This window comes from Mycobacterium sp. NGS56 (genome assembly GCF_059812425.1).
Genome location: NZ_JCALCQ010000004.1, coordinates 1 through 57,671, shown reverse-complemented (window position 1 = coordinate 57,671; position 57,671 = coordinate 1). Strand labels below are relative to the sequence as shown.

Sequence of the window (57,671 nt, the reverse complement as noted above, 5' to 3'; positions counted from 1 at the left end):
GCCGTGCAGCACGATGCCGGACAGGATGGCACCCATCGCGTGTTCGCGAACACCGAAGTGCAGCGTGCGACCGTACCAGTGTGCCGTGTAATCCTTGGTCGAAATGGACGGCGGCCCAAAGGAATCGGCGCCCTTGATGGTGGTGTTGTTGCTGCCCGCGAGGTCCGCCGAACCGCCCCACAGCTCCGGCAGTTTCGGTCCGATCGCGTTGAGCACCTCGTTGGAGGCCTTGCGGGTGGCGAGCGGGTCGGAACCGGGCTCCCAATGCGGCAGGTCGGCGTCCCAGCCGTCGGGCAGCTCCTCGGCCGTCAACCGGTCCAGCAGTGCCTTGCGTTCGGGTTGCGCCTGCGCCCAGGCGTCGAAGTCCGCCTGCCATTTCTCGTGCGCTTCCTTGCCCCGGTCCACCAGCTTGCGGGTGTGGGCGATCACCTCGTCGCGTACTTCGAACGTCTTGTCCGGGTCGAAGCCGAGGATCTTCTTGACGGCGGCCACTTCCTCGTCGCCCAGGGCCGCGCCGTGCGCCTTACCGGTGTTCATCAGCTTGGGCGCGGGATAGCCGATGATGGTGCGCAGCGAGATGAACGACGGCCGGTCGGTGGCCGCCTTGGCGTTGGCGATGGCCTCCTCGATCGCGACGACGTTCTCGCCGCCCTCGATCTCCTGCACGTGCCAGCCATAGGCCCGGTACCGCGCGGCGGTGTCCTCACACAGCGCGATGTTCGTGTCGTCCTCGATCGAAATCTGGTTGTGGTCGTAGAAGACGATGAGGTTGCCCAGCTGCTGGACGGCCGCCAGCGACGAGGCCTCCGAGGCGACGCCCTCTTCGATGTCGCCATCGGAGGCGATGACGTAGATGAAATGGTCGAACGGGCTGGTGCCCGGGGCGGCGTCGGGATCGAACAGCCCTCGTTCGAAGCGGGCCGCCATCGCCATGCCCACCGCCGAGGCCAGTCCCTGCCCGAGCGGGCCGGTGGTGATCTCAACGCCCTTGGTGTGCCGGAACTCCGGGTGCCCGGGGGTCTTTGATCCCCAGGTGCGCAACGACTCGATGTCGGACAGCTCCAGGCCGAAACCACCCAGGTACAGCTGCAGGTACAGCGTCAGGCTGCTGTGCCCGCAGGACAGGACGAACCGGTCGCGGCCCAGCCAGTAGGTGTCGCTGGGGTCGTGGCGCATCGTCCGCTGAAACAAGGTGTACGCCAGGGGCGCCAGGCTCATCGCCGTACCAGGATGGCCATTGCCGACCTTTTGCACCGCATCGGCGGCCAGCACCCGAATCGTGTCGACGGCGGCCGCGTCGAGCTCGGACCAGTCGTCGGGAAGGTGCGGTTGGGTCAGCGTGGAGATCTCTTCGAGTGTCGTCACAGACTCTGTCCTTGGGTCATCGAGCTGATCAATTCCACCCTAGTGCGGGAGGGCCGGCTCTTGCAGCGCAGGATTTCGGGTACCCACGGCCGGCAGATGTGAAAATTACGCGCCCGTCGCAACGGTCTAACATTCAGTTCGGAAATCCAGAGAAATCAGCCGTGTTGGACCCGCGGGCGGGCCATTGCCATAACGCGGTCTACCATCGTGTGTAGTAGATGCTGCGCGCCGCTGCGACCCCAAGGAGTTATTGCGTGAGCGTTCGCGGGCGCGTCGCGCCGAGCCGATTGCCAAGCCGAATGCAAGGCACGGTGCTGGCTTACCTGGCGCTGACCAAGCCGCGGGTCATCGAATTGCTGCTCGTCACCGCGATCCCGGCGATGTTGCTGGCCCAGCGTGGAACGGTGAACCCGCTGCTGATCGTCAACACGCTGATCGGTGGGATGCTGGCAGCCGGGGGCGCCAACACGCTGAACTGTGTGGCCGATGCGGACATCGACAAGGTGATGAAGCGTACGGCCCGTCGGCCGCTGGCCCGCGCCGCGGTGCCAACGCGTAACGCCCTGGTGCTCGGCCTGGTGCTGACGGTGGCGTCGTTCTTCTGGTTGTGGTGGACGACGAATCTGCTGTCCGGACTGCTGGCCATGGCGACGATCGCGTTCTATGTGTTCGTCTACACCCTGCTGCTCAAGCGGCGCACCTCGCAGAACGTGGTGTGGGGCGGCGCGGCCGGCTGCATGCCGGTGATGATCGGCTGGTCCGCCGTTACCGGCACCATCGGTTGGCCCGCGCTGGTGATGTTCGCCATCATTTTCTTCTGGACGCCGCCGCACACCTGGGCGCTGGCGATGCGTTACAAGGACGACTACAAAGCGGCGGGTGTGCCGATGCTGCCGGCCGTGGCGACCGAGCGTCAGGTGACCAAGCAAATCCTGATCTACACCTGGCTGACGGTGCTGGCCACGCTGGCGCTGGCGCTGGCGACGGGATGGCTGTACGCGGCGGTCGCCGTGGTGGCCGGGGTGTGGTTCTTGGCGATGGCCCACCAGCTGTACGCCGGCGTCCGCGCCGGCGAGCCGGTCAAGCCGTTGCGATTGTTCCTGCAGTCGAACAACTACCTGGCCGTGGTGTTCTGCGCGCTGGCCGTGGATTCCGCCATCGGCCTGCCGCACTTGTTCTGACTTTCGACCACTTCGGCCCACCCACTCCGCCGGGTGACACCCCTGCCTTTCAGCGACAACGGTTCCCGTGGGGACGTTGTCGCGCAGAGGCGGGCACAAATGACGGCATCCGCGGCGGCGGCGGGTGGGACTCCTGTGACTAGGCCGGTTCAGGGCAGCAGAACGATCGAGCCCGCCGTCTTGCGGCCCTGCAGGTCCCGGTGGGCTCGGGCGGCCTCGGCAAGCGGGTAGCGCCCGCCCACCTCGACGGTGATGTCGCCGCCGGCGATCGCGGTGAACAGTTCCTCTGCGCGCCAGCTGAATTCTTGTGCGGTGCGGACGAAGTGCGCCAGCGACGGCCGGGTCAGATACACGGACCCGGCCGCGTTGAGACGCTGCGGGTCGAACGGCGGAACGGGTCCGCTGGCCGCACCGAAGAGTGCCATGGTGCCCCGGATGGCCAGGCTGGCCAGGCTGGCGTCAAAGGTGGTCGCGCCCACGCCGTCGTATACCGCGGCCACCCCGGCGCCGTCGGTCAACGAGCGGATCCGCTCGCCGAACGCCGCGGGATCGTCAGGGTAGGGGAGCACCTCGTCGGCGCCGGCCTGGCGGGACAGGCGCTCCTTGTCCGGAGTCGAGACCGTGGTGATCACCCGCACACCGAGCAGGTGAGCCCACTGCGTCAAGATCAGGCCCACGCCGCCCGCGCCGGCGTGCACCAGCACCGTGTCGCCCGCCTGCACCGGGTACACCGACTTCAACAGATAATGGGCGGTCAACCCCTTCAGCAGCGCCGAGGCCGCCACGTCGGCGGTCACGCCGTCGGGCACCCCAGCGGTCAAATGCGCTGGGGCGGTAGCGTATTCCGCATACCCGCCGGACGCCGCGGCGCTGACCACGCGATCGCCGACGTCGAGCCCGTCGACGCCGTCGCCCAGTGTTTCGACGGTGCCGGCCAATTCCGAGCCGAGGATGAACGGCACCTCCCGCGGGTACTGCCCGGAGCGGAAATAGGTGTCGATGTAGTTGACGCCGATGGCCTCGGCCTTGATCAGGACCTCACCCGGTCCGGGCGTCGGTGTGGGCGCATCGACGTAGCGCAGCACCTCGGGGCCGCCGGTCTCGCTCACTTCGATTGCGTGCATGTGCTTATCATGCCCGGGCATGAAACTCGCCCGCCCGGACGTCTTCCATCCCCGCATCGTGCTGGCGGGGCCGGGCGGCGATGCGGACAGGACGGGCGATGACGCCGGCCTGGTGGGCGAGCTACGCCGGCGTGGTCTGCACGCGCGCTGGCTGCCCTGGGACGACCCGGAAACCGCCAGCGCAGATCTGGTGATATTGCGAGCTGTGGGCACCCGGGATCGGCGCGCCGAATTCCTTGCCTGGACACGCCGCGTACCCCACCTGCTCAACCCGCCCAGCGTGGTGGCGTGGAACCTCGATGAGCGGTATTTGCACGACCTCGAGGCGGACGGGGTGCCGACGACCGGGCCCGACGCAACGCCCGAAACGGCACTGATCTTCCTGGGGGGCGAGCAGTCGCACGCCTGGCCGGTCGAGCCGGAGTTCGAATCGTGGGATCTCGGCCACGCCGCGCTCGCCGCGGCCGCCGGGCGCGCCGGCATCGCAGCGGGGGAGCTGCTCTACGCGCGCGCCGACGTGGCCGGTGACCGCCTCGTCGGGCTCGACGTGGTCGCGCCGTCGTTGGGCTGGCGCCGGCTGGACACCGCGGCCCGCGAACTCGCCCAGCTCCGGTTTGCCCTGGCGTTGGAGTCAGCTTGCGAGCGGCTCGGTCTCGGCCCGCTCTCGCATCGAAGCCCATAGCGCCGCGGTGGCCGCCGTGCACGCCGCGGCCCCGGCCACATGCAGGGCGACCAGCACGGCGGGCACTCCGGTGTAGTACTGCGCGGTGCCGACCGCGGCTTGAGCGAGCACCAGTGCCAGCAGCACCGCGAGCCGCAGCAGCACCGGTCGGGCGGCACGCACCGCCAGCAGCCCGAAGCCAAGCCCCACCAGTAGCGACAGGTAGGCGATCAGCAGCGACGAGTGCAGGTGCACCAGGGTGTCGACCTCGACTTTCAGCCGGGGCACGGTCCGGGTGGGGCTTCGATCACCCGCGTGCGGCCCGGCGGCCGTCACGAGCGTGCCGGTGACCAGCACCGCGGCCAGGTTCAGGCCGGACAGTGCGGTCAGCGCGCGCAGCGGCCTGGCCACTCGCTGACGAACCGCTCCGGCGTCGGCTTCACCGACTTTCACGTACAGCAGCACCGCCAGCCACACCATCGTCATCGACGTCAGCAGGTGAACGGCCACCGTCCACCACAGCAGCCCGGTGCGGACGGTGATGCCGCCGATCACCGCCTGCACGACGGTCGACACCGGCATCAGCCAGGCATAGACCAGCACCTCGCGCCGCCGCCGCGCCCGGGTGACGGCCAGCACGGCCAGGGCAGCGGTGATCACCACGGCGAAGGTGACCATGCGATTGCCGAATTCGACGGCCTGATGGATGCGCGGCACCTCGGCGTGGGCCACCGGAACGAAGCTGCCCGGAAAGCACTGCGGCCAGGTGGGGCAGCCCAGACCCGAGGCCGTGACGCGGACGATCGCGCCGGTGATGGCGATGCCGCCCTGGGTGAGGATGACGGCCCCGGCGATCAGGCGCTGCACGCCCGGGCTGGGGTTGGGCAGCAGATCCACCAAGCGCAACAGCGTCCGTCCAACCACGGCCCGATCCTAAGGCACCGAAAACTACGGCCTGTAGTACGGCCGGTCGCGCCGAGACATAAACCATGCATGTCCGCGTCGGCGCGTCGTGTGCGTGGTTTATGTGTCGAGCCGGCCGGCGGCCCGCCCGAAGGAGTACGGAGGCCGACGTCAGGTGAAGCGGAACCAGCGCAGCGCGCTCAGCGCGCCCACCGCGCCCCATGCCACGAGCACGATCACACCGAACCAGTCCACCGACATCGTCATCGCCTGCGAGAGCGCCTCGGTGAGCGCGCCGGAGGGGGTCAGCCGCGCGGCCAGCTTGACCGCCGTCGGGGTGATCCCGGTCTCCAGCGTCAGCGCGCCAAGGCCCGCGAAGACGAACCACATCAGGTTGGCGACCGCCAGCACGATCTCCGCGCGCAGCGTCCCGCCGAGCAGCAGGCCCAGCGCCGCGAAGACCACGGTACCCAGTGCGATGACGCCCGCGCCCAGCACCAGGGCCGCCGGCGTGGGTCGCCAGCCCAGCGCAAAACCGATGGCGCCCAACAGGATTGCCTGCAGGAACACGACGGTGACCACCGCGAGTGACTTGCCGGCGATGATGCCCCAGACCGGAAGCGGGGTGGCGCCGAGCCGCTTGAGCGCGCCGTAGCGCCGATCGAAGGCGACCGCGATCGCCTGACCGGTGAACGCCGTCGAGATCACCGCCAGCGCCATGATGACCGGCGTGAAGGTCGCCGCGCGGTGCTGGCCGAACGCGCCGAGCGGCAGCAGCGTGAGCCCGACCAGCAGCGTGATCGGAATGAACATGGTCAGCAGCAGCTGTTCGCCGTTGCGCAGCAGCAGCTTGAGTTCCAAACCGAACTGCGCGGCGAGCATTTTCGGCACCGCGCTGGGCCGTGGGTCGGGAGCGAAGATGCCCGCGGGGAAGGCGTTCGATCCAGTCTCGTTGTGCGTCAAGGCCTTAACTTCCTGCCGGTGAGGTCGAGGAACACATCCTCGAGGCTGCGTTGCTCGACGCGCAGGTCGGTGGCCAGGACGTCGATCCGGGCGCACCACGCCGTGACGGTTGCCAGCACCTGGGGGTCGACGTGCCCCTCGACCAGGTACTCACCCGGCGTCACCTCGGTGGCTTTGTAGTCCTCCGGCAGCGCGGAAGACAGCAACGACAGATCGAGGCGCGGCGGCGCGCTGAATCGCAACTGGTCCTTCGCCCCGCTGCGCATCAGCTCCGTGGGCGTACCGGAGGCCACAATGGCTCCGTGGTCGATGATCACCAGCCGATCGGCGAGCTCCTCGGCCTCCTTGAGCTGGTGGGTGGTCAGCACCACCGTCACGCCGTCGCGGCGCAGGGCGTCGATCAGCTCCCAAACCAGCAGTCGGGCGTGCGCGTCCATGCCGGCGGTGGGCTCGTCGAGGAACACCAGTTCGGGGCGGCCGACCAGCGCGCACGCCAGCGCCAGACGCTGCTGCTGGCCGCCGGAGAGTCGTCGGTAGGTGGTGCGGGCGGCGTCGGTGAGGCCGAGCGTGTCCAGCAGCCACGCCGGGTCCAGCGGGTCGGCGGAGTAGGCCGCCACCAAGTTCAGCATCTCTCCGGCGCGGGCCGCGGGGTAGGCGCCGCCGCCCTGCAGCATCACCCCGATGCGGGTGCGCAGCCGCGCGTTGTCGGCTATCGGGTCCAGGCCGAGCACCTCGATGGTGCCGGCGTCCGGACGCACGAAGCCCTCGCACATCTCGACCGTCGTCGTCTTCCCGGCGCCGTTGGGGCCGAGCAGGGCCACCACCTCGGCGGCGTGCACGTCGAGGTCGAGGTTGCAGACGGCGTCCACGGCCGTCGCCCCGGATCCGTATTTCTTGGTGACCCCGCGCAGCCGCACCACTGCTTCAGGAGATACGCGCGATTCTGGAAAGGCCGAGCTCACGTGGAATCAGCGTAGGCGTCGCGCGCCGGCGTGGGCTGGGGGGGCGACGGTGTGGCCGGCGTCACCTTCGTGCCGCTGACGGGTCGGCCGTCGGTCTCGGCGCCCTGGACCGGGGAGCGGCGCCACGGCATTCGGGTATACGTCAGCCCGATGAGCGCGAGGACGATGACGGTGCTGGCCAGGGTGGCGTCGATGATCTGGAAGAGCGCGAACCGGTCGCCGTTGGCGGTCGGGCCGAAGATCCCGACGACCAAGCTGATGATTATGGCCGCCACCCGGAAGCCCGTGCGGGTCGCCCAGGCGGCCAGCGGAATGATCGCCCACAGCAGATACCAGGGCTGCACGACGGGGAACAGCAGCACCGTGATGCCCAGCGCGACACCCAGTCCGCCGATCGGGTGCAGCCGGCCGCGGAAAACGGCGAGCAGCAACCAGGCCACCATCACCGTGATGATCAGCACCCCGATCGCGCGGGTCAGCCCCAGTACCGCCGTGGTGTGGTCCCCTAGGCCCAGCAGGATTCCCACCTGCCCCGTGCCGAGTGCCAGCAGCGTGGGCGGCGACATCCAGCTCCGCACCACGTTGGCGGTGCCCAGCGTGTAGATCCAGCCGAACCCGAGGCCGCTGGCCCAGCCCACCAGTGCCATCACCGCCAGCGACAACGCCGCCATGCCGCCGCCCGTCAGCAGCAGCGCGCGCAGGGTCCCACCGCAGCGGTGGGCCAGCGCCATTGTGACGAAGCCCAGCGCCAGCAGGGAGGGCAGCTTCACCTGCGACGACAACACGATCAGGACGGCGCCGGCGACCAGCATCCCCAGCGGCTCCCAGTCCGGGCCCAACCGCTTCCACGACGCGGGCAGCAACCGAGGTGCATCGACGCCGCGCAACGCGAATTCGGCGCCGGCCAGCATCAGGCCCAGCATCAGCGCCTCGTTGTGCACGCCGGCCACCAGGTGCATGATCAGCAGCGGATTGGCTGCTCCCAACCACAGCGCGCTGACCTCGGCGACGCCGCAGCGCCGGGCCAGCCGCGGCGTCGCCCAGACAATCAGTCCCACGCCCAGCAACTCGACCAGCCGGTGACACAGCACGGCGGCGACGATGTTCTCGCCGGTGATCGCCGAGATGCCGCGCCCGATCCACAAGAACAGCGGGCCATAAGGTGCGGGCGTCTCGCGCCACAGCGTCGGTACCGACAGCGTGAAGATATGGGACAGGCCGAGTCCCGAAGCCGGCCCCACCCGGTACGGGTCCAGACCTTCCAACGAGATCTGGCTCTGCGCCAGATACGAGTAGACGTCCTTGCTGTACATCGGCGGGGCGATCAGCAGCGGCAGCACCCACAGCAGCAGGGTTCGGTCCAGTTCGCCGCGCGACATCCGCCGACTCCCCAGGGCGAACCGGCCGAGCATCAACCAAGCCAGCGCCATCATCACCGCGCCGGTGGTCGTCATGGTCAGCGACACGGTCTGGATCCGCGATGGGAGGTTGAGCAACCGGACCCCGAACGTGGGGTCCTGGACGACGGGCCGGGCCCCGGCGCCGAGCGCGCCGATCGCCATCACCACGGTGCCGGTCGCGCCGAACAGGCGGGTGCGGCGCAGCGCGGTGAGCTCGGTATCGTTCAGCGGCGAGCCCACTGCTTGCTCATCGCCGTGCAGACTCGCGATCGATGAGCTCAGCGTGTGGTGGCGGGCTGCCATCAGAGCAGCGTAGCCCCCGCGGTGAGCCGACTCGGCGGTGTGACCAGTGCAACGCGTACAGAGGGGACCCTTGCTAGACCGATCCCCGGAATTGCGTCACACTGGTGTTGTGAAAATCCGAACCAGCCCCGATGGGGCCACTGGGGGCGGCGGCGTCGCTCCCGGCATGGCCGACGTCGGCGCACCGGTGCCGGATGGTCACACCCGCCGCGCGATCGTGCGCCTGCTGCTGGAGTCCGGATCGATCACCGCCGGTGAGATCGGTGGCCGGCTGGGTCTGGCGGCCGCCGGCGTGCGCCGCCACCTCGACGCCCTCATCGAGGCCGGCGACGCCGAGTCGACCGCGCCCGCGGCGTGGCAGCAGGTGGGACGCGGGCGTCCCGCCAAGCGCTATCGGCTCACCGCGGCCGGGCGGGCCAAGCTCGACCACGCCTACGACGACCTGGCGGCCGCGGCCATGCGGCAGCTCCGCGAGATCGGTGGTGAAGAGGCGGTGCAGGCCTTCGCCCGGCGGCGCATCGACACCATTTTGGCCGACGTTCCCGCGGCCGACAGCGCGGCCGACACCGACGTCGAGGCGACGGCCGACCGGATCGCCACCGCGCTGACCAAGGCCGGCTACGTCACCACCACCGCGCAGGTCGGCGGGCCGATCCATGGCGTGCAGATCTGCCAGCACCACTGCCCGGTGTCGCACGTCGCCGAGGAATTCCCCGAGCTGTGCGAGGCGGAACAGCACGCCATGGCCGAGGTGCTGGGGACGCACGTCCAGCGGTTGGCGACCATCGTCAACGGCGACTGCGCCTGCACCACGCACGTACCCCTGACTCAGGCGCCCAGCCCGCGCCATATGACCGACACCACGAGCATCAAAGGAGCGTCTCGATGACACTCACCCCCGAGGCCAGCAAGACGGCTACGGCGCCGCTGACTCAGGAAGAGGCGATCGCCTCGCTGGGGCGGTACGGCTACGGCTGGTCGGACTCCGACGTCGCCGGGGCCAGCGCCCAGCGCGGCCTGTCGCCGGCCGTCGTTCGCGACATCTCGGCGAAGAAGAACGAGCCCGAGTGGATGCTGCAGACGCGGTTGAAGGCGCTGCGCATCTTCGATCGCAAGCCGATGCCGGGGTGGGGCTCGAACCTGGAGGGCATCGACTTCGACAACATCAAGTACTTCGTGCGTTCGACGGAAAAGCAGGCAGCCTCGTGGGAGGACCTGCCCGAGGACATCCGCAACACCTATGACCGCCTGGGTATCCCGGAGGCCGAGAAGCAGCGTCTGGTCGCCGGCGTTGCGGCCCAATACGAATCCGAGGTGGTCTACCACCAGATCCGCGAGGATCTGGAGGCCCAGGGCGTCATCTTCCTCGACACCGACACCGGTCTGCGCGAGCACCCCGAGATCTTCCAGGAGTACTTCGGCACGGTGATCCCGGCCGGGGACAACAAGTTCTCGGCGTTGAACACCGCGGTGTGGAGCGGCGGGTCGTTCATCTACGTGCCGAAGGGGGTGCACGTCGACATCCCCTTGCAGGCCTACTTCCGGATCAACACCGAGAACATGGGCCAGTTCGAGCGGACGCTGATCATCGCCGACGAGGGCTCCTACGTGCACTACGTCGAAGGCTGCACCGCGCCCATCTACAAGTCGGACTCGCTGCACTCGGCGGTGGTCGAGATCATCGTGAAACCCAATGCGCGCGTTCGCTACACGACGATCCAGAACTGGTCGGGCAACGTCTACAACCTGGTCACCAAGCGGGCCCGCGCCGAGGCCGGCGCCACCATGGAGTGGATCGACGGCAACATCGGGTCGAAGGTCACCATGAAGTACCCGGCGGTCTGGATGACCGGCGAGCACGCCAAGGGCGAGGTGTTGTCGGTGGCATTCGCCGGCGAGGACCAGCACCAGGACACGGGTGCAAAGATGCTGCACCTGGCGCCCAACACGTCGAGCAACATCGTGTCCAAGTCCGTGGCGCGCGGCGGCGGCCGTACCTCCTACCGCGGGCTGGTGCAGGTGAACAAGGGCGCGCACGGATCGCGCTCCAGCGTGAAATGTGATGCGTTGCTGGTCGACACGATCAGCCGCAGCGACACCTACCCCTACGTCGACATCCGCGAGGACGACGTCACCATGGGCCACGAGGCCACCGTGTCCAAGGTCAGCGAGAACCAGCTGTTCTACCTGATGAGCCGCGGCCTGACCGAGGACGAGGCGATGGCCATGGTGGTCCGCGGCTTCGTCGAGCCGATCGCCAAAGAGCTGCCGATGGAGTATGCGCTGGAGCTCAACCGCCTGATCGAGCTGCAGATGGAGGGCGCTGTCGGATGACCGCCGACAACGTGACTTCAGCTTTGGAGAAGCCGTCGAAGGGGAGTTCGCTTACCGGATTGAATAAGGGGGAGCTGTTCTCCTCGTTCGATGTGGACGCGTTCGAGGTCCCGCACGGTCGCGACGAAATCTGGCGGTTCACCCCGTTGCGCCGGCTGCGGGGGCTGCACGACGGCTCGGCGCGCGCCACCGGCAAAGCCGAGATCAGCGTCAGCGAACAGCCCGGCGTGCGGGTCGAGACCGTACGCCGCGGCGACGAGCGGCTCGGCCAGGGCGGCGTACCGACCGACCGGGTTGCCGCCCAAGCGTTTTCGTCGTTCAACTCAGCAACCCTGATCACCGTCGAGCGCGACACCCGAGTCGCCGAGCCGATCGGTGTCACCGTCAACGGGCCCGGCGAGGGCGCGGTGGCCTACGGGCACCTGCAGATCCGGGTGGCCGAGCTCGCCGAGGCGGTCGTCGTCATCGACCAGCGGGGCAGCGGAACCCTGGCCGACAACGTCGAATTCGTCGTCGACGACGCCGCCCGGCTCACCGTGGTGTGGCTCGCCGACTGGGCCGATGACGCCGTGCACGTCAGCATGCATCACGCCAAGCTAGGCAAGGACGCGGTGCTGCGCCACGTCGCCGTCACGCTCGGCGGCGAGGTGGTGCGGATGACCGCCAACGTGCGGTATCTGGGCACCGGCGGCGACGTCGAGCTGCTCGGCCTGTACTTCGCCGACGACGGGCAGCACCTGGAGTCGCGGCTGCTGGTGGACCACGCCCAGCCCGACTGCAAGTCGAACGTGTTGTACAAGGGTGCGCTGCAAGGTGATCCGCACTCCGCGCTGCCCGACGCGCGCACCGTCTGGATCGGCGACGTGTTGATCCGCGCCGAAGCCACCGGCACCGACACCTTCGAGGTGAACCGCAACCTGGTGCTGACCGACGGGGCACGCGCCGACTCGGTGCCCAACCTGGAGATCGAGACGGGTGAGATCATCGGGGCCGGACATGCCAGCGCCACCGGCCGTTTCGACGACGAGCAACTGTTTTACCTACGTTCCCGCGGCATCCCCGAGGAGCAGGCGCGCCGCCTGGTGATCCGCGGCTTCTTCGCCGAGATCATCTCCAAGATCGCGGTGCCCGAGATCCGGGAACGCCTGACCGCAGCCATCGAACACGAACTGGCCATAACGGAAAAGACGGAAACAGCAACCTCATGACCACTTTGGAAATCAAAGATCTGCACGTCAGCGTCGTCAACCCGAACGCCGCCGAGTCCGAGCGCGAGATCCCCATCCTCAACGGCGTCGACCTGACGGTGAAATCCGGTGAGACACACGCATTGATGGGCCCCAACGGTTCGGGCAAGTCGACGCTGTCCTACGCCATCGCCGGCCACCCCAAGTACACGGTGACCTCTGGCTCCATCACGCTGGACGGTCAGGACGTGCTGGCGATGAGCATCGACGAGCGCGCCCGGGCCGGAATCTTTCTGGCCATGCAGTATCCCGTCGAGGTGCCCGGCGTCTCGGTGTCCAATTTCTTGCGCTCGGCGGCGACCGCCGTGCGCGGGGAGGCCCCGAAGCTGCGGCACTGGGTCAAAGAGGTCAAGGCGGCGATGAGCTCGCTCGAGATCGATCCCGCCTTCGCCGAGCGCAGCGTCAACGAGGGTTTCTCCGGCGGCGAGAAGAAGCGCCACGAGATCCTGCAGCTGGAACTGCTCAAGCCCAAGATCGCCATCCTCGACGAGACCGACTCGGGACTCGACGTCGACGCGCTGCGGGTGGTCAGCGAGGGTGTGAACCGTTATGCGGAGACCGGCTGGGACGATGGCACCGGCCAGCCGGTGCGTGGCGGCATTTTGCTGATCACGCACTACACCCGCATTCTGCGCTACATCCACCCCGAATACGTGCACGTGTTCGTCGGCGGGCGCATCGCCGAATCCGGCGGTTCGGAGCTGGCCGACGAGCTCGAGCAGAACGGCTACGTCCGCTTTTCCCAAGCGGCGGCAACCGGAGCCTGACATGGCGACATCCTCCGCGGCGGTCTCACCCCTGGATGTCGCGGCCATCCGCGCCGATTTCCCGATCCTCAAGCGCGTCATGCGCGGCGGAAATCCGCTGGCATATTTGGATTCCGGCGCGACATCGCAGCGGCCGCTGCAGGTACTCGACGCCGAGCGCGAATTCCTGCTCACCTCCAACGGCGCGGTGCACCGCGGTGCGCACCAGCTGATGGAGGAGGCCACCGACGCCTACGAGCAGGGGCGGGCGGACATCGCGGCGTTCGTGGGCGCCGAGTGCGACGAGCTGGTGTTCACCAAGAACGCCACCGAAGCGCTCAACCTGGTGTCGTATGTGCTGGGGGACAAGCGTTTCGAGCGTGCTGTCGGACCGGGCGACATCATCGTCACCACCGAACTCGAGCACCACGCCAACCTGGTTCCGTGGCAGGAACTCGCCCGGCGCACCGGGGCGACCCTGCGCTGGTACGGCGTCACGGACGACGGGCGCATCGACCTCGACTCACTGGAGCTCGACGAACGCGTCAAAGTCGTCGCCTTCACCCATCATTCGAACGTGACCGGCACGGTGGCGCCGGTCGCCGAGCTGGTCAGTCGGGCGCGGGCGGTGGGCGCGCTGACCGTGCTGGACGCCTGCCAGTCGGTGCCGCATCAGCCGGTCGACTTCCACGCGCTCGATGTGGACTTCGCGGCCTTCTCAGGACATAAGATGCTGGCCCCCAACGGCATCGGCGTTCTTTATGGCCGCCGTCAGCTGCTGTCGGCCCTGCCGCCGTTCTTGACCGGCGGCTCGATGATCGAAGCCGTGACCATGGAGGCATCGACCTACGCGGTGGTGCCGCAGCGGTTCGAGGCCGGCACTCCGATGACGTCGCAGGTAGTCGGATTGGGCGCGGCCACCCGTTACCTCAGCGCCATCGGCATGGTGGCCGTGCAGGCCCACGAGCACCAGCTGGTCGCCGCGGCCATCGACGGGCTATCCGGCATCGATGCCGTGCGCATCCTCGGCCCGACGTCCATGGAGAACCGCGCCTCGCCGGTGTCTTTCGTGGTCGACGGCGTGCACGCGCACGACGTCGGGCAGGTGCTCGACGACGAGGGCGTCGCGGTGCGCGTGGGTCACCACTGCGCCATGCCGCTGCACCGCCGGTTCGGCGTGGCGGCCACCGCTCGGGCCTCATTCGCGGTGTACAACACCTCCGAGGAGGTGGAGCGTCTGGTTGCCGGTGTGCGCCGCGCTCTGGATTTCTTTGGGAGAGGCTGACATTGCGTCTCGAGCAGATGTATCAGGACGTGATCCTGGACCACTACAAGCACCCGCAGCATCGCGGGCTGCGGGAGCCGTTCGGCGCCGAGGTGTTCCATGTCAACCCGGTCTGCGGTGACGAGGTCACGCTGCGGGTCACGCTGTCCGAGGACGGTGAAACGGTTGCCGACGTGTCCTATGACGGGCAGGGTTGCTCGATCAGCCAGGCGGCGACCTCGGTGCTCACCCAGCAGGTGATCGGTCAAAGCGTCGGCGAGGCGCTCAAGACCATCGCAGCGTTCACCGAGATGGTGTCCTCCCGCGGCGCCATCGAGGGCGACGAGGACGTGCTGGGCGACGGGATTGCGTTCGCCGGGGTGGCCAAATACCCAGCACGGGTGAAATGCGCCCTGTTGGGGTGGATGGCGTTCAAAGATGCTTTGGCCAAAGCTTATTCGGGCCAGGACGCGGACCTTCAGGAGGATACAGATGAGCGACACCACCGCGCGGGATGACGAATTCCTTGCCGACCTCGAGGAAGCGATGCGTGACGTCGTAGACCCCGAACTCGGCATCAACGTCGTCGATCTCGGGCTTGTCTACGGGCTGAACGTCGAGGCGGGCGACGACGGAACCGTTGCTCTCATCGACATGACGCTGACGTCGGCGGCCTGCCCGCTGACCGACGTCATTGAAGACCAGTCGCGCAGTGCGTTGGTGGGGGCAGGCTTGGTCGACGACCTGCGGATCAACTGGGTGTGGAACCCGCCGTGGGGTCCGGACAAGATCACCGAGGAGGGCCGCGAGCAATTGCGCGCCCTCGGCTTCACCGTCTGAGTCCGCTCGGTTCCCACGCCTGTGGCGCGGCCGCGGCTTTCGGCGTGGCCTAGAGGTGGATGTGCGGGAGATGGGGCAGATGCAGGTGGTGGTGTGGGTGCCCCATCGGGGGGCACGTCTCCACGCTGATCATCGCCGCGTGCAGGACGCCGCCATCCTGAGTTCCTTGGGCCCCAATGCATTTACCGTTCGTGATCGCCTGGGTATCCGACGGCGTCTGCCGCTGGTATGAGGTCGAGTCGGCGACGGTCACGTTGGTGGAGGCGCCCGGGCCGCCGGGGCCCAAACCGTTGACGGCGATGGTGTTGCCCGAGACCGAGGCGACCGTGCCGTAGAACCCGGCCGGAGGTGGGCACTTGCCGTCCGCGGACTGGGTGACCGTTACCGCCTGGGCGGTGATCGCACCCGGAGGCGGCGCGCTCTGCGGGGTGGCTTTGATGTTGACGCAACTGCCGGGCGTCACATCGGTCAGCTTCGCCGGGGTGACGTCGACGACCCTGGTCTGGGGTGTGTAGTCAACCGTCGCCGACCCGGTTCGCGTGCGGAGCGCGACCGTGCCATTCGAATTCGACTGCACCATGCCCTCGACGTAGTCCTTCCCGATCGGAGGGGGTGGCGGGGGCGGTGGTGGTGGGGCAGCGCTGGGCGCCGCGCTCGGCGGGGCAGCCGTGACTGCCGGTGGCGCGCTGTTGTTGGATGTGTCGTGCGAGGAGGCACACATGGCCACCCACACCGCGACGAAGGCGATGACGGCGCCGAGCGCGATCTGCGTCCGCCGGGTTTTCAACGATAAGGCAGGCACAGATCTCATCTCCGATCACACGTTCGCCGCCATCGGCAATCATCCCCGCCGGTGCGGTTTCACGCCGCTCCCCGGCGGGGCGGCAATCTCAGTCGGCCCGAGCCGGGTCAGCCGCCCTGGCCGGGCTGCTTGGGCTTACCGCATTTGCCGTCAACGGCCTGTCGTAGCTTGATGCTCGTGGCCTGCAGCGCGCCGCTGTTGTCCTGAGTTCCGCGCGCGAGCAGGCATTTGCCCGGCGTGATCGCGTCGGTGTTGGCCGACGACTGCTTGCTGTATTTGGTCTTGTCATCGACCGTCACGGTCGTTTGCTTGGTGTTGCCGCTGGGATCGGTGTTGGTCAGATTGATGGTGTTACCGGACACCGACGCCACCGAGCCCCGGACCCAGGCCGGCTTCGCGGGCGCCTGCGACGGCGGGAGGGACGGCGGCGTAGTGGTCGAACCGCCGGGTGCCGACTGCGGCGGTTTGGGGCACGCACCGTTGACGGACTCGCTGATCTTCACCGACGCGGCAGTGACCACCTGCCCGGGTGCCGATCCCTCGGTCGGCTTCACGCTGACGCAGCTGCCCGGGGTGACGTCCGGCAGCCCGGCCGGTACGGCCTCGGTGATCTTGGTGGTCGAGGTGAAGTTGACCGACGCGGTTGCGTTGTCTTCCTTGGTGACCTGAATGGAGTTGCCCGCCACCGAGGCGATCAGACCGCTGACGCGTGCTTCGGCGTTAGGGGTGGCCGACGTGGTGGTCGGCGTAACCGTGGACGTCGAGGTTGAGGTGGATGTGGAGGTTGAGGTGGAATTGTTCGAAGAGCCGCATGCGGTCAGGGACAATGCGGTGGCTCCCGCGACGGCGCACACCGCTAGCCGCGCGAGCCGGGGAACTTGGCAGCTGGCAGACATCAACGTTTCTCCATTCGTCGGTTTAAAGCCAACGCAATGGTTTACCCGTTTAACCTGTGCCTAACCTGTGGCCCTCAGAACGCCTCTTCGGCCAGGTTCATGATTTCGTCGTCGATGGCCTCGATGACGCCGCGCAACGAGGTCAGCTGCGGCAGCATGTTCTTGGCGAAGAACCCGGCGGTCGCGATCTTGCCCCGGTAGAACGCTTCGTCACGCCCGGCGCCGTCAGCCAGCGCGCGGGTGGCGACGTCGGCCTGCGCCAAAAGTCGCCAACCGATCAGCAGATCGCCGACCGCGAGCAGAAAGCGGACCGATGCCAGGCCCACCTTGTAAATCTCGCCTGGTTGCTGCGCCGCGGACATCAGGTAGCCGGTCAACGCACCCGTCATCGCCGTCACGTCGTCGTACGCGGTCTGCACCAGCTGGGCGATCGGCTTGAGCGCCTCGTCGCATTTGTCGATGGTCGCCGTGATCTGAGTCGTCAAGAACTGCAGGGCCTCACCCCGGTCGCGCACGATCTTGCGGAAGAAGAAGTCGAGCGCCTGGATGGCGGTGGTGCCCTCGTAGAGCGAATCGATCTTGGAATCGCGGATGTACTGCTCGAGCGGATAGTCGGTCAGGAAACCCGAACCGCCCAGTGTTTGCAGCGACTCGGTCAGCACCTCGTAGGCCCGCTCCGAGCTCACCCCCTTGACGATCGGCAGCAGCAGATCGTCGACCCGGTGCGCCATGTCGTGATCGGCACCCGAAACCCGTTGCGCAACCACGTCATCCTGATGAGCCGCGGCGTACATGTAGAGCGCCCGCAGGCCCTCGGCGTACGCCTTCTGGGTCATCAGGCTGCGGCGCACGTCGGGGTGATGGATGATGGTCACCCGCGGCGCGGTCTTGTCGGACATCTGCGTCATGTCCGCGCCCTGTACGCGCTCCTTAGCGAAGGCCAGTGCGTTCAGGTAACCCGTGGACAGGGTGCCGGTAGCTTTGACACCGATCGTCATGCGCGCGTGCTCGATTATGGTGAACATCTGCGAGATGCCGCGGTGCACGTCGCCGACGAGGTAACCGACGGCGGGCACATCCGTTGCGCCGAAAGTCAATTCGCAGGTGGGGGAGGACTTGATGCCCATCTTGTGTTCCACGCCCGTCACGTAAACCCCGTTGCGGGGGCCGAGTTCGAAGGTGTCCGGATCGAACAGGAAGTTGGGCACGTAGAACAGGCTCAGGCCTTTGGTGCCCGGTCCGGCGCCCTCGGGACGGGCGAGCACCAGGTGGAAGATGTTCTCGGCGGTATCACCCACGTCGCCCCCCGAGATGAAGCGCTTGACGCCCTCGATGTGCCATGTGCCGTCGGGTTGTTCGATGGCCTTGGCGCGGCCGGCGCCGACATCGGAGCCCGCGTCGGGTTCGGTGAGCACCATGGTGGCCGCCCAGCCCCGCTCCACGCCATGAGCGGCCCATTGCCGCTGCTGCTCGCTGCCCTCGACGTACAACGCGTTAGACATGACCGGGCCCAGATTGAAGAAATTCGCTGAAGGGTTGGCGCAGATCAGCATTTCGTTGACCGCCCACGCTAGCGGGGGCGGGACGGCCATGCCGCCGATCTCTTCGGCCAGGCCCAGCCGCCACCAGCCGGCCTCCTTGAGCGCTGCCACCGTCTTGACCAGCTCGTCGGGCACGGTGATTTTGTGCTCGGCCGGGTCGAATACCGGCGGATTGCGGTCGGCGAAGGCGAAGGATTCGGCTACCGGGCCTTCGGCAAGGCGCGCGGCTTCGGCCAAAATGGTACGGACCGTGTCCTCGTCGAGGTCGCTGTAGCCGCCGGTGCCCAGGACGGCGCCGACACCGAGCACCTCGAAGAGGTTGAACTCGATATCACGGACGTTAGCGATGTAGTGGCTCAAGGCGATTCCCTCACTGGTCCTCGAGGCGGCGGATCGTCAGCTCAGTCTGTCCGACGCGGGAAAACGTACGCAACCGTAACCAGCGACGGCCGGTAGGGCGCCGCGCGCCGGTAGCTGTCCGCGCGCCGGTGGCCCGTATGCCCAACTCCAGGCGCATCGGGGAACACCGGGTCGGCACCGGGCGTTACAGCAAATGTGACAACACTTGATCTCACGGCTGAGAAGTTCAACGAAACCATCGAGGGCAACGACATCGTGCTCGTCGACTTCTGGGCGTCCTGGTGCGGTCCGTGCCGCCAGTTCGGCCCAACTTTTGCGGCGTCGGCGGAGAAGCACCCCGACATCGTGCACGCCAAAGTGGACACGGAGGCCGAGCAACAGTTGGCCGCGGCCGCCCAGATCCGGTCCATCCCCACGCTGATGGCCTTCAAGAAGGGCAAACTGCTGTTCAACCAGCCCGGAGCGCTGCCGCCGGCCGCGCTGGAGGATCTGGTCCAGCAAGTCCGGGCGTTCGACGTGTCAGAAGTCTAGGGCCGCCGCGGCCCGGCACGCCGAATGGCGTTCAAGGGCGCGCTGTGCGCGGAAGCACGGTTAGCTACGCGCTAGGTTGCATGGGTGAGTTTGGTACTGGTAGAGCATCCGCGGCCCGGCGTTGCTCTGATAACACTGAATCGGCCCGAGCGGATGAACTCGATGGCGTTCGACGTCATGGTTCCGCTCAAACAGGCCCTGGAAAAGGTCACCTACGACAATTCGGTGCGGGTGGTGGTGCTGACCGGGGCGGGTCGCGGTTTTTCCTCCGGCGCCGATCACAAGTCCGCGGGCTCGGTGCCCCACGTTGAGGGGCTGACCCGTCCCACCTATGCGCTGCGCTCCATGGAGATCCTCGACGAGGTCATCCTGGCGCTGCGCCGGTTGCACCAACCGGTGATCGCCGCGGTCAACGGCCCCGCCATTGGCGGCGGCTTGTGCCTGGCCCTGGCCGCCGACATTCGGGTGGCTTCGACCAGCGCGTACTTTCGCGCCGCCGGCATCAACAACGGGCTGACCGCCAGCGAGCTGGGCCTGTCCTACCTGTTGCCGCGAGCCATCGGCTCGTCGCGTGCGTTCGAGATCATGCTGACCGGTCGCGATGTCACCGTGGAGGAGGCCGAGCGCATCGGGCTGGTGTCCTGCCAAGTGCCCGAAGAGCAGCTGCTGGACACCTGCTACGCCATCGCCGCGCGGATAGCGGCCTTCTCGCGGCCGGGCATCGAGTTGACCAAGCGCACGCTGTGGAGTGGACTGGACGCCGGTAGCCTGGAAGGGCACATGCAAGCCGAAGGCTTGGGACAGCTTTTCGTCCGCCTGCTCACCGCCAACTTCGAAGAAGCGGTTGCCGCGCGCGCAGAACGTCGACCACCGGTGTTCACCGACGACCAATAAGCCTTTGTTCAACCAAGGAGAGCGATCGTGATCACGGCCACGGACCTCGAGGTCCGCGCTGGCGCGCGCATCCTGCTCTCGCCGGACGGCCCCGATCTGCGCGTGCAGCCGGGCGATCGCATCGGGCTGGTGGGCCGCAACGGCGCCGGTAAGACGACCACCCTGCGCATCCTGGCGGGGGAGACCGAACCGTATGCCGGGGCGATCAACCGTGGCGGCGAAATCGGTTATCTCCCACAGGATCCCAAAGAGGGCGATCTCGATGTGCTGGCGCGTGACCGAGTCTTGTCGGCCCGCGGGCTCGACGTTTTGCTGACCGATCTGGAAAAGCAGCAGGCGTTGATGGCCGAGGTCGCCGACGACGACGCCCGCGACCGCGCGATCCGCCGGTACGGACAGCTGGAGGAGCGTTTCGTCGCCCTTGGCGGTTACGGTGCGGAAAGCGAAGCGAGCCGCATCTGCGCGAGTCTCGGCCTGCCGGAACGGGTGCTGACGCAGCAGCTACGCACCCTGTCCGGCGGGCAGCGCCGCCGGGTGGAACTGGCGCGCATCCTGTTCGCGGCGTCGGAAGGCGGCGCTGGGATGTCGGGTTCGTCGACCACGCTGCTGCTCGACGAGCCGACCAACCACCTGGACGCGGATTCCATCGGCTGGCTGCGGGATTTCCTGCGCGCGCACACCGGTGGGCTGGTGATCATCAGTCACAACGTCGAACTGCTCGCCGACGTCGTCAACCGGGTGTGGTTCCTGGATGCGGTGCGCGGCGAGGTCGACGTCTACAACATGACGTGGCAGAAGTATCTCGACGCGCGGGCCACCGATGAGCAGCGCCGGCGCCGGGAGCGCGCGAACGCCGAACGCAAGGCCGCCGCGCTGCGCTCACAGGCCGCCAAGCTCGGCGCGAAAGCCACCAAAGCCGTTGCCGCGCAAAACATGTTGCGCCGCGCCGACCGGATGATGGCCGTGCTCGACGACGAGCGGGTGGCCGACAAGGTGGCCCGCATCAAGTTCCCCAACCCGGCCGCATGCGGGCGCACGCCGCTGGTGGCCACCGGGCTGAGCAAGTCCTACGGCTCGCTGGAGGTGTTCACCGGTGTCGACCTGGCAATCGACCGGGGCTCGCGGGTGGTGGTGCTGGGCCTCAACGGCGCCGGCAAGACCACCCTGCTGAGAATCCTGGCCGGCACCGAGGCCCCCGACACCGGAGCACTCGAGCCCGGGCACGGCCTGCGGATCGGCTACTTCGCTCAGGAACACGACACGCTCGACAACGATGCGACCGTGTGGGAGAACATCCGCCACGCCGCGCCGGATTCGGGTGAGCAGGATCTGCGCGGTCTGCTGGGCGCATTCATGTTCAGCGGGCCCCAACTCGACCAGCCGGCGGGCACCCTGTCCGGCGGTGAGAAGACCCGCCTGGCGCTGGCCGGTTTGGTGGCGTCGGCCGCCAACGTGCTGTTGCTCGACGAGCCGACGAACAACCTCGACCCGGCCTCGCGCGAGCAGGTGCTCGACGCGCTGCGCAGCTACCAGGGCGCGGTGGTCTTGGTGACGCACGACCCCGGTGCCGCCGAGGCCCTCGACCCACAGCGCGTCGTTCTCTTGCCCGACGGCACCGAAGACTTCTGGTCCGAGGAGTATCGGGATCTCATCGAGCTGGCCTGAATTGATGGCGGCGACCCGCTTCGCCCGGCTGCGCCGCGCTCGCGATCGCCACGACTTCGCGTGCGATTTGGCGAAATCGGCCCGCCGTCGACGGCGGCTTTTTACTCTGGGTGCTTGCGATCGTGTCCCGCGTCGGAGGAGCCATGAAGAGAACGCTGCAAAGGTCGGTCAAGACACGCGACCAGTTGTTGAACGAGCTGCGCCACGCTTACGAAGGCGGAGCCAGTATTCGCAGCCTGGTCGCCAAGACCGGCAGGTCGTATGGGTCCATTCATAGTTTGTTGCGGGAATCGGGCACCACGATGCGCAGCCGCGGCGGCCCCAACCGGACCGCCAAAACCACGCGGGCGTAGCGACACTGCGGAACCACATCCCCTGGTTCGCAGTGGCGTTACGCTTGCTTCTCAGAATCGTTGCGGCGCACCGAATTCTCCACCAGGTCGAGAACCGCGGATAACCGCTGCGGGTCCTCGCCCGACGCCGACCGGGCCACCAGGCCGTCGAGCACCAATTCCAGATAGCATTGCAGCACGTCGCTGGGCACGTCGTCGCGCACCCGGTGTGCCTGGGTCTGCCGGCGCAGCCGATCGGTGGTTGCCGCCGCCAGCTCGGCGGAGCGCTCCGCCCAGCCCTGGCTGAATGCGGGATCGTTGCGCAGCTTGCGGGCGATCTCCAATCTGGTGGCCAGCCAATCGAACTGGTCCGGCGCGGCCAGCATGTCGCGCATCACCTGGATGAGTCCCGCGCGGGAAGCTACGTCGGCCATCCGCTCGGCGTCCTCATGGGCGAGGGCGAAGAACAGCGCATCCTTGTCCCGGAAGTGGTGGAAGATGGCGCCGCGCGACATCCCGATCGCCTTCTCCAATCGGCGCACGGTGGCTTTGTCGTAGCCGTATTCGGCGAAGCAACGGCGGGCGCCGTCGAGGATCTGGCGGCGGCGAGCCGCCAGATGGTCCTCGCTGACCTTGGGCACGGGTGACTGGACTCGGGTAGCGGCTAGCCGGACTTGAGCATGTTGCGCAGCACGTATTGCAGGATGCCGCCGTTACGGTAGTAGTCGGCCTCACCGGGGGTGTCGATGCGCACCACCGCATCGAACTCGACTGCGTCCCCGCCGGAATCCTTGCTCGCCTTGACGTGCACGGTCTTCGGCGTCTTGCCGTTGTTGAGCTCTTCGATCCCGGTGATGTCGAACACCTCGGTGCCGTCCAGCCCCAGATCCTTGGCCGACTTCCCGTCGGGGAACTGCAACGGGATCACGCCCATGCCGATCAGGTTGGAGCGGTGAATCCGCTCGAACGACTCGGCGATCACGGCGCGAACGCCCAGCAGCCGCGTTCCCTTGGCGGCCCAGTCCCGTGACGAGCCCGACCCGTACTCCTTGCCGCCCAGCACTACCAGCGGAATGTCTTGTGCCGCATAGTTTTGCGCTGCGTCATAGATGAACGCCTGGGGTGCGCCATCCTGGGTGAAGTCGCGGGTGTAGCCGCCGGATACGTCGTCGAGCAGCAGGTTGCGCAACCTGATGTTGGCGAACGTGCCGCGGATCATCACCTCGTGATTACCGCGCCGGGAGCCAAAAGAGTTGTAGTCCTTGCGCTCCACGCCGTGCTCGTCGAGGTACTGCGCCGCCGGGGTGCCCGGCTTGATGCTGCTGGCGGGGGAGATGTGGTCGGTGGTCACCGAATCGCCCAGCAGCGCCAGCACCCTGGCGCCGGTGATGTCGGCGACCGGCTCGGGCTCGGCCGGCATGCCTTCGAAATACGGCGGCTTACGCACGTACGTCGAGTCGGCGTCCCACTCAAAGGTGTTGCCGCTCGGGGTGGGCAGGTTGCGCCACCGCTCATCGCCCTTGAACACGTCGCCGTAGTTTTTGGTGAACATCTCGGAGTTGATTGCCGAGGCGATGGTGTCGGAGACGTCCTTCTGCGAGGGCCAGATGTCTTTCAGGAAGACGTCATTGCCTTCTTTATCTTTGCCCAGCGGCTGCGACTCGAAGTCGAAGTCCATGGTGCCGGCCAGCGCATAGGCGACCACCAGCGGCGGCGATGCCAGGTAGTTCATCTTGACATCGGGGTTGATGCGGCCCTCGAAGTTCCGGTTGCCCGAGAGCACGGCCGTCACCGACAGGTCGTTGTCGTTGATGGCCTTCGATATTTCGTCGGGCAGCGGACCGGAGTTGCCGATGCAGGTGGTGCACCCGTAGCCGACCAGGTAGAAGCCGAGCTTCTGCAAATACGGCCACAGGCCGGCCTTGTCGTAGTAGTCGTTGACCACCTGCGAGCCGGGCGCCATGGTGGTCTTCACCCAGGGCTTTGACGTCAGTCCCTTCTCGACGGCGTTGCGCGCCAACAGCGCGGCGCCCAGCATCACTTCGGGGTTGGAGGTGTTGGTGCACGACGTGACCGCGGCGATCACCACCGCCCCGTGGTCGAGGACGAATTCGCCTCGCTCGTCGGATTTCACCGTGACGGGGTTACTCGGGCGACCCTTGGCATGCGCGGCCGCCGAGTGCACTTCGGGAACGTCGTCGGCATGTCCGTTCGACACCGCGCCGGGGTCGCTGGCCGGGAAGGTCTCCTCGACCGACTCGTCGAGCTTCGAGTAGCCCTGCTGGCCGTGCTTGTCACCATCGACGTAGCCGAGGATCTGCTCGCGGAAGGTGGACTTGGCGGCCGACAGGGCGATTCGGTCCTGGGGACGCTTGGGTCCGGCGATCGACGGCACCACCGTGGAGAGGTCGAGTTCGAGGTACTCCGAGAACGCGGGCTCGTGGTCGGGGTCGTGCCACAGCCCCTGCTCTTTGGCGTAGGCCTCCACGAGTGCCAGTTGCCGCTCGGTGCGGCCGGTGAACTTCAGGTAGGAGATGGTCTCTTCGTCGATCGGGAAAATGGCTGCAGTGGAACCGAATTCGGGGCTCATGTTACCCAGCGTGGCCCGGTTGGCCAGCGGCACTTCCGACACGCCCTTGCCGTAGAACTCGACGAACTTGCCGACGACGCCGTGCTTGCGCAGCATCTCGGTGACGGTCAGCACGACGTCGGTGGCCGTGACGCCTGCCTGGATCTCACCGGTCAGCTTGAAGCCGACGACCCGCGGGATCAGCATCGACACCGGCTGGCCCAGCATCGCGGCCTCGGCCTCGATACCGCCGACGCCCCAGCCCAGCACGCCCAGGCCGTTGACCATCGTGGTGTGCGAGTCGGTTCCCACACAGGTGTCGGGGTAGGCAACCCCGTCGCGTTCCATCACCACACTGGCCAGGTACTCGATGTTGACCTGGTGGACGATGCCGGTGCCCGGGGGCACCACCTTGAAGTCCTGGAAAGCGCCCTGGCCCCAGCGCAGGAACTGATAGCGCTCGCCGTTGCGCTGGTATTCGATCTCGACGTTGCGCTCGAACGCGTCGGCGGTGCCGAACAGGTCGGCGATCACCGAGTGGTCGATCACCAAGTCCGCGGGCGCCAGCGGGTTGACCTTCTCGGGCTTGCCGCCGAGGTCGGCGATGGCCTCGCGCATGGTAGCCAGGTCCACGATGCACGGCACACCGGTGAAGTCCTGCATCACCACGCGGGCGGGCGTGTACTGGATCTCAACGCTGGGCTCCGCCTTGGGATCCCAGTTCGCGATGGCCTCGATGTGGTCTTTGGTGATGTTGCTGCCGTCCTCATTGCGCAACAGGTTCTCGGCCAGCACCTTGAGGCTGTAGGGCAGTTTCTCGGTATTCGGGACGGCGTCGAGACGATAGATCTGGTAACTCCGGTCGCCAACCTCGAGGGTGTCGCGGGCTTCGAACGAGTTCACGGAATCAGTCACTTCAACTCCCAGAGTCTTTAGTTCTCCCACCGCGACGGGCCGGCGTCGGCGGGGTCGTCCAAACGATGAGGCCGACTTTAACAGTACGCTTGTCCTGCATAACGCCGGCACTCCCGATGACAGTCTCGTCGCCGCCGCCGCCGGTTTAAACCCTCGATGGTGAAGTCGCGTACGGTGCCTCTAGCACTACCGCAGGAGGCGCAGATGACCGGGCACGCTTCGTTCGTTGCACCGCAGGACACCGGGTTCTCCCACCCGGTGCTGCCGCTTTACATTCCGGTGGACGTCGACATGGCCATGGTGAAGGCTCAGGTCGCCGCGACCGGGGTCAGCGCGCCGCCGGCGGCAATGCCGGGCCTGCTCGAGGTGGTGAACCACGCGCATGCCGAGGGCATCAACCTCAAGATCGTGCTGCTCGACCACAACCCCCCGAACGACACCCCGCTGCGCGACATCTCGACGGTCGTCGGTGCGGACTATCACGACGCGACGGTGCTGACGCTCAGCCCGAGCTACGTCGGCAGCTACAGCACGCAGTTCCCCCGCGTCACCCTCGAGGCCGGTGAGGACAACGCCAAGACCGGTAACCCGGTCGTCTCCGCGCAGCATTTCCTGCACGAGCTCGACACGCCCGAATTTCCCTGGACCGGCCTGACGATTTTCCTGTTGATCGCTGTCTTCGCTGCAGCCGTCGGCACCCGGTTGTTGCAGTTGCGTAGCAAGCGCTCAGCAACATCGGACGACACCACGGCAGCCACCGTCGCCGACCCCAATACCCCCGTCTAGCCACAGACATTCGCTTCTTCGGGTTCCGTCAACGAACCGTCGCGACCTCCCTCGGCAAACCAGGTAGGTCACCGTTCGGTCACATTAAACGCACGTAGAGAGTGCGATTTCGGCGGAGCGTTTGCAGGCCCACTAGTGTGACGTACGGTGCAAATGATGCTGGTGTTGTCTTTGGCGCCTTTCGGGGAATCTGTGGCTGGCGCCACCCGTCGTGTTGAGCCGTAGGAGACCTGAGTCGAATGAGACGCACACGCTGCGGGTCTCCTGCGCGACCGGCCGCGAGGCTGCTGCGGCCCGTCGTCCCCTCGGTGTTGAGCCTGGCCCTGCTGATGGCGACGCCCGGCCTCGCGGAAGCCGATCCCACCGCCGACAACCTGGCCGCACTCATCGCCGACGTCGCCAAAGCCAACCAGCGGCTGCAGACCCTGAGCGCCGAGATTCAGACCGAACAAGAAAGCGTCAACAAGGCTTTAGTCGACGTCGAGACCGCGCGGGATAACGCCGCCACCGCCCAACACGACTTGGAGACCAGCCAGCAGTCGGTCAAAGACGCCAACGTCGCCATCGCCGGGGCGCAGCACCGCTTCGACACGTTCGCGGCGGCCACCTATATGAATGGTCCGTCGAACAGCTACCTGACCGCGAGCAGCCCCGACGACATCATCGCCACCGAAGCCGCCGTCAAGAACCTGACCACGAGCTCGCAGACCGTGATGGCCAAGCTGCAGCAGGCCCGCGCCGAAAAGCTGAACAAGGAGTCGGCGGCGCGGCTGGCCAAGCAGAACGCCGACAAGGCCGCCGCCGACGCCAAGGCCAGCCAGGACGCCGCCGTGGCGGCGCTGACCAACTCCAAGCAGAAGTTCGACCAGCAACGCGAAGACATCATTCGCCTTGCCGCCGAACGAGATCGGGCTCAGGTCAAGCTCGAGGCGGCCAAGCGCGAGGCCGCACGTCTTTGGTCCGCAGGTGCCGGCGGGCCCGGCGCGCCCGCGTCGGGTGACCGGTGGGAGACCGGATCGCCGGGCGCCCCGGCGCCGTCGGGCGGGGGGCGTCAGTGGGACGGCGCCTGGGATCCCACGCTGCCGATGATTCCGAGCGCCAACGTTCCCGGCGACCCGATCGCGGTGATCAACCAGGTCCTCGGCATCTCGGCCACCTCGACTCAGGTCACCGCCGGTCTGGGCCGCAACTTCCTGCAGCAGTTGGGCATCCTCAAGCCCGATGACACCGGCATCACCAACGCGGCGCCCGGCGGGGTGGGGGGGCGCATTCCCCGGGTCTACGGGCGGCAGGCCACCGAATACGTAATTCGGCGCGGCATGTCACAGATCGGCGTGCCCTACTCATGGGGCGGCGGCAACGCGGCCGGCCCGAGTAATGGCATCGACTCCGGCGCGGGCATCACCGGCTTCGACTGTTCGGGTCTGGTGCTGTATTCGTTCGCCGGCGTGGGCATCAAGCTGCCGCACTACTCGGGCTCGCAGTACAACCTGGGCCGCAAGATCCCATCCTCCCAGATGCGTCGCGGCGACGTGATCTTCTACGGCCCCGGCGGCAGCCAGCACGTGACGATCTACCTCGGCGACGGCCAGATGCTCGAGGCCCCCGATATCGGGTTGAAGGTCCGTGTCGCCCCGGTGCGCACCAGCGGCATGACGCCCTACGTGGTCCGATACATCGAGTGGTGATCGAGTGAGTGCTGTACGAGAAGCCATGCGCCGCAATCGGTTTCGCCTCATCAACTTGGCCTGGATCACCGCGGTGGTGACCGGGCTGATGTGTTCTCCCGTCCCGCCGGCTCCGCTTGCCGGGGCCGACCCCGGCGAATGGGACCCCACCCTGCCCGCTCAGATCAGTGCCGGCGCGCCCGGCGACCCGCTCGCCGTCGCCAACGCCTCGCTGCAGGCCACCGCCCAGGCCACCCAGACCACGATGAACCTGGGAAAACAATTCCTGAGCGGTCTCGGGATCAACCTCGGTGGCGATCCGCCCGCTGCGGCGAGCTCTCCCAGCAATCCGGGCGGCAAGATTCCGCGGGCGAACGGCCGGCAGGCCATCGAGTACGTGATCCGCCGGATGGGCTCCCAGATGGGAGTGCCGTATTCCTGGGGCGGTGGTTCGCTGGAAGGACCGAGCAAGGGCGTCGGCGACGGCGCCAACATCACCGGCTTCGACTGCTCGGGCCTGATGCGGTACGGGTTCGCCGGCGTCGGCGTGTTGATCCCACGGTTCTCCGGTGACCAATACAACGCCGGGCGCCACATCCCGCCCGATCAGGCCAGGCGCGGCGACCTGATCTTCTACGGCCCGAACGGCAGCCAGCACGTCACCATGTACCTCGGCAACGGTCAGATGCTGGAGGCGTCCGGCAGCGCCGGGAAGGTTACGGTCAGCCCGGTGCGTAAACCCGGCATGACCCCCTTCCTGACCAGGATCATCGAGTACTGACCGCGAGTACGATTCGGCGGGCGGGTCCCCGGGCCGGGTGTACCAGCGTCGACGGAATTCGGTGGGCCTGGAATAGTTGGACGCGGGCGCGTCGCTGCCCTACGACATCCGTCGTGCCAGCAGTCGTGTCCGATGAGCTTTGTCGGTTGAGCGGTGGAAGGTAGCAGTTCATGACAGCAGCAGGTGGGCCGCCGCCAGGCGCCAGCGGTTACTCGGGCCCGGTCGGGCAATCCGGCCCGGCTCATGAAGGGCCGCCGGGCGGCGGCAATGGACTGGCCGCCGAGGTGCAGACCCTGGAGCGGGCCATCTTCGAGGTCAAACGCATCATCGTCGGCCAGGACCAGCTCGTGGAGCGCATGCTGGTCGGCCTGCTGTCCAAGGGGCACGTGTTGCTCGAGGGTGTCCCCGGCGTTGCCAAGACGCTGGCCGTCGAGACCTTCGCCAAGGTCGTCGGGGGGACATTCGCGCGGATCCAGTTCACGCCCGACCTGGTGCCCACCGACATCATCGGTACCCGGATCTACCGGCAGGGCAAGGAAGAGTTCGACACCGAACTCGGCCCGGTGGTGGTCAACTTCCTGCTCGCCGACGAGATCAACCGCGCGCCCGCCAAGGTGCAGTCGGCGCTGCTGGAGGTCATGCAGGAACGCCACGTGTCGATCGGCGGCAAGACCTTCCCGTTGCCCAACCCGTTCCTGGTGATGGCGACCCAGAACCCGATCGAGCACGAGGGCGTCTACCCGCTGCCCGAGGCCCAACGGGACCGCTTCCTGTTCAAGATCAACGTCGGCTACCCCTCGCCGGAGGAGGAGCGGGAGATCATCTACCGGATGGGCGTGCGCCCACCGGAGCCCAAGCAGATCCTGAACACCGGCGACCTGTTGCGGCTGCAGGAGATCGCCGCGAACGTCTTCGTCCATCACGCACTGGTGGACTACGTCGTGCGCGTGGTGACCGCCACCCGCCATCCCGAACAGCTCGGCATGAACGACGTCAAGACCTGGATCTCGTTCGGTGCGTCGCCACGCGCCTCACTGGGCATCATCGCCGCGTCCCGGTCGCTGGCGCTGGTTCGCGGGCGCGACTATGTGATCCCGCAAGACGTCGTGGATGTCATTCCCGACGTGCTGCGCCACCGGTTGGTGCTCACCTACGACGCGCTTGCCGACGAGATCTCACCGGAGATCGTCATCAACCGGGTGCTGCAGACGGTGGCCCTGCCTCAGGTGAATGCCGTTCCGCAGCAAGGCCATTCGGTGCCCCCGGTGATGCAGCCCGCCGGCGCGGCCAGCGCTCGGTGACCGACGCCAGATCCGCCGCGGGCGGGCCCGCGGCGCCTGTTCATCCGCCATCGATGCATCGCGGCAACATCGACGACCCGAAGCTGTCGGCGGCGCTGCGCACCCTCGAACTCACGGTCAAACGCAAGCTCGACGGCGTCTTGCACGGCGACCACCTCGGCCTGATCCCGGGCCCGGGCTCGGAGCCGGGCGAGTCGCGCGAGTACCAGCCCGGCGACGACGTCCGCCGCATGGACTGGGCTGTCACCGCGCGCACCACGCACCCGCACGTGCGGCAGATGATCGCCGACCGGGAGCTGGAAACGTGGCTGGTGGTCGACATGTCGGCCAGCCTGGACTTCGGTACCACCGTGTGCGAAAAGCGGGACCTGGCCGTCGCGGCCGCGGCCGCCATCACCTTTCTCAACAGCGGCGGCGGCAATCGGCTCGGCGCGATAGTGTCCACCGGCGCCAACATCACCCGGGTGCCCGCGCGCTCCGGGCGCCAGCACGAGCAGACGCTGCTGCGCACCATCGCCACCACTCCGCGCGCACCGGTCGGGGTACGCGGCGATTTGGCGACGGCGATCGACGCGTTGCGCCGTCCGGAACGCCGCCGCGGCATGGCGGTGATCATCAGCGATTTCCTCGGGCCGATCAACTGGATGCGGCCGCTGCGGGCCATCGCAGCCCGGCATGAGGTGCTGGCCATCGAGGTGCTCGACCCCCGCGACGTCGAGCTGCCCGACATCGGCGACGTCGTGCTGCAGGACGCCGAGTCCGGCGTCACCCGCGAATTCACCATCGACGCCCAGTTGCGCGACGATTTCGCCAAGGCCGCCGCGGCCCACCGCGCCGACGTCGCGCGCACGATCCGCAGCTGCGGGGCCCCGATACTTTCGCTGCGCACCGACCGCGACTGGATTGCCGACATCGTGCGGTTTGTCGAATCCCGGCGTCGCGGCGCATTGGCAGGGCGGCAGTGACGCTGCCGCTACTCGGCCCAATGTCGTTGTCGGGCTTTGAACATTCGTGGTTCTTCCTGTTCCTGCTTGTCGTCTTCGGGCTGGCCGCGTTCTACATCCTGATGCAGTTGGCGAGGCAGCGGCGCATGCTGCGGTTCGCCAACATGGAGCTGCTGGAAAGCGTCGCCCCCAAGAGGCCACCCAAGTGGCGGCACCTGCCGGCGATTCTGCTCATCGCCTCGCTGGTGCTGTTCACCATCGCGATGGCGGGTCCGACGAACGACGTCCGGATTCCCCGCAACCGTGCGGTGGTGATGCTGGTCATCGACGTCTCCCAGTCCATGCGAGCCACGGACGTCCAGCCCAATCGCATGGCGGCCGCGCAGGAGGCCGCGAAACAGTTCGCCGACGAACTGACCCCGGGCATCAACCTCGGGCTGATCGCCTACGCGGGAACCGCGACGGTGTTGGTGTCACCGACGACCAACCGGGAATCGACGAAGACCGCGCTGGACAAGCTTCAGTTCGCCGACCGCACCGCCACCGGGGAGGGCATCTTCACCGCTCTGCAGGCCATCGCGACGGTCGGCGCCGTGATCGGCGGCGGCGAAAAACCGCCCCCGGCGCGCATCGTGTTGTTCTCCGACGGCAAAGAGACGATGCCAACCAACCCGGACAACCCGAAGGGCGCCTTCACCGCGGCGCGCACTGCCAAGGACCAGGGCGTGCCGATCTCGACCATCTCGTTCGGCACTCCGTACGGCTTCGTCGAGATCAACGACCAGCGCCAGCCGGTGCCCGTCGACGACGAGACGCTGAAGAAGGTCGCCCAGCTGTCGGGTGGGAACGCCTACAGCGCAGCGTCATTGCAGGAACTGAAGGCCGTGTATGCGACGCTGCAGCAGCAGATCGGCTACGAGACCATCAAGGGCGATGCCAGCGTGGGCTGGGTACGGCTGGGTGCGCTGGTGTTGGCGCTGGCGGCGCTGGCGGCGCTGCTGATCAACCGGCGCCTTCCGACCTGACGTTCGACAGCTCGCAGGGAACCGTCAGCCGGCCGCGATGATCGCCGAGGCCGGGTAGGACGCCGGGATTGGGTTGAGATTCGACACCACCGGGGTGCCCGGTGACACCGGGTCGACGCGGCTGAGTGTGAAGCGTGCCCCGGCCGCAATCTCTTGCGGGGTGCAGATGAACTGTGGGGTCGCCTGAAGCCGCCAGCGGTCCTGTGCCAGGCAGGCGCGCTGTCCCTCGCGGGTGACGGCGTCGAGGAGCGCGAGCGCGTCGGCCCAGGATTCGTCGGTGCGTGTTTCCAGCACGATCGGCTTGCCGCGGGCATGCGCGGCCAGGTAGTCCAGCGCGATGGGCACCCCCGTCAGCTCGTCCTGGTCTCGGCGCAAGGCGTCCGTGGTGAGCGCGAACACCACCCCGACCGCCAGGCTTCCCGCGGCGGTGCCGGCCGCCAGGCGGGGGCCTACCGGCTCCGGCCGCGACACCGCCAGCACGATCAGGGCCGACGAGCCCAAGATGAGCAAAGCCAGGGGCAACGCGTAGGAGAAGACGCCTATATACGACTGCCACAGATGGTCCACGCCGTACCAGCAGTAGAAAGCGAAGAGCGCGGTGGCCAAGGCGGTGACCCGGAGCAGATGGCGGGAAAATTCGTGCACCGCGCCGTCAACACCGGCGGGTGCCAGCCGGCGGACCAGCGCCAGATCCGCGGCGAACAACACCACCAGGAACACCGCGCCGAGGGTGGGCCCGGGACCCCAGAACTGCGCGAGAAACCGTGCGGCCGCGACCGGTGGGTTCGGCGCGCGATGGCCGTAGGCCAGGTACTGCGGAATCTCGCCCGGCCAGTGCAGGGCCACGTTGAGCACCATCGGGAGCAGAAACAACGTGAAAACCCCTGAAGCGATCAGCAATTCGCGGCGGTGCGTGAGCAGCCGGCGCCGCTGGGGCAGGAGTGCCGCCAGCGCGATCAAGGGCACCAGAAGCAGGAATTCCGCGTGGCCGTGGACCAGCAAGCCGCCCGCGAGCACCATGATCCACAGGTGGCGCAGCCGTCCGGCAGCCACCGACGCGACCGCGAAAACGTAGAGCAAAAAGGGGGCGAAGCAGACGTGGGGCATCCAGGTGGAGCAAACCAGCTGCGGATGTGCGGCGAGGAAGATCAGGGTGATGCCGGCCGCCGCCAGTAGCGCCGCCACCGAACGCACCCACGTGTACACGATGGTCAGCGCCAGTGCGGTCAGCGCCGCGTTCAGTGCCATGATCGCGATCGCCTGCCCGTTATAGGCCGCCGGAACGACGTGAGTCAGATCGTGCAGCAACCATTCGCCGCCGGCCTGCACGTAGAAGAAAGCCGGGCCGGGATGGTGGAAGCCGACCCTGGAGTAATGCCCGGTCAGCAGGGTGAAATGCTTGGCCTGCAAAGTGAGGATTGAGTTGGCCGCGGGATCTCCGGCCTCGTAGACAGCATGGGCGAACAGCCCGCGGTTGCGCACCAGCAGCAGGACGAGCAATCCGCCCCAGCAGAGCGCGAAGAGCGCCAAGGTGCGGGAGTTGAGCCGTACGAGGCGGGTCAGGGCAGCGGCCATGAGGCTCAAATCCTAGGTGAGCCAAGCGAGGCTTTGCGCGGTGGCGGCGCTGCTGGGTGGATTGACGTTGCACTCGCGCTGAGCCGATTGCAGCCCTGGCCGGCCGAGGCGATAAGTTGGCCGGGTGACTGACATGGCCACCGAACAAGCCACCGAACCCGCCGCCAACGGCGGCAAACCGCCATTCGTATCCCGTTCGGTCCTGGTCACCGGCGGAAACCGGGGCATCGGGCTGGCGATCGCACAGCGGCTGGCCGCCGACGGCCACAAGGTGGCGATCACGCACCGCGGGTCCGGAGCGCCCGAGGGACTGTTCGGCGTCGAATGTGACGTCACCGACAACGACGCCGTCGACCGCGCCTTCAAAGAAGTCGAGGAGCACCAGGGTTCGGTGGAAGTGCTGGTGTCCAACGCCGGGGTCTCCGCGGACGCGTTCCTGATCCGGATGACCGAGGAGAGGTTCGAGAAGGTCATCAACGCCAACCTCACCGGAGCGTTCCGCGTCGCCCAGCGCGCCTCGCGCAGCATGCAGAAAAAGCGGTTCGGCCGGATGATCTTCGTGGGCTCGGTCTCCGGCAGCTGGGGCATCGGTAACCAGTCCAACTACGCGGCTTCCAAGGCCGGGCTGATCGGTATGGCCCGCTCGATCTCTCGCGAGCTGTCCAAGGCGAACGTGACCGCGAACGTGGTGGCCCCCGGCTACATCGACACGGAGATGACCCGCGCGCTGGATGAGCGGATTCAGGCCGGCGCGCTGGAATTCATTCCCGCGAAGCGGGTAGGCACCGCCGCGGAGGTCGCCGGGGTGGTCAGCTTCCTGGCATCGGAGGACGCCAGTTACATCGCCGGCGCCGTCATCCCGGTCGATGGCGGCATGGGCATGGGCCACTGAGTAACGACACGATCTTCAACCAGTAAGGACGGACATGGCAGGACTGCTCGACGGCAAACGGATTCTGGTCTCCGGGATCATCACCGATTCGTCGATCGCGTTTCACATCGCCAAGGCGGCCCAGGAGGCGGGAGCGCAGTTGGTGCTGACCGGGTTCGACCGGTTGCGCCTGATTCAGCGCATCGCCGACCGGCTGCCGGAGCACGCGCCGTTGATCGAACTCGACGTGCAGAACGAAGAGCACCTGAACTCGCTCGCCGAGCGGGTGACGTCCGAGATCGGCGAGGGCAACAAGCTCGACGGTGTGGTGCACTCGATCGGATTCATGCCGCAGACGGGAATGGGCATCAACCCGTTCTTCGATGCCCCGTACGAGGATGTCTCCAAAGGCATTCACATCTCGGCGTATTCGTACGCCTCGCTAGCCAAGGCCACGCTGCCGATCATGAACGCCGGGGGCTCCATCGTGGGCATGGACTTCGACCCCAGTCGGGCGATGCCGGCCTACAACTGGATGACGGTGGCCAAGAGCGCGCTGGAATCGGTCAACCGATTCGTGGCACGCGAGGCGGGCAAATTCGGTGTGCGCTCCAATCTCGTTGCCGCGGGCCCCATCCGGACGCTGGCCATGAGCGCGATCGTCGGCGGTGCGCTGGGCGAAGAGGCCGGCGCGCAGATGCAGCTGCTCGAGGAGGGCTGGGACCAGCGCGCCCCGATCGGCTGGAACATGAAGGACCCGACGCCGGTGGCGAAGACGGTGTGCGCGTTGCTCTCGGACTGGCTGCCGGCGACAACTGGGACGATCATCTACGCCGACGGTGGCGCAAGCACCCAATTATTGTAAACGGCAATGGAATTCGATGCCGTCCTGCTGCTGTCCTTCGGTGGGCCGCAGGGCCCTGAGCAGGTCCGGCCGTTTCTGGAGAACGTTACCCGGGGCCGCAACGTGCCGCCGGAACGTCTCGACCGCGTCGCCGAGCACTATTTGCATTTCGGCGGCGTGTCGCCGATCAACCGAATCAACTTGGCGCTGATCGACCAGTTGCGCGCCGAGCTCGCAGACCGAGGCCTGAAACTGCCGGTCTATTTCGGCAACCGCAACTGGGAGCCTTACGTCGAAGACACCGTTGTTACGATGCGGGACAACGGCATTCGTCGGGCTGCGGTATTCACCACATCGGCGTGGAGTGGCTATTCCAGCTGCACGCAATACGTCGAGGACATCGCTCGGGCACGTGCGGCTGCCGGGCCGGATGCACCCGAATTGGTCAAGCTGCGGCCGTATTTCGACCACCCGCGGTTCGTGCAGATCTTCGCCGACGCCATCGGTGCGGCCTCGGGCGCGTTGAGAGCCGAGCAACAGGCCGGCGCGCGCTTGGTGTTCACCGCGCATTCCATCCCGGTGGCCGCCGACGACCGCCTGGGCCCCCGGCTTTACAGTCGCCAAGTCGCCTACGCCGCAAGCCTTGTCGCGACCGCTGCCGGCTACGCCGAGTACGACCTGGCGTGGCAGTCGCGGTCCGGTCCGCCGCAGGTTCCGTGGCTGGAGCCCGACGTCGCCGACCACCTGGCCGATCTGGCGCAGGCCGGCACCAAGGCCGTCATTGTCTGTCCCATCGGATTCGTGGCCGATCACATCGAGGTGGTGTGGGACCTCGACAACGAGTTATCGGCGCAGGCGGAGGCGGCGGGCGTCGCGATGGTGCGGGCTTCGACACCCAACGCCCATCCGCGTTTCGCGCAACTGGCGGCGGACCTGATCGACGAAGTGCGGTACGGCCGGACCCCCGAAAGGGTGGCCGGGCCGGAGCCGGTGCCGGGTTGCCTGGCCAGCGTTAACGGCGCTCCGTGCCGCCCGCCGCACTGCGCGGCCGCCACTAGCCCTTCGATCGAATAGCCCCGGCGAATCAGTCGCCCCAGGCCGAATGCAGGATCGCGGTCACCGCCGCCATCCGCGCCGAACGCACCACGGCGTTCAGCGGCCGCAGCGCATTACTGGCGATGCGGGCCGCCGAGGATGATTGCGTTCCCGTCGGTTCCAGACCGGCGGCCACGGGCGCGGTGAAACGGTCCGGAGAGTCGGATCGACTCAGCCCCGCGCTAACCGCGATGATGGCGTCGACGTGCGCGGCGTTCTCCAGCACCCGCAGCGCGCGCGTCGGCGCGTGGTCGGGAATGCGGTGTTGGCGTGAGGATTCCAGAAGTTGCTCGACCAGTCCGCGTGGGTCGTCGACGTCGGCGGCCGCGGCTCCGAGCCCGATGGCACCCAGGGCGTCGGCCGCCGAGCGCACGGCCGACCGCAACGTGTACTCGGCGTCGCCGAGTTCATAGTGGTGCTGCACCGGTGCGCCGGGCAGCGAGTACACCGTCCACGTCAGCGCGCACAGTTCCGCCAGCCGCGTCTCGTAGTCCTCGTGCGCGTCCTCGTCGTCTTCGTAGGAGAACTCGGGCACCAGGCCCACTGCGGTACCGGGGTTGCGGGGATTGGCGATGATGACCGCCTCGCCGGCGGCCAGGGCGTCTTGCTCGAACTGCGTTCCGGCGGCCAGTCCGCGCACGTCGCCGGGTACCGGCAAAACTACGTTGATCGTCGGGCGCATCGGGCCGGAGCCGCCGGACGGTGTGGTCGGCCGCCCGACCGCGGCGCGCAATGTCTGCAGCAGCGTGACCGTTCCGGCGTCGTGCACGTCGGGCCAGGGCAGCCCGGTGTGGCCCGCGGCAACGGCATCATACGCGGTCACCGATTGCTTTGGCGCCCAAACGGATAACGCGTCCAGGACGTCGTCGGGCGCGGCCTTTCCGGCGAGCCAGGCATTGGCCCACAGGGACAGCGAGACACTGGGACACCACACGATCACGCAGTGTAGTTGTTTTGCCCGGCGAAGGCGGATCACGCGTATTCTTGCCGCATGCCCGCGGCGGTGCTTTGGCTAATATTCGCGCTGATGCTGATCGGTGCGGAGGCGCTCACCGGCCATTTGTTTCTGGTGATGCTCGGAGGGGGCGCACTGGCCGCTGCGCTAACCAGTTGGGTGACCGACTTTCCGGTGTGGGCCGACGGGGCGGTGTTCTTTATCGTTTCGGTGCTGCTGCTAGTGCTCGTTCGCCCGCCGCTGAAGCGGCGGCTGACGCCGGCCGCGGCGCCGCGCCTGGGAATCGAGGCGCTGCAGGGCAAAACCGCGCTCGTACTCAAACGGGTCGCGCGCGATGCGGGCCAGGTCAAGCTCGACGGCCAGGTGTGGTCGGCGCGCCCGCTCAACGAGGGCGACGTCTACGAACCCGGCGAGCCGGTCACCGTGCTGCAGATCGACGGCGCTACCGCAGTCGTCTTCAAGAGCAGCCCGTAGCGGCGAGACGAAGCTGCCAGGGACTGGTAAGGAAAGGAAATCCGATGCAAGGTGCGGTTGCTGGTTTGGTGCTGCTGGCCGTCTTGGTGATCTTCGCGATAGTCGTGGTCGCCAAGTCCGTGGCGCTGATACCTCAGGCAGAAGCGGCGGTGATCGAACGGTTGGGACGATACAGCCGTACCGTCAGCGGACAACTGACGTTGTTGGTGCCGTTCATCGATCGGGTTCGGGCGCGGGTGGATCTGCGTGAGCGGGTGGTGTCCTTTCCGCCGCAGCCGGTGATCACCGAGGACAACTTGACGCTCAACATCGACACCGTGGTGTACTTCCAGGTCACCGTTCCCCAGGCGGCCGTCTACGAGATCAGCAACTACATCGTCGGCGTCGAGCAACTCACCACCACCACGCTGCGCAACGTCGTCGGTGGCATGACGCTCGAGCAGACGCTGACGTCGCGCGACCAGATCAACGGGCAATTGCGCGGCGTACTCGACGAAGCGACCGGTCGCTGGGGGTTGCGGGTTGCCCGCGTGGAATTGCGCAGCATCGATCCGCCTCCATCGATTCAGGCGTCGATGGAAAAGCAGATGAAGGCCGACCGCGAGAAGCGGGCGATGATCCTGACCGCCGAGGGTATGCGCGAGGCCGCGATCAAGGAGGCCGAAGGCCAGAAGCAGGCGCAGATCCTGGCCGCCGAGGGTGCCAAGCAGGCCGCGATCCTGGGCGCCGAGGCCGACCGGCAGTCGCGGATGCTGCGCGCACAGGGTGAACGCGCCGCGGCGTACCTGCAGGCGCAAGGCCAGGCCAAGGCGATCGAGAAGACGTTCGCGGCGATCAAGGCCGGCCGGCCGACACCCGAAATGCTGGCCTACCAATATCTGCAGACCTTGCCGGAGATGGCCCGCGGCGACGCCAACAAGGTGTGGGTGGTGCCCAGTGACTTCAGCGCGGCGTTGCAGGGATTCACCAAGCTGTTGGGAGCCCCGGGCCAGGACGGCGTGTTCCGCTTCCAGCCATCGCCCGTCGATGACGCGCCCAAGCACAGCGCCGACGATGACGCCGAGGTCGCCGACTGGTTCTCGACCGAAACCGACCCCGCGATCGCCCAGGCGGTGGCCAAGGCGGAGGCGATCGCCCGCCAGCCCGCGGAAGGCCCGGCGGGGGAGCTGACTCCCTAGGAGTGCGGAATGAGTGTGTTGACGTCCCCGAAGACCTACACGGCGCTCGGCGTTTTCCACGCCGCCGACGCGGTAGCCTGCGGCGTCCAGGTGGCGCCCATCAAGAAGGTCCTGGACGATGTGGGCGTCCCGGAGAACATCCGACCGGTGTTGCCGGTGGTCAAGGCGGCCGCCGCGGTCGGATTGCTGTCGGTCAACCGTTTTCCCGCTCTGGCGCGGCTGACGACCGCGATGCTGACGTTGTACTTCGTGCTGGCGGTAGGCGCGCATGTCCGGGTTCGCGACAAAGTCGTCAACGGCCTTCCGGCCGCGCTGTTTTTGGCGCTGGTCGCGGCGATGACGATCAAGGGACCGGACCAGAACTAGTCCAGGCGCAATTCAACCAGCGGCAGCGGAACATCGCTGTCGGTGATCGGGGCGCCGAGTGTGCCTTCCAGCACCGGGCGCATCCGCTCCCACGCTTTCGGGTGACGGGTTCGGTAGGCGGCCAGAATGCGATCCGCCTCCGAGGTGGTCAGCACTCGCGCGGTCGCGGTTTCGGGCGCCTTGCTGCCGGCGTAGACGCGCACCCGGGGATTGGCTTCGATGTTGCGGAACCACTGGGCTTTTCGGCCGAAGCCCGAGGCGACGACGTAGATATCGGGCCGGGAGTGGTCGATGACCTCCAGCGCCGCATAGCGCGACAATCCCGACTTGCGGCCGGTGTGCTCGAGCAGCAGGATGCGCGAACCGAACAGCGCGCCCGCGCGGGCTTTGTAGATCCAGATCGGTGCGCGCACGAGGCGGCGCGAGCGCAGCAGTCGTCCGGCGACCTTGGTGGGAAACGACGATCGATCTCGTGACACCTTCTTATCCTGCACGCGGGATGTGCGGCAGCTGAGCGCGGTGCCGCCGCCGTCACGATTCACCGCCGCTCGGGCGAAGGCGTGATCAACCGACGGTGGCCGGCTCCGGGGAAGGCTTCTCGTCGAGGGGACGGTGCGCCCGGCGGTGGTGCCTGCGGAAGTGCCGGATCTCGATGATCAGCCCCGTCAGGCCCAGAGCGCTGGTGACCGCCGACACCAGATACAGCAGCGCGCTGATGTGACCGGCGAGCGCATCGCCGAGAACCACCACGGCTGTGGTGCCGGGCAGCAACCCGACCAGAGTGGCTACCGCGTAAGGCAGCACCCGCACGCTCGATGCCCCCGCGGTGTAGTTGAGCGCCGAGAACGGCACCGCGGGAATCAGCCGCAGCGACAAGATGGCCAGCCAGCCGCGTTGTCGCAGGCGCTGTTCCACGGTGTCGATCGATCGGTGGCGCACCAACCGGTTAAGCCGCCACCCGAGTGCGCGCACCAGCAGCATCGCGATCATCGCGCTCGCGGTGCTGGCGGCCACCGCGATGGTGACACCCAGCAGAGGGCCGAACAGCAGTCCGGCCGCCAGCGTGAACGCCGTACGCGGGATGGGCACCACCGTCACAACGATGTGGGCGACCAGGAACGCCAGTGGAAACCACGGTCCGACGGACTGCGCCCAGTCACGCATCTGCACGGGCGAAGGCAGCGGCAGCCACGATGCCAGCACCACCAGCGCTGTGATGCCCACCACTGTCCAGGCGATCCGCGACCGGGACACGCCTCGCGCGGCGGAGCCGATGGCGCAGCCGACATCGCGGAGCGTTTCGGTGATTTTGCTGGTGGCGGAACCCGTCACGCCTTCCTAGGGTACGGGGCACAGATGAATAAGCGGTTTCCCCCGGGTGGTGTTTCACCGGAAATCGGGAACGCTTTCTGCACCTGGCGGTTTTAGCGACGAGCGGTCATCAATTAGCCTCAGTAGCTAAGTGGTATCCCCGGAGTTGTAGCCCAAATGCTGGGAAAAGGGAGCAATCGGTGTCCATTGATGTACCCGAGCTCGCCGACCTAGAACAGGTTCGCGGGCGTTGGCGCAGTGCGGTCGCCGGTGTGCTGGCCAAAAGCACCAGGAAAGACCCCGGGCAGTTGGGGGACGCGCCCGAGCGGCTCCTGGAAACCCAGACGTATGACGGAATCGCGATCCGCGCGCTCTACACCGCGCTCGACGAACTGCCAGAACCGCCGCTGCCGGGCGAGTGGCCCTATGTGCGCGGCGGCGACCCGTTGCGGGACGTCAAGTCCGGCTGGAAGGTCGCCGAGGCCTTCCCGGCCACCCCGGTGCCCGGCGTCGCGGCAAAGGACGTGAACTCCGCGGTGCTGGACGCGCTCGGCAACGGGGCCAGCGCCGTGATCCTGCGGATCGGGGAATCGGGCGTGGCGCCCGATCAGCTGGGGGAGACGCTCGAGGATGTCTATCTGAGCATGGCCCCACTGATCCTGGAAGCCGGCGCCGACTATCCGGCCGCCAGCGACGTGGTGCTTGCGCTGGCGGAGGGGGTGGAACCCGATCAGCGCGCCACGTTGTCAATCGACCTGGGCGGCGATCCGCTGAGCGCGGCGCACAGTGGACGGCCCGCGCCGACGATCGAAGATGTGATCGCGGTGGCCAAGCGCGCCGCCGGTCACACCGGCGTGCGTGCGATCACCGTCGACGGGCCCGCGTTCCACAACCTCGGTGCCAACGCGACGTGGGAGCTCGCCGCCGGTGTCGGGGCCGGGGTGAGTTACCTGCGGGTGCTCACCGAATCGGGGTTGTCCATCGGCGAGGCGTTGCGGCAGATCAGCTTCCGGTTCGCCGCCGATGACGACCAGTTCATGACGATCGCCAAGTTCCGCGCCGCGCGCAATCTTTGGGCGCGGGTGGCCGAAGTCGTCGGCGAGCCGGACGCCGGCGCGGCCGTGGTCCACGCCGAGACGTCGCTGCCGATGATGACCCAGCGCGACCCGTGGGTGAACATGCTGCGTTGCACCCTGGCCGCCTTCGGCGCCGGCGTCGGCGGCGCCGACTCGTTGCTGGTATTCCCGTTCGACGTCGCGATCGACGGTGGATTCCCGGGCGTAGCAACGAGTTTCGCCCGTCGCATCGCACGCAACACCCAGCTGTTGCTTCTCGAGGAGTCACATGTGGGTCGTGTGTTGGACCCGGCCGGTGGCTCCTGGTTCGTGGAGGACCTCACCCGGCGCCTGGCCGAGCGGGCCTGGGAGCATTTCCAGGCTATCGAGTCGCACGGCGGATTCACGAAGGCCCGCGACCTCATCGTCGGCCAGATCGCCGAGGTAACCGCCCGCCGCAACGACGACATCGCGCATCGCAGGACCGCGATCACCGGTGTCAACGAATTCCCGAACCTCGCCGAAGCTCCTCTGCCGCACAGCGACTCGACGTACTCGCCGCTCGCTTCCGGAAACCTGGTGCGGTACGCCGCGGAGTTCGAGAAGCTGCGGGACCGCTCGGACGCGTACCTGGCCCGCACCGGATCCCGGCCCCAGGTTTTGCTGCTGCCGTTGGGCCCCTTGGCCGAGAACAACATCCGCGCGACATTCGCTTCGAATCTGTTGGCTTCCGGCGGCATCGAGGCCATCAACCCGGGAACGGTCGATGCCGACCGTGTCGCATCAGCGGTGTTGCACGCGGGGTCGCCGACGTCGGCCGTCGTCTGCGGCACCGACAAGCGCTACCAAAAGGAGGCCTCGGGCGTCGTACAGGCGGCCCGCGGCGCGGGTGTCTCGTGGGTCTGTCTGGCCGGGCCCGAAAAAGCCGTGGCCGACGCCGAACACCAACCGGACCAGTTCCTGACCGCGAAAATCAATGCGGTCGAAGCTCTGTCGGATCTGCTCACGAGGCTGGGGGCGTAGTTACGATGACGACCACTGCACCTGCGGTTGGCAGCTTCGCCGATGTGCCGCTGCATAGCGAGCGAACTGTCACGCCTGCGACCGAGGCCGCCGTCGAGGAACACGTAGCCGCGGCCGCGGCCGCCTATTCGTACACGTCCGACCAACTGAAGTGGCAGACACCGGAAGACATCGACGTCAAACCCGTTTACATCGGCGCAGACCGTGCGGCCGTGCAGGCCGAAGGGTATCCGCTGCACAGCTTCCCCGGCGAACCACCCTTCGTGCGCGGGCCTTACCCGACGATGTATGTCAACCAGCCGTGGACGATTAGGCAGTACGCCGGTTTCTCCACCGCCGCGGAGTCCAACGCCTTCTACCGGCGCAACCTGGCCGCGGGCCAGAAGGGTTTGTCGGTGGCCTTCGACCTGGCCACCCACCGCGGTTACGACTCCGATCACCCCCGGGTGCAGGGTGATGTCGGAATGGCCGGTGTGGCAATCGATTCCATCCTTGACATGCGCCAACTGTTCGACGGCATCGATCTGTCGACGGTGTCGGTGTCGATGACCATGAACGGCGCGGTGCTGCCGATCCTGGCGCTGTACGTGGTAGCCGCGGAGGAGCAGGGCGTACCGCCGGAGAAGCTGGCCGGCACCATCCAGAACGACATCCTCAAAGAGTTCATGGTGCGCAACACCTACATCTATCCGCCCAAGCCATCGATGCGAATCATCTCCGACATCTTCGCCTACACCAGCGCGAAAATGCCGAAGTTCAACTCCATCTCGATCTCCGGCTACCACATCCAGGAAGCCGGTGCCACAGCCGATTTGGAGTTGGCCTACACGCTGGCCGACGGGGTCGACTACATCAAGGCCGGGTTGGATGCCGAGCTGGACATCGACAAGTTCGCGCCGCGGCTGTCCTTCTTCTGGGGCATCGGGATGAACTTTTTCATGGAGGTCGCCAAGCTACGGGCGGGCCGGCTGTTGTGGAGCGAGCTGGTCTCCCAGTTCGGCCCGAAGAACGCCAAATCGCTGTCGCTGCGCACACATTCGCAGACCTCCGGCTGGTCACTGACCGCGCAGGACGCCTTCAACAACGTCGCCCGCACCTGCATCGAGGCGATGGCGGCGACCCAGGGGCACACGCAGTCGCTGCACACCAACGCGCTCGACGAGGCGCTCGCATTGCCCACCGACTTCTCGGCTCGCATCGCCCGCAACACGCAGCTGGTGTTACAGCAGGAGTCGGGCACCACGCGACCGATCGACCCGTGGGGCGGTTCGTATTACGTCGAATGGCTGACCCATCAGCTCGCCCAGCGTGCCCGCGCCCACATCGCCGAGGTGGCCGAGCACGGCGGCATGGCGCAGGCCATCAGCGACGGCATCCCCAAGCTGCGCATCGAGGAGGCGGCCGCACGGACCCAGGCGCGGATCGACTCCGGGATTCAGCCGGTGATCGGGATCAACAAGTACCAGGTCGAAGAGGACCAAGAGGTCGAGGTCCTCAAGGTCGAGAACAGCCGAGTGCGCGCCGAGCAGCTGGCCAAGCTGAAGGAACTGCGGGAAAGTCGTGACCAGTCGGCGGTGGACGCCGCGCTGGCGGAACTGTCGCGTGCCGCGGCGGCCCACGGTCGCGCCGGTGTGGATGGGCTGGGCAACAACTTGCTGGCCCTGGCCATCGACGCGGCCCGCCATAAGGCCACCGTCGGCGAGATCTCCGACGCGCTGGAGAAGGTGTATGGCCGTCACCAGGCGGAGATCCGTACCATCGCCGGGGTCTACCGCGAAGAAGCAAGAGGAGGCGGAAACATGACTTCCTTCTCTGCCGCGACCGAACTCGTCGAAAAGTTCGCGGAAGCCGACGGTCGCCGGCCCCGGATCCTCGTCGCGAAGATGGGCCAGGATGGCCACGACCGCGGCCAGAAGGTGATCGCGACGGCGTTCGCGGACATCGGATTCGACGTCGACGTAGGGTCGTTGTTCTCCACGCCCGAGGAGGTGGCCCGCCAGGCCGCCGACAACGACGTGCACGTAGTCGGGGTGTCCTCGCTGGCGGCAGGTCATCTGACGTTGGTGCCCGCGCTGCGCGAGGCGATGGCCGAAGTGGGGCGGCCCGACATCATGATCGTGGTCGGCGGCGTCATTCCGCCGGGCGACTTCGACGAGCTGTACCAGGCCGGGGCCGCCGCCATCTTCCCGCCCGGCACCGTAATCGCCGACGCCGCAATCGGCTTGCTGCACAAGCTCGCCGACCGGCTGGGTTACACGCTCGACTAAATGGCTTCCAAACGAAAGGACTCCGTCGAGCAGTTGGCCGAGGCGGTTCGCAACGGCGACCGCTCGGTGTTGCCGCGGGCCATCACGCTGCTGGAGTCCACGCGGGCCGACCATCGCGAGAAGGCTCAGCAGCTGCTGCTGGAGCTGACGCCGGACGCCGGTGACGCGTATCGGGTCGGCATCACCGGGATTCCCGGGGTGGGCAAGTCCACCTGCATCGAGGCCCTCGGCATGCATCTGATCGAACTGGGCCATCGGGTGGCGGTGTTGGCCGTCGACCCGTCGTCGACTCGCACCGGCGGCTCGATCCTGGGTGACAAGACCCGGATGGCGCGCCTGGCCATGCATCCGAATGCATACATTCGGCCCTCGCCCACGTCGGGCACCCTGGGCGGGGTGGCGAAGGCCACCCGCGAAACCGCGGTCCTGCTGGCGGCCGCAGGGTTTGACGTGATCCTGATCGAGACCGTCGGGGTCGGTCAGTCCGAGGTGACCGTGGCGAACATGGTGGACACGTTCGTGTTGCTGACGCTGGCGCGCGGCGGCGACCAGCTCCAGGGCATCAAAAAAGGTGTGCTGGAGCTGGCCGATCTCGTCGTGGTGAACAAGGCCGACGGGGACCATCTCGCCGAAGCTCGGTCGGCGGCGCGCGAGCTGTCCGGGGCGATCCGGTTGATACATCCGCGTGAAGCACTTTGGCGGCCGCCCGTTCTCACGATGAGCGCGATCGAGGGAACCGGCCTCGAGGAATTGTGGGACACCATCGAACGTCATCGGCAGGTCTTGAACGAGGCCGGGGAATTCGAGGCGCGCCGCCGGGCCCAGCTGGTCGACTGGACCTGGCAGATGGTACGGGACACGGTGCTGGACCGAGTGTTGTCCAACCCGAAGGTGCGCAAGATGCGTGCCGACATCGAAGCGCGGGTCAAGGCAGGGGAGTTGACCCCCGCACTGGCGGCCCAGCAAATATTATCGGTAGCGTCAGAATAACGGATAGATAAACAATCTGATTACGCTCCTGCCAGGTGTGTAATCCAAGTAAATTCGAAAATGTGACGGTGGAAACCCGAGTCGATCGCCGCGCGGTCCCTGTCCACGATGACCTTGACGCAGGTCACCGTGTGTCCGGCGCGGCGGACTCACACTTCGGATGCGTCGTTCGCAGTTTTTCCAGCATGTTCCCCGCCCGTCGTTTCGGCGGCGGCGCGCTGGCCGTGTATCTCGACGGCCAACCGGTCGTGGACGTCTGGACGGGCTGGGCCGACCGGGGCGGACAACGGCCATGGACGGCGGACACCGCGCCGATGGTTTTCTCGGCGACCAAGGGGATGGCCGCCACGGTCATTCACCGGCTCGCGGATCGAGGGCTGATCGACTACGAAGCTCCCGTTGCCGAGTACTGGCCCGAGTTCGCTGCCAACGGCAAGGCAGACATGACCGTGCGGCAGGTGATGCGACACCAGGCCGGCCTGTCGGGCCTGCGCGGCGCCACCATGGATGAACTGCTCGATCACGTCGTGATGGAGGAAAAGCTGGCCGCGGCGGCTCCCGGCCGGCTGCTGGGCAAATCGGCATATCATGCGCTGACCTTCGGGTGGCTGATGTCCGGCCTGGGCCGAGCGGTGACAGGCAAGGGCATGGGCACGCTGATCCGCGAGGAGCTCGCCCAGCCGTTGGACACCGACGGCCTGCACCTCGGCCGGCCGCCGGCTGAGGCGCCGACCCGGGTCGCCGAGATCATCTGCCCGCAAAACATGATCGGAAACCCCGTTCTGGGCTACGTGACGCGCAAGGTCGCCAACGAGCTTTCGGGCGCGTACCGGTCGATGTATTTCAAGGGCCTGATGGCCGCCGTTCAAGGCGATGTCCCGCTGCTGGACGCGGAGATCCCGGCTGCCAATGGCGTTGTGACGGCGCGCGGGCTGGCCCGGATGTACGGCGCGATCGCCAATGGCGGCGAGGTTGACGGCACCCGATTCCTCTCCCGCCAGCTGGTTGCGGGACTGACGGGGGAGCGCAGCCTGCGCCCGGACCGAAACCTCTACGTGCCCTTGGCTTTCCACCTGGGCTACCACAGCCTGCCGATCGGGGGTGTGATGCCCGGCTTCGGCCACGTCGGCCTGGGTGGTTCGCTCGGCTGGACCGATCCGGCGAGTGGTGTGGCTTTCTCACTGGTGCACAACCGCCTGCTGACACCGTTCGTGATGACCGATCACGCAGCGTTCGTCGGAATCTATGCGCTGATCCGCAAGGCCGCCGAGAAAGCGCGCAAGCGCGGTTTCGAACCGATTACCGAATACGGTGCACCCTACTTCGAGCCCGGAGCGGTCGCCGGCTGACACGGATGGTCGGCCACCCGGCGTTGGAGTGAGCGCTCCGCGGCAGCCCGGCCTAGTAGGACGGAAGCCTCGAAGGCCTCGGGATCGGGGCGGTCACCGCGTCGTCGCCACCGAACTTCTCCCCGAGCAGTTCGCGCACGACCGGCCGCGGTGGCAGCGAACGAAGCATTCGGCTGGCCGGGCGTGGACGAACTAGCTGCGGCCACCAGAACCAGCGTCCGAGCAGCGCGGCGATTGATGGCGTCATGAATGAACGCACGATCAGAGTGTCGAACAGCAGGCCCAGGCCGATCGTGCTTCCGACCTGACCGATGATCTGCAGGTCGCTGAAGACCATGGAGGCCATGGTGAATGCGAACACCAGGCCCGCGTTCGTCACGACCTTGCCGGTGCCGCCCATCGCGCGGATGATGCCGGTATTGATTCCGGCGGCTATCTCGTCTCTCATCCGGGACACCAGCAGCAGGTTGTAGTCAGACCCGACCGCCAGAAGGACGATCACAGACATCGGAAGCACCATCCAGTGCAGCTTGATACCGAGGATGTCCTGCCATATCAGTACCGAGAGTCCGAACGATGCCCCGAGGGATAGCGCCACCGTGCCCACGATCACCAAGGCGGCCACGAAACTCCGGGTGAGGACGAGCATGATGATGAAAATAAGGCAGAGCGCACCAATCCCAGCGATATACAGATCGTATTTTGCCCCGTCGTGAAAATCTTTGAAGGTCGATGCCGTGCCGGCAAGATAGATCTTGGCGTCTTCAAGGGGTGTGTTTTTGAGCGCCTCCTGGGCCGCATTCTTTATTTTATCGATTCGCGCTATGCCCTCAGGTGTCGCCGGATCTCCCACATGCGAAATGATGAATCGAGCCGCTTTGCCGTCCGGAGACAAGAACGAGTTCATCGCCTTCTTGAAGTCTTCGTTCTGGAAGACTTCAGGCGGCAAGAAAAACGAATCATCGTTCTTGGCCGCGTCGAACGCTTCTCCCATGGCGGTGACCTTGTCGGTCGAATCGTCCATCATGCTGAAGGTCCCGGCCATGGTGCTGTGCATTGTCAAAATCATCGTGTGCGCGCTCTCCGCCATTTCAATCATTGGCGGGAATTGCTCGAGCAGCTGCGGCAACAGCACGTCCATCTGGGAAAGGTCTACATTGACAAGATTGTCCATCTTGTCGGTCAGCTCGTCTACGCCGTCGAGCGTATCGAAAATTGATCTGAGCGAAAAACATATTGGGATGTCGTAGCAGTGCTTTTCCCAGTAGAAATAACTACGGAGCGGCCGCCACATGTCCTCGAAGTCCGACACGTGATCTCTTAGGTCATGAACAACGAGCTGCATTTCTCGCGTCGTCCCGATCGAGTGATGCGTAGTCGCCGTGATGTCTTTCTGCAGCTCGTACAGCCGCTTCATGATCGCGATCTGCTGGTTCATCATTTCAGCCTGCTTGAGCATGTCATCGGTACGTAATTTCATGTACTTCATGTTTTGTAGCATTGTCGCGTTCTGCAGGCTTATCAGAAACGGTATTGACGTGTGCTCAATCGGCGTTCCCTCGGGTCGGGTCACTCCCTGCACCCGAGAGATACCCGGAACACGGAAAACTGCTTTGGCAAGCTTGTGCAACAAGAGAAAGTCGGCCGGATTGCGAAGATCGTGATTCGATTCAATCATCAGGATCTCGGGCATCATCCGGGACTGGGAGAAGTGACGGTCCGCGGCCGCGTACCCTACATTGGCCGGAATATCTTTGGGTATGTAGAGCCGGTCGTTGTAGCTTGTTTTGTAACCCGGCAGAGTCACGAGACCGACAAGCGCGATGGTGACGGTCGCCACGAGAATGGGCGCGGGCCATCGGACAATCGCGGTACCGATGCGGCGCCATCGACCGTATCCAAGCATCCGCTTCGGGTCTAGGAGTCCGAACCTACCTCCCACGACGAGAACCGCGGGCACCAAGGTCAGTGCGATCGCAACGGATAGGAACATGCCCACCGCGCATGGGACACCGATGGTTTGGAATATGGGCATTCGAGTGAAGCTCAAGCACAACATCGCCCCCGCGATCGTCAAGCCCGAACCCAAAACAACGGGGGCAACTCCGCGGTAGGTGCTGTAATAGGCCCTTTCACGATCCTCGCCGGCCTGGCGCGCCTCTTGATAACGGCCGAAAAAGAAGATTCCGTAGTCTGTTCCCGCCGCCATGGCGAGGGCCACCAGCAAGTTGATGGCGAATGTGGAGAGAGCGACTAAGTTGTTGTCGCCGAGAAATGCGATAATTCCGCGCGCGGCAAATACCTCGATGCCGACCGTGACCAGCAACACGATCACGGTAACGACCGAACGGTAGACAAAAAGCAATACCGTGAAAATAATCACGGCGCCGATAATGGTCATCTTCAGAATTGATCTGTTACCGGCGTTCTGCATATCGGAGATGAGCGCCGACGGACCGGTGACATAGGTCCGAACGCCTGGGGGCGGCGGTGTCCGATCAATGATGTTCCGTACCGCCGCCACGGAATCCTGCCCCAAGGTCGTACCCTGGTTGCCGGCCAGGTTCACTTGGACATATGCGGCCTTGGCATCGGGACTCTGGGCACCCGCCTGTGTAAGTCGATCTCCCCATAAATCCTGCACATGCTCGATATGCTGCGGATCGGCTTTAAGCTTGCGAACCAGTTCGGCGTAGTAAGTATGCGCATCCTCGCCGAGGGGCTGCTGTCCCTCGAGCACGATCATCGCGAAGCTATCCGAATCGGACTCCTTGAAGTCCTTGCCCATGCGCTTCATGGCCTGCACCGCCGGTGCGTCCTGGGGAGCCAGTGGTACGGAGTGCTCCTGACCGACGTGCTCGAGCGACGGGACCCCAAAGGTCACAACCAGAGTCAGCGCCACCCATGCCAAGATGATCAGTATCGCAAGCTTGCGGATCGAACGCGCCATGAACGGGGCGCGCGGGTAGTCTTCTGAGCTCATTCGGCGCTCAACCGGATACAGCGCCATTACTGCGGCTGTTTCAGCAGCGCGCGTACCAATGGACGGGGTCCTAAGGGTCGAAGTAATGCGCTGGCAGGGCGAGGGCGTACGTTCTGCGGCCACCAGAACCAGCGCCCCAGCAGGGCGGCGATGGATGGTGTCATGAATGCACGCACAACCAAGGTGTCGAACAGCAGACCCAGACCGATCGTCGTGCCTATCTGACCGATGATCACGAGGTCACTGACGATCATGGATGCCATGGTGAACGCGAACACCAGACCTGCGTTGGTCACGACCTTGCCCGTACCACCCATGGCGCGAATGATGCCCGTTTTTATGCCGGCGCCGACTTCTTCTTTCATCCGGGCGACCAATAGCAGGTTGTAGTCAGACCCCACCGCTAGAAGGACTAGCACAGCCATTACCAGCACAAGCCAATGTATTTGTATGCCGAGTAGGTCCTGCCAGAGCAGTACGGACAGACCGAAGGAGGCGCCCAGCGACACCAATACCGTACCCACGATGACCAGGGCGGCAACGAAGCTTCGCGTCATGATCAACATGATGATGAAGATGAGGCACAGCGCGGCAACTCCCGCGATCAAGAGATCGAACTTGGAGCCGTCCACCACGTCTTTCGTTATTGCGGCCGTGCCCGCGAGGTAGATCTTGGCACCTTCCAAAGGAGTTCCCTTGAGCGATTCGATGGCCGCGTTCTTTATCGCATCGACCCGTCCGACGCCCTCGGGAGAGGCGGGATCGGCCCTTTGCGTGATCAGCAAACGAGCGGTCTTTCCGTCGGGAGACAGGAAGAGCTTCTCTACTCGCTTGAAGTCGGCGTTTTTAAATGTCTCGGGGCCGATATAGAAGGAATCGTCGTTCTTGGAGTCATCGAAAGCCTTACCCATCGCCGTGGAATTTCCACTGTTCTCGTCCATCGCGTGCATGGTTCCGGCCATGGTGCTGTGCATGGTCAAGAGCATGGTGTGCATGCTCTGCATGATCTCGATCATCGGCGGAAACGAGACGAGAATCTGCGGCATAATCACGTCAATGTGATCGAGGTCTGCCACCAAATCCTTCAATTTATCGGTGATTTCGTCGACACCATCAAGTGTGTCGAATACGGATCGCAGAGAAAAGCAGATGGGAATATCGTAGCAGTGCTTTTCCCAGTAGAAGTAACTCCGGATCGGCCGCCACATGTCCTCGAAATCCGAAATGTGATCTCGTAGTTCGTCGGTGACTTGCTGCACGTCATGCGTCGTGCCGACCATGTGGTGGGTCACACCGACGAGCTGCTGCATCAGACCATACATGTGCTGCATGATCCCGATCATTTGCTGCATCTCGTCGGCCTGCTTGAGCAGGTCATTCATGCGCTCTTGCTGGAAAGGCATGATTTGCAGCTGTGCGGCTTGCTGCATGCTGAGCATGAACGGGATGCTCGTATGGCCGAGAGGCGTTCCCTGAGGATGCGTCAAGCCCTGCACTCTCGAAATACCCGGAACCGCGAGTATGCCTTTTTCTAGTTTGTTCAAAACTAACGCATCTGCCGGATTGCGCAGGTCGTGATCTGCCTCGACGAGCAGGATCTCGGGCGACAACATTCGTGAGACGCCGAAGTGCTGTTCCGCGGCCGCAAGACCGACGGCTGCGGGAATGTTTTTGGGGATGTAATTCATGTCGTTGTAACTGGGTTTGTAGCCCGGCAGCGTCAACAGCCCAATCAGTGTGACTGCCAAAGTCACGATGAGAATCGGCGCAGGCCAACGGACGATTGCCGTGCCTATGCGTCGCCATCCGTGTAATGCGATCGTCCGCCTCGGATCGAAGAGACCGAACCGACTACCTACGTGGAGGACTGCCGGAACCAGCGTGAGGGCGACCGCGACCGCGACGAGTACGCCTACCGCGGAAGGAACAGCCAGCGATTGGAACTGGGGAAGCCGGGTGAATTTGAGGCAGAAAAGCGCTCCGGCGATAGTCACACCGGAAGCTAAGACAATCTTGGCCACACCATGGTATGTGGTGTAATAGGCCATTTCCCGGCTCTCGCCGGCCTGCCGTGCCTCTTGATACCGCCCGACGAAGAAGATCCCGTAGTCGGTTCCGGCCGCAATAACGAGGGATACCAGCAGATTGACGGCGAAAGTACTAAGACCGATGATTCCGTAATTGCCGAGGAACGCGACAAGCCCGCGGGCCACCTGCAATTCGATCCCGACCATCAGCAACAAGAGAATTACGGTGAGGAAAGAACGGTAGACGAGAAGCAACATTGTGCAGATGACGGCGAGGCTGACCAGCGTGATGACGATGACGGTACGGTCGCCACTGCTGCCCATGTCGGAAACGATCGCCGCTGGGCCGGTGACATACGCTTTGACGCCTGGGGGTGCCGGGGTCCGCGACACGACGTGCCGGACGGCGTCGATCGATTCGCTCGCCAGGGCCGAGCCGGGGGCACCGTGGAGGCTCAGTTGCGCATACGCGGCCTTACCGTCGGCGCTTTGCGCAGCGCCCTCCAAGAGTGGATCGCTCCAGAAATCCTGAATGTGCTCAACGTGTTTGGGATCATCGCGCAACTGACGAATCATGCGATCGTAGTACTTGTGAGCGTCCTCGCCCAGGAGCTGCTGACCCACCAAGACGACCATCACGGTACTGCCCGAAGAGCTCATCACGGAACTTTCGGAACCAGTTTCCTTGAAGTCCTCAGCCATGCGCACCGTCGCCTTGAACGACGGCGCATCGCTGAGAATCTGCGGTATCGAATGTGTTCGCTCGACCTGCTCCAAGGAGGGGACGGCGATGCCAAGTATTACGACGAGCGCCACCCACGCCAAGATGATCGGGACCGAAAATCGGTGAATTATCCGAGCCGCCAGCGGCGGCTTGGTGGGCACGGTGTCCATATGTTGTTCGCTCATGCGGACTTCAGCAGGCAGAAGGTGAATGCATTCGTTTCGTGTGAAACCTTTTCGGCTTTGACCACATCGTCGATGAGGATGCGGCAGCCAATGGTATTGCTATCGCCTTGAGCGATGACATTTCCGACTGCCGACGCAGCGCCGAGCGGGAATTCCAGCGACCACGGCAACGGTGCCCCCTTGAGACGCTGCGGGTCACCATTGACGTCGAAATAGGCGATCTCCGCCACCGTCCCCGGCGGCCCATAAACCTCGTACCTCAAATGCTTGGGGTTGTAGGGCTTGGTGTCTTGGCTCCGTGTGTCGGTGTAAGAAAGTTGCTTCTCAGAGCCGAAGACCCCGTGCAAGCGGGACACGGTGAAACCTCCCGCGACAACGACGGCGAGTATGACCAACGGCACCCATAGCCTGCCCACAACCTTGAAAATGGAAAACCCCCGGTTTCGGCGGACGTCACGAGACCCGGCCACCGTCGCGGGCGCGGCGGGCGGCCTGCCAGCACCCCTCAAGAGACCGCGCCGGTGACCGGCCTCTTGGGAGATGGCAACAGGAGCCGTGTCAGCGACATCGGAGTCGGCTCCTGCAATGTCTCGGACCCCCCGCTCGACCATCGCATCCAACCTTCCACCCGCTTCCACCCGGCGTACGTCAGTTGTTCGAACATGCAACCTACAGACCATCCGCGGCCCATCGGACAGCAGCATCTTGGAAGATCCACGCCGCAGCCTAGCCGCGCGGCGGTCACTTCAAAAGAGCAGCGCCTCAGGGACCGTCACCTGATTGACGAGTAAAGCATGCCGGAGGCCCCTGTATCCGCGGTTTGCCGACGCGATATTGGCGCGATATTGGATTGTGATGCATTTGGCCTGCGTACGGCATGTTACTGACGTTTTGCATGTGCCCGCAATCGCGACCCGCAGGTCCCCGGCGGCGGAGCGGAGCCCACCGGGTCGAAACGACCGGAGTGTTGCCGCAAGGCATAGAGCGACGGTTTCGTGGGCGACGCCGCGGCGGCGAAGCCAGCCTGAGTGGTAGCGGCCCGTTGCTTCTTGGCCTCTCAGACGGGCCGCAACTTTCGGGTTAGCTTGTGTCCGGGTTCGCAACTGCGAGGTCTACCCGTCACTGCAGTTCACGACCTCGAACAGCGTGTGACCGCAATCCTTGCGCCGCGGTCCTTAGAGCTTCGCCAGAAAGTTCGCCGAAATTCCATCACGGCGCGTTGACCTCCACTATGGTTTGGAGCGGTTTCGCATTCCTTGCCTTCGGGCCGGCTGGGGGCACATTGACGATTGATCCGTTCGACGACGGCGGTGCGGGGAAGCGTTCTGCCTTGGGCAACGAAGCAAAGCACCACAGCGTGTGGGCGGCCATCGCCGATGTTGCAGCTGGCTCGCGGACGGCATGCCCCGTAGCGACGGGTACTCCCTGTCTGGACTCCGGCGAGCTAAACCGTTGTCATCTGCAGCCACCAGGTCTAGGCACGAATCTTATCGGCGGGCTGGGCTTCTGATCGGCAGCTCTGTTACTTAAAGGAGTCGATGGTGCTTGGGGACCGGGCACTTCCACTGACGCGGGGTCAACTAGAAATTTGGCTTGCGCAGGAGACGGGTCAGCTCGGCACGGGGTGGCAGTTGGGCCTGTTCGTGAAGTTCGAGGGCCCGGTAGAACTTGAAGCCCTGGAGTGGGCGATCCGCCGATCCGTAAGCGAGGCCGAGCCAATCAGGGCCGCCTTCTTCGAGGAGGACGGCCAGGTCCTGCAAAGGGTGATCGAGTACGCGGACGTCAAGGTCGATTTTTATGACCTGAGCTGCTCGAGCGATCCGCTGCAGGAAGCCCATCGGATCGCGTCGTCAATACAGAACACGCCCATGCCGTTTACCGGACCGCTGTTCAAGTTTGCACTGTTCCAGGTGCGCCACGATGAGTTCTACCTGTTCTGGTGCGTCCATCACATAGTCCTGGACGGGTCCGGCATAGCGCTGATCGGCCAGCGGCTGGCGGCGGTCTACTCTGCCGTTGTCTCCGGGGCGCCTATTCCTGCTGCCGTCTTGGGGTCCTTGGATGACCTGGTTGAGTGCGAGCAGGAATATGAGGCGTCCAGGGAATACCTGGAAGATCAGAGTTATTGGTCGCAGAACCTTCCCGGGGAGAGCGGAGAGCAGCACCGCTTGCCCCAGCACGGCGGCGAACGGGAACCTGAGCCGCCTTCTGATCCGGTTCGGTTGAACCCTTTGACAATTCGGCGCATCGATGAGTTATGCCGGGTGTGGAGCGTGCCTCGCTCATCGGTGATCACGGCGGCATGCGCGCTTCTGGTCCGCGGGTACCACGCGGATGGGTCAGAGGTAGTACTCGATTTTCCCGTCAGCAGACGCGTGCGTCCGGAGTCGAAAACGCTTCCAGGGATGGTTGCAGGAGTCGTGCCCCTGGTGTTGAGGCTGTCGCCTGTGTCCACCGTTGCCGATTTTTGCGGATACGTGGACACCCGAATACGAGAAGCGGTGCAGCACCAGAGGTTTCCGGTGGAAGCCCTCGAGCGCAAAACGCGAGGGCATGGACGGTCATTCGACAGGGTGACCGTCAATTTTCTCCCGTCTCGATTCACTTTGCCTTTTGGCGGCGTCACGGCTTCGGCCTCCTTGACCAACAGCGGCGTCGTAGATGGCTTCGGCCTGATGTTTTCCAGCTCCGGTGACGACCTTTTCCTGAGCACAGCGTCCGATGGACGGTCCTCCTGGAATTTCGAGGTCCGCGATCTGGCGAAACGGTTGGAGCGGCTCTTAGCTGCCATGACCGCTGACCCGACCCGGCGGCTATCCACGATCGACCTCCTGGATGCCAATGAGCATGACTGGTTGAGTAATTGGGGCAACCGGGGGATTCTGACTCGGCCGCCAGGCACGTCGGTGTCGCTGCCCACGTTGTTTGCCGCGCAGGCCGACCTGACTCCGGAAGCGATAGCGCTGACCTATGAGGGCAGCTCGATGTCATATCGAGAGCTCGATGAGGCGTCCAACCGGTTGGCGCATCTGTTGGCCGCTGACGGCGTGCGTCCCGGGCAGTGTGTGGCGTTACTGTTGGCGCGTTCGGCCAAGACGGTCGTCGCAATGTTGGCAGTTCTGAAAACCGGTGCGGCCTATGTGCCTATCGACCCGGCGCACCCCGACGCACGCATCAAATTCATGGTCGCTGATGCCGAGCCGGTCGCCGCCGTCGCCACGGCAGACCTGCGCCCGCGGCTAGACGGGTACGACCTTCACGTCATCGACATCGACGACCGTCGCATCGCTTCCTACCCGGACGCGAGCTTGCCGGCGCCCGCGCCCGACGACATCGCCTACCTGATCTACACCTCGGGAACTACCGGCGTTCCCAAAGGGGTGGCCGTCAGCCACCGAAACGTCACCCAATTGCTCCAGGTGCTGGATACCTATCTGGCCACGCCGGGGGTGTGGACGCAGTGTCATTCGTACGGGTTCGACTCGTCGGTGTGGGAGATCTTCGGTTCGCTGCTGACTGGTGGCCGGCTGGTGGTGGTGCCCGAAGATGTGGCCAGTTCCCCGGAGGACCTCCACGCATTGCTGGTGACCGAGCAAGTCAGTGCGCTCGCCCGGACCCCTTCTGCGCTGGGCGTGTTGTCTCCACAGGGCCTGGGATCGATGGCGGTGACGGTCGCGGGCGAGCCCTGCCCGGCTGAGCTGGTGGATCGATGGGCGCCGGGACGCGTGATGCGCAACGCCTACGGCCCGACCGAGACCACGATGGTCGTGGCGATCAGCTCGCCCCTCGATGTGGGGGCAGGGCCGGTGCCGATCGGTGTACCTGTACCCGGAGCGGCCTTATTCGTGCTGGACGGTTGGTTGCATCCCGTGCCTGCAGGTGCGGTGGGTGAGTTGTATGTGGCCGGCGACGGGGTGGCCTACGGGTATCTGGGCCGGGCGGGCTTGAGTGCTTCGCGCTTTGTGGCGTGTCCGTTCGGCGGGCCGGAAACGCTTGGGAAACGCATGTACCGGACCGGGGACCTGGTGAGTTGGGGTGCCGACGGGCAGTTGCGGTATGTGGGTCGCGCAGACGAGCAGGTCAAGATCCGCGGGTAT

48 protein-coding genes (1 of these 48 running past the window's edge) are annotated in these 57,671 nt (G+C 65.9%); 30 read left to right on the top strand and 18 right to left on the bottom strand.

What is annotated here, in order from left to right; genetic code table 11:
• A protein-coding gene (gene tkt / locus AC5Y4F_RS13115) for a transketolase (protein ID WP_499997173.1) crosses the window boundary here: on the bottom strand, positions 1-1,365 show its 5' portion. The gene continues 735 nt to the left of window position 1, outside the view; the window shows 1,365 of its 2,100 coding nt (coding positions 1-1,365); the start codon lies at positions 1,363-1,365; its stop codon lies beyond the left edge, outside the window.
• A gap of 254 nt (positions 1,366-1,619) precedes the next feature.
• On the opposite strand from tkt, the gene AC5Y4F_RS13110 reads away from it, so the two are divergent.
• Positions 1,620-2,546 (top strand): heme o synthase, encoded by a 927-nt coding sequence (locus tag AC5Y4F_RS13110; protein ID WP_067936696.1) that lies wholly within the window; start codon positions 1,620-1,622, stop codon positions 2,544-2,546.
• Positions 2,547-2,695: 149 nt separating this feature from the next.
• On the opposite strand, the gene AC5Y4F_RS13105 is transcribed toward AC5Y4F_RS13110, so the two are convergent.
• Positions 2,696-3,670: a quinone oxidoreductase family protein gene (locus AC5Y4F_RS13105; RefSeq protein ID WP_499997172.1), complete on the bottom strand. Its 975-nt coding sequence runs from the start codon at positions 3,668-3,670 to the stop codon at positions 2,696-2,698.
• 19 nt (positions 3,671-3,689) lie between these two features.
• On the opposite strand from AC5Y4F_RS13105, the gene AC5Y4F_RS13100 reads away from it, so the two are divergent.
• Positions 3,690-4,352, top strand: a complete 663-nt coding sequence (locus AC5Y4F_RS13100; RefSeq protein ID WP_499997170.1) for a DcsG N-terminal domain-containing protein — start codon at positions 3,690-3,692, stop codon at positions 4,350-4,352.
• Here the strand turns inward: AC5Y4F_RS13100 and AC5Y4F_RS13095 are convergent.
• The 4 genes from AC5Y4F_RS13095 to mptB form a co-directional block, all read right to left on the bottom strand.
• Positions 4,302-5,231, bottom strand: a complete 930-nt coding sequence (locus tag AC5Y4F_RS13095) for a COX15/CtaA family protein (protein WP_499997456.1) — start codon at positions 5,229-5,231, stop codon at positions 4,302-4,304. The two genes, AC5Y4F_RS13100 and AC5Y4F_RS13095, sit on opposite strands and share 51 nt — an antisense overlap.
• Before the next feature lie 174 nt (positions 5,232-5,405).
• Positions 5,406-6,116, bottom strand: a complete 711-nt coding sequence (locus tag AC5Y4F_RS13090; RefSeq protein WP_499997169.1) for an ABC transporter permease — start codon at positions 6,114-6,116, stop codon at positions 5,406-5,408.
• A 77-nt stretch (positions 6,117-6,193) separates the two neighbouring features.
• A complete protein-coding gene (locus tag AC5Y4F_RS13085; protein WP_499997165.1) occupies positions 6,194-7,159 on the bottom strand; it encodes an ABC transporter ATP-binding protein in 966 nt (321 codons plus the stop codon).
• Positions 7,156-8,862 carry a polyprenol phosphomannose-dependent alpha 1,6 mannosyltransferase MptB gene (gene mptB / locus AC5Y4F_RS13080; RefSeq protein WP_499997163.1) on the bottom strand — a complete coding sequence of 569 codons (1,707 nt, stop codon included), beginning with the start codon at positions 8,860-8,862 and terminating at the stop codon, positions 7,156-7,158. The genes AC5Y4F_RS13085 and mptB overlap by 4 nt, the downstream gene beginning before the upstream one ends.
• Before the next feature lie 109 nt (positions 8,863-8,971).
• On the opposite strand from mptB, the gene AC5Y4F_RS13075 reads away from it, so the two are divergent.
• From AC5Y4F_RS13075 to AC5Y4F_RS13045, 7 genes are read left to right on the top strand one after another with little or no spacing between them, the layout of a single operon-like run.
• Positions 8,972-9,751, top strand: a complete 780-nt coding sequence (locus AC5Y4F_RS13075; protein ID WP_067940581.1) for a helix-turn-helix transcriptional regulator — start codon at positions 8,972-8,974, stop codon at positions 9,749-9,751.
• Complete coding sequence (sufB, locus tag AC5Y4F_RS13070; protein ID WP_067940578.1) at positions 9,748-11,196, top strand: Fe-S cluster assembly protein SufB; 1,449 nt, start codon at positions 9,748-9,750, stop codon at positions 11,194-11,196. Before AC5Y4F_RS13075 ends, sufB begins: the two co-directional genes overlap by 4 nt.
• Positions 11,193-12,404, top strand: a complete 1,212-nt coding sequence (gene sufD, locus AC5Y4F_RS13065) for a Fe-S cluster assembly protein SufD (protein ID WP_499997162.1) — start codon at positions 11,193-11,195, stop codon at positions 12,402-12,404. The genes sufB and sufD overlap by 4 nt, the downstream gene beginning before the upstream one ends.
• Positions 12,401-13,210, top strand: a complete 810-nt coding sequence (sufC, locus tag AC5Y4F_RS13060; RefSeq protein WP_499997160.1) for a Fe-S cluster assembly ATPase SufC — start codon at positions 12,401-12,403, stop codon at positions 13,208-13,210. The genes sufD and sufC overlap by 4 nt, the downstream gene beginning before the upstream one ends.
• A gap of 1 nt (position 13,211) precedes the next feature.
• Entirely contained in the window at positions 13,212-14,474 is a 1,263-nt protein-coding gene (locus AC5Y4F_RS13055) for a cysteine desulfurase (protein ID WP_499997158.1), read from the top strand.
• On the top strand, positions 14,471-14,971 hold the full coding sequence (sufU, locus tag AC5Y4F_RS13050) for a Fe-S cluster assembly sulfur transfer protein SufU (RefSeq protein WP_156750250.1): 501 nt from the start codon (positions 14,471-14,473) through the stop codon (positions 14,969-14,971). Before AC5Y4F_RS13055 ends, sufU begins: the two co-directional genes overlap by 4 nt.
• Complete coding sequence (locus AC5Y4F_RS13045) at positions 14,946-15,293, top strand: metal-sulfur cluster assembly factor (protein WP_499997157.1); 348 nt, start codon at positions 14,946-14,948, stop codon at positions 15,291-15,293. The genes sufU and AC5Y4F_RS13045 overlap by 26 nt, the downstream gene beginning before the upstream one ends.
• Positions 15,294-15,342: 49 nt before the next feature.
• On the opposite strand, the gene AC5Y4F_RS13040 is transcribed toward AC5Y4F_RS13045, so the two are convergent.
• The 3 genes from AC5Y4F_RS13040 to AC5Y4F_RS13030 form a co-directional block, all read right to left on the bottom strand.
• On the bottom strand, positions 15,343-16,104 hold the full coding sequence (locus AC5Y4F_RS13040) for a DUF5666 domain-containing protein (RefSeq protein ID WP_499997156.1): 762 nt from the start codon (positions 16,102-16,104) through the stop codon (positions 15,343-15,345).
• 98 nt (positions 16,105-16,202) lie between these two features.
• Positions 16,203-16,991: a DUF5666 domain-containing protein gene (locus tag AC5Y4F_RS13035; RefSeq protein ID WP_197520573.1), complete on the bottom strand. Its 789-nt coding sequence runs from the start codon at positions 16,989-16,991 to the stop codon at positions 16,203-16,205.
• 74 nt (positions 16,992-17,065) lie between these two features.
• Positions 17,066-18,892, bottom strand: coding sequence for an acyl-CoA dehydrogenase (locus tag AC5Y4F_RS13030; protein ID WP_067934977.1), 1,827 nt, complete (start codon positions 18,890-18,892; stop codon positions 17,066-17,068).
• A gap of 195 nt (positions 18,893-19,087) precedes the next feature.
• Here AC5Y4F_RS13030 and trxA point away from each other — a divergent pair, with 195 nt between their 5' ends.
• The 4 genes from trxA to AC5Y4F_RS13010 all read left to right on the top strand — a co-directional run bounded on the left by trxA (position 19,088) and on the right by AC5Y4F_RS13010 (position 22,335).
• Positions 19,088-19,423, top strand: coding sequence for a thioredoxin (gene trxA, locus AC5Y4F_RS13025; RefSeq protein WP_067349114.1), 336 nt, complete (start codon positions 19,088-19,090; stop codon positions 19,421-19,423).
• Positions 19,424-19,507: 84 nt separating this feature from the next.
• Positions 19,508-20,317: an enoyl-CoA hydratase gene (locus AC5Y4F_RS13020; protein WP_499997154.1), complete on the top strand. Its 810-nt coding sequence runs from the start codon at positions 19,508-19,510 to the stop codon at positions 20,315-20,317.
• A gap of 27 nt (positions 20,318-20,344) precedes the next feature.
• Positions 20,345-21,982 (top strand): ABC-F family ATP-binding cassette domain-containing protein, encoded by a 1,638-nt coding sequence (locus tag AC5Y4F_RS13015; protein WP_499997150.1) that lies wholly within the window; start codon positions 20,345-20,347, stop codon positions 21,980-21,982.
• A 155-nt stretch (positions 21,983-22,137) separates the two neighbouring features.
• Positions 22,138-22,335: a helix-turn-helix domain-containing protein gene (locus AC5Y4F_RS13010; RefSeq protein WP_067934985.1), complete on the top strand. Its 198-nt coding sequence runs from the start codon at positions 22,138-22,140 to the stop codon at positions 22,333-22,335.
• A 38-nt stretch (positions 22,336-22,373) separates the two neighbouring features.
• On the opposite strand, the gene AC5Y4F_RS13005 is transcribed toward AC5Y4F_RS13010, so the two are convergent.
• Together AC5Y4F_RS13005 and AC5Y4F_RS13000 are read right to left on the bottom strand one after the other, a co-directional pair.
• Positions 22,374-22,955, bottom strand: coding sequence for a TetR/AcrR family transcriptional regulator (locus tag AC5Y4F_RS13005; protein WP_067934969.1), 582 nt, complete (start codon positions 22,953-22,955; stop codon positions 22,374-22,376).
• 23 nt (positions 22,956-22,978) lie between these two features.
• Positions 22,979-25,798, bottom strand: coding sequence for an aconitate hydratase (locus tag AC5Y4F_RS13000; protein ID WP_067934967.1), 2,820 nt, complete (start codon positions 25,796-25,798; stop codon positions 22,979-22,981).
• A gap of 204 nt (positions 25,799-26,002) precedes the next feature.
• Here AC5Y4F_RS13000 and AC5Y4F_RS12995 point away from each other — a divergent pair, with 204 nt between their 5' ends.
• The 6 genes from AC5Y4F_RS12995 to AC5Y4F_RS12970 all read left to right on the top strand — a co-directional run bounded on the left by AC5Y4F_RS12995 (position 26,003) and on the right by AC5Y4F_RS12970 (position 32,302).
• Entirely contained in the window at positions 26,003-26,584 is a 582-nt protein-coding gene (locus AC5Y4F_RS12995; protein WP_067934966.1) for an Rv1476 family membrane protein, read from the top strand.
• A 239-nt stretch (positions 26,585-26,823) separates the two neighbouring features.
• Complete coding sequence (ripA, locus tag AC5Y4F_RS12990; RefSeq protein ID WP_499997145.1) at positions 26,824-28,272, top strand: NlpC/P60 family peptidoglycan endopeptidase RipA; 1,449 nt, start codon at positions 26,824-26,826, stop codon at positions 28,270-28,272.
• A gap of 25 nt (positions 28,273-28,297) precedes the next feature.
• Complete coding sequence (gene ripB, locus AC5Y4F_RS12985; RefSeq protein WP_067934962.1) at positions 28,298-29,032, top strand: NlpC/P60 family peptidoglycan endopeptidase RipB; 735 nt, start codon at positions 28,298-28,300, stop codon at positions 29,030-29,032.
• 170 nt (positions 29,033-29,202) lie between these two features.
• A complete protein-coding gene (moxR1, locus tag AC5Y4F_RS12980; protein ID WP_067934960.1) occupies positions 29,203-30,333 on the top strand; it encodes a chaperone MoxR1 in 1,131 nt (376 codons plus the stop codon).
• A gap of 53 nt (positions 30,334-30,386) precedes the next feature.
• Positions 30,387-31,298, top strand: coding sequence for a DUF58 domain-containing protein (locus AC5Y4F_RS12975; protein WP_067934984.1), 912 nt, complete (start codon positions 30,387-30,389; stop codon positions 31,296-31,298).
• Entirely contained in the window at positions 31,295-32,302 is a 1,008-nt protein-coding gene (locus AC5Y4F_RS12970; protein ID WP_499997138.1) for a VWA domain-containing protein, read from the top strand. Before AC5Y4F_RS12975 ends, AC5Y4F_RS12970 begins: the two co-directional genes overlap by 4 nt.
• Positions 32,303-32,326: 24 nt before the next feature.
• On the opposite strand, the gene AC5Y4F_RS12965 is transcribed toward AC5Y4F_RS12970, so the two are convergent.
• Positions 32,327-33,877 (bottom strand): hypothetical protein, encoded by a 1,551-nt coding sequence (locus AC5Y4F_RS12965; RefSeq protein ID WP_067934957.1) that lies wholly within the window; start codon positions 33,875-33,877, stop codon positions 32,327-32,329.
• A gap of 133 nt (positions 33,878-34,010) precedes the next feature.
• Here AC5Y4F_RS12965 and fabG1 point away from each other — a divergent pair, with 133 nt between their 5' ends.
• The 3 genes from fabG1 to AC5Y4F_RS12950 are packed head-to-tail and all read left to right on the top strand — an operon-like array spanning position 34,011 to position 36,666.
• Positions 34,011-34,769 carry a 3-oxoacyl-ACP reductase FabG1 gene (gene fabG1 / locus AC5Y4F_RS12960; RefSeq protein WP_156750066.1) on the top strand — a complete coding sequence of 253 codons (759 nt, stop codon included), beginning with the start codon at positions 34,011-34,013 and terminating at the stop codon, positions 34,767-34,769.
• A 34-nt stretch (positions 34,770-34,803) separates the two neighbouring features.
• Positions 34,804-35,613, top strand: coding sequence for an NADH-dependent enoyl-ACP reductase InhA (gene inhA, locus AC5Y4F_RS12955; RefSeq protein ID WP_067934953.1), 810 nt, complete (start codon positions 34,804-34,806; stop codon positions 35,611-35,613).
• A gap of 6 nt (positions 35,614-35,619) precedes the next feature.
• Positions 35,620-36,666: a ferrochelatase gene (locus tag AC5Y4F_RS12950; protein ID WP_499997133.1), complete on the top strand. Its 1,047-nt coding sequence runs from the start codon at positions 35,620-35,622 to the stop codon at positions 36,664-36,666.
• Positions 36,667-36,676: 10 nt separating this feature from the next.
• On the opposite strand, the gene AC5Y4F_RS12945 is transcribed toward AC5Y4F_RS12950, so the two are convergent.
• Positions 36,677-37,621, bottom strand: a complete 945-nt coding sequence (locus AC5Y4F_RS12945) for an Rv1486c family protein (protein ID WP_499997131.1) — start codon at positions 37,619-37,621, stop codon at positions 36,677-36,679.
• Positions 37,622-37,678: 57 nt separating this feature from the next.
• Here AC5Y4F_RS12945 and AC5Y4F_RS12940 point away from each other — a divergent pair, with 57 nt between their 5' ends.
• The 3 genes from AC5Y4F_RS12940 to AC5Y4F_RS12930 are packed head-to-tail and all read left to right on the top strand — an operon-like array spanning position 37,679 to position 39,660.
• Positions 37,679-38,116 carry an NfeD family protein gene (locus AC5Y4F_RS12940; RefSeq protein ID WP_067934950.1) on the top strand — a complete coding sequence of 146 codons (438 nt, stop codon included), beginning with the start codon at positions 37,679-37,681 and terminating at the stop codon, positions 38,114-38,116.
• A 44-nt stretch (positions 38,117-38,160) separates the two neighbouring features.
• The gene (locus AC5Y4F_RS12935; protein WP_067934948.1) at positions 38,161-39,294 is read left to right on the top strand and encodes an SPFH domain-containing protein; all 1,134 of its coding nucleotides are present in this window, start codon (positions 38,161-38,163) and stop codon (positions 39,292-39,294) included.
• Between the two features lie 9 nt (positions 39,295-39,303).
• The gene (locus AC5Y4F_RS12930) at positions 39,304-39,660 is read left to right on the top strand and encodes a DoxX family protein (RefSeq protein ID WP_067934946.1); all 357 of its coding nucleotides are present in this window, start codon (positions 39,304-39,306) and stop codon (positions 39,658-39,660) included.
• Here AC5Y4F_RS12930 and AC5Y4F_RS12925 read toward each other — a convergent pair.
• Both AC5Y4F_RS12925 and AC5Y4F_RS12920 read right to left on the bottom strand, forming a co-directional pair.
• The gene (locus tag AC5Y4F_RS12925; RefSeq protein ID WP_067934982.1) at positions 39,657-40,139 is read right to left on the bottom strand and encodes a nitroreductase family deazaflavin-dependent oxidoreductase; all 483 of its coding nucleotides are present in this window, start codon (positions 40,137-40,139) and stop codon (positions 39,657-39,659) included. The two genes, AC5Y4F_RS12930 and AC5Y4F_RS12925, sit on opposite strands and share 4 nt — an antisense overlap.
• 85 nt (positions 40,140-40,224) lie before the next feature.
• Positions 40,225-40,992, bottom strand: coding sequence for a TVP38/TMEM64 family protein (locus tag AC5Y4F_RS12920; RefSeq protein ID WP_499997128.1), 768 nt, complete (start codon positions 40,990-40,992; stop codon positions 40,225-40,227).
• A 179-nt stretch (positions 40,993-41,171) separates the two neighbouring features.
• On the opposite strand from AC5Y4F_RS12920, the gene mutA reads away from it, so the two are divergent.
• The 4 genes from mutA to lipL all read left to right on the top strand — a co-directional run bounded on the left by mutA (position 41,172) and on the right by lipL (position 47,655).
• Positions 41,172-43,049 carry a methylmalonyl-CoA mutase small subunit gene (gene mutA / locus AC5Y4F_RS12915; protein ID WP_499997126.1) on the top strand — a complete coding sequence of 626 codons (1,878 nt, stop codon included), beginning with the start codon at positions 41,172-41,174 and terminating at the stop codon, positions 43,047-43,049.
• A 5-nt stretch (positions 43,050-43,054) separates the two neighbouring features.
• Positions 43,055-45,316 (top strand): methylmalonyl-CoA mutase, encoded by a 2,262-nt coding sequence (gene scpA, locus AC5Y4F_RS12910; protein ID WP_067934941.1) that lies wholly within the window; start codon positions 43,055-43,057, stop codon positions 45,314-45,316.
• Complete coding sequence (gene meaB / locus AC5Y4F_RS12905; protein WP_499997120.1) at positions 45,317-46,306, top strand: methylmalonyl Co-A mutase-associated GTPase MeaB; 990 nt, start codon at positions 45,317-45,319, stop codon at positions 46,304-46,306.
• 62 nt (positions 46,307-46,368) lie between these two features.
• Complete coding sequence (gene lipL / locus AC5Y4F_RS12900; RefSeq protein WP_067934938.1) at positions 46,369-47,655, top strand: esterase/beta-lactamase LipL; 1,287 nt, start codon at positions 46,369-46,371, stop codon at positions 47,653-47,655.
• Positions 47,656-47,707: 52 nt separating this feature from the next.
• On the opposite strand, the gene AC5Y4F_RS12895 is transcribed toward lipL, so the two are convergent.
• Genes AC5Y4F_RS12895 through AC5Y4F_RS12885 form a run of 3 tightly spaced genes read right to left on the bottom strand, consistent with a single transcriptional unit; the run spans position 47,708 to position 53,990 of the window.
• On the bottom strand, positions 47,708-50,638 hold the full coding sequence (locus AC5Y4F_RS12895) for an MMPL/RND family transporter (protein WP_067934981.1): 2,931 nt from the start codon (positions 50,636-50,638) through the stop codon (positions 47,708-47,710).
• Positions 50,639-50,664: 26 nt separating this feature from the next.
• Positions 50,665-53,574, bottom strand: a complete 2,910-nt coding sequence (locus AC5Y4F_RS12890) for an MMPL/RND family transporter (protein WP_067934936.1) — start codon at positions 53,572-53,574, stop codon at positions 50,665-50,667.
• Positions 53,571-53,990, bottom strand: coding sequence for an MmpS family transport accessory protein (locus AC5Y4F_RS12885; protein WP_067934934.1), 420 nt, complete (start codon positions 53,988-53,990; stop codon positions 53,571-53,573). The genes AC5Y4F_RS12890 and AC5Y4F_RS12885 overlap by 4 nt, the downstream gene beginning before the upstream one ends.
• Positions 53,991-55,112: 1,122 nt before the next feature.
• On the opposite strand from AC5Y4F_RS12885, the gene AC5Y4F_RS12880 reads away from it, so the two are divergent.
• The coding region (locus tag AC5Y4F_RS12880; protein WP_499997113.1) for a non-ribosomal peptide synthetase at positions 55,113-57,671 on the top strand (2,559 nt) is incomplete at its 3' end.

Coding starts and splice junctions, on each gene's coding strand:
- AC5Y4F_RS12995 (WP_067934966.1), top strand. CDS start 26,003: ATGACCGGGCACGCTTCGTTCGTTGCACCGCAGGACACCGGGTTCTCC.
- AC5Y4F_RS12930 (WP_067934946.1), top strand. CDS start 39,304: ATGAGTGTGTTGACGTCCCCGAAGACCTACACGGCGCTCGGCGTTTTC.
- AC5Y4F_RS13045 (WP_499997157.1), top strand. CDS start 14,946: ATGAGCGACACCACCGCGCGGGATGACGAATTCCTTGCCGACCTCGAG.
- AC5Y4F_RS13055 (WP_499997158.1), top strand. CDS start 13,212: ATGGCGACATCCTCCGCGGCGGTCTCACCCCTGGATGTCGCGGCCATC.
- AC5Y4F_RS12895 (WP_067934981.1), bottom strand. CDS start 50,638: ATGAGCTCAGAAGACTACCCGCGCGCCCCGTTCATGGCGCGTTCGATC.
- ripA (WP_499997145.1), top strand. CDS start 26,824: ATGAGACGCACACGCTGCGGGTCTCCTGCGCGACCGGCCGCGAGGCTG.
- inhA (WP_067934953.1), top strand. CDS start 34,804: ATGGCAGGACTGCTCGACGGCAAACGGATTCTGGTCTCCGGGATCATC.
- AC5Y4F_RS13035 (WP_197520573.1), bottom strand. CDS start 16,991: ATGTCTGCCAGCTGCCAAGTTCCCCGGCTCGCGCGGCTAGCGGTGTGC.
- scpA (WP_067934941.1), top strand. CDS start 43,055: ATGACGACCACTGCACCTGCGGTTGGCAGCTTCGCCGATGTGCCGCTG.
- AC5Y4F_RS13040 (WP_499997156.1), bottom strand. CDS start 16,104: ATGAGATCTGTGCCTGCCTTATCGTTGAAAACCCGGCGGACGCAGATC.
- meaB (WP_499997120.1), top strand. CDS start 45,317: ATGGCTTCCAAACGAAAGGACTCCGTCGAGCAGTTGGCCGAGGCGGTT.
- AC5Y4F_RS12940 (WP_067934950.1), top strand. CDS start 37,679: ATGCCCGCGGCGGTGCTTTGGCTAATATTCGCGCTGATGCTGATCGGT.
- AC5Y4F_RS12975 (WP_067934984.1), top strand. CDS start 30,387: ATGCATCGCGGCAACATCGACGACCCGAAGCTGTCGGCGGCGCTGCGC.
- moxR1 (WP_067934960.1), top strand. CDS start 29,203: ATGACAGCAGCAGGTGGGCCGCCGCCAGGCGCCAGCGGTTACTCGGGC.
- AC5Y4F_RS13090 (WP_499997169.1), bottom strand. CDS start 6,116: ATGCTCGCCGCGCAGTTCGGTTTGGAACTCAAGCTGCTGCTGCGCAAC.
- fabG1 (WP_156750066.1), top strand. CDS start 34,011: ATGGCCACCGAACAAGCCACCGAACCCGCCGCCAACGGCGGCAAACCG.
- AC5Y4F_RS13105 (WP_499997172.1), bottom strand. CDS start 3,670: ATGCACGCAATCGAAGTGAGCGAGACCGGCGGCCCCGAGGTGCTGCGC.
- AC5Y4F_RS12890 (WP_067934936.1), bottom strand. CDS start 53,574: ATGAGCGAACAACATATGGACACCGTGCCCACCAAGCCGCCGCTGGCG.
- sufC (WP_499997160.1), top strand. CDS start 12,401: ATGACCACTTTGGAAATCAAAGATCTGCACGTCAGCGTCGTCAACCCG.
- AC5Y4F_RS12950 (WP_499997133.1), top strand. CDS start 35,620: ATGGAATTCGATGCCGTCCTGCTGCTGTCCTTCGGTGGGCCGCAGGGC.
- mptB (WP_499997163.1), bottom strand. CDS start 8,862: ATGGCAGCCCGCCACCACACGCTGAGCTCATCGATCGCGAGTCTGCAC.
- AC5Y4F_RS12935 (WP_067934948.1), top strand. CDS start 38,161: ATGCAAGGTGCGGTTGCTGGTTTGGTGCTGCTGGCCGTCTTGGTGATC.
- AC5Y4F_RS13100 (WP_499997170.1), top strand. CDS start 3,690: ATGAAACTCGCCCGCCCGGACGTCTTCCATCCCCGCATCGTGCTGGCG.
- sufB (WP_067940578.1), top strand. CDS start 9,748: ATGACACTCACCCCCGAGGCCAGCAAGACGGCTACGGCGCCGCTGACT.
- sufD (WP_499997162.1), top strand. CDS start 11,193: ATGACCGCCGACAACGTGACTTCAGCTTTGGAGAAGCCGTCGAAGGGG.
- AC5Y4F_RS12965 (WP_067934957.1), bottom strand. CDS start 33,877: ATGGCCGCTGCCCTGACCCGCCTCGTACGGCTCAACTCCCGCACCTTG.
- ripB (WP_067934962.1), top strand. CDS start 28,298: ATGCGCCGCAATCGGTTTCGCCTCATCAACTTGGCCTGGATCACCGCG.